This window comes from Sinomonas gamaensis (assembly GCF_005876955.1).
GTDB lineage: Bacteria > Actinomycetota > Actinomycetes > Actinomycetales > Micrococcaceae > Sinomonas > Sinomonas gamaensis.
Window position 1 is genome coordinate 1 of record NZ_SSCL01000002.1, and the last position, 57,443, is coordinate 57,443.

A 57,443-nucleotide genomic window follows, 5' to 3' on the forward strand; every position below is an offset into this window, starting at 1 on the left:
ATAGGCACGCCCTCCGCGCGATGCAGACGACGGATCTCGGCCCAATCCTCCACTCCCAACACCCTCCAAGCGTCGCGGAGGGGGTCAAAATTCACGCGACCCCAGAGGGTCAGTCTTCACGAGTCGCCGACAGGTCCACCCCCCGCGGTGGGCTCGGGCTGTCCGGGCACCAGGAGGACCTGCTGCCCGGGAGGGGTCAGGACCGGATGGTTGGGGCGCTGCTGAAGGCGGGGATGAGCGAAGAGACTGCTCTGGAGCAGGTCGGACGCCTCTCCGCCGGAGACATCTGGTGCGGGTGATGCGATAGCCCCTGGTCGGCTCGGCCTCATGGGGCAAGACGGAAACCGGTCCCAACGGATCCGGATACCGCCACCGGCCGGTGCGCCATTGGGTCCTTCCGAGGGCGTCAGCCTGGCATGGTCCAGGCAGTGTGTCTGGGCCTGGTCGTCCTCTGTCTGCGCCTACGAGGGTTGGCGGCCTAGCACAGCTCGGAGGCCTCCCGGCTGGCGGAGGAATCACTTCCCTCCTGCACCGCCCGCCGGAGGCCCTAGCGGCGCACTCGCGGCCGTGAGCCGCAGCCAGCGGCTGATGAATCCCAGGGCCTGGGCTCCCGGGGCAATAGTCCAACGCGGGTGTCCCCAAAGCGGAGGTCGCCCGCCGGCTCGGCGTCGATCGCACCACGCTGTACCGGTCCCTCGCAGGCGAGACAGCTTCCAGTGGCACCCTCCCGCTCTAAGCGCCGTCAAAGGCCCTCTGCATTCATAAACGGTACAGGGGGCTCCGAGGTGGCAGGCGGTGAGCGTGCCCGGGGCCACTCGATGGCAACGGCCGCGACAGTGGCCACGCGCTTCAGGTGCATGCCGCCCATTTTGCGGTGGTCCGGTCCTTCGCGGATGCCGTGGCGCGCCGCTTCGAGTATGTGATCTGGTCTCGACCGACAGCGAACTTGGCCGCGTGGTCGGCGCCGTCGGGCTCGAGCAACTCCTAGGGCCGCCGGCGTCAGCGGGTCCCAGCTCAACCACTACTTCCCGACGAAGGAGAGACTCGTTCTGGCCGTTATCGAATGGAGTTCCGAGCGGGTCCACTCGTTCCATCTCAGTGTGCGGTTCGACAGCAAGCAGCCACCCCGGCCCGTGACTCTCGAGATGAAGGTCAGGGTGGCCCGTCAGATGCTCTCCGTAGGCAATGGCGCTGCCGCGGCTGCCGAGGCGGTGGGCTGGTCGCGGGCCACACTTTACCGGCACCTCAAGCAGCACGGGACCGAGCCCCCTCCTGCCGAAGGGGCGGTCGTCACCCGGCGGCCCCGTGGCCGGTCCCGCTACGGTCAGTCCTAGGCCCAAGCCGTTGGAGGAATCAGGGATGTCCGAGGAGCACCGCTTCTACTCCGTGCGGTCAGCTCGTCTCGATAGCCTCGAGCCCGCGTCTGAACGAGGCCGCGACGGGCTCGCCCCTGCTAATCCGGATCATCCTGCAGATCAGTTTCCCCGTCAGGGTGCTGCCGGTGCGGTTCCAGGCGACGTGGATGGTGCTGCCGCCGTTCTTGCCTGGCCGGATGGATGCCGAGACGTAGCTGCCAGGGGTGGAGAAGTTGCTCTCACGGACCGTCCAGCGGACCGTCTCGGAGTCCGACCAGTCGTAGTGCTCGCGCGCCCAGACCATCCCGCCGGGCCCCTTGCTGCCCTCGCGCACCTCGGCAGTGGTTTCCCCGACCGAGTAGACCTCGTACTGGGAGGGATCGATCGCGGGCCAGATTTGGGGGCGGCGATCGGAGAAGTCCAGGAGCGCAGCCCGCACTTTCTCGGGTCGGGCCGTGGACTCCAAATCGAACTCGACCGTGTGTTCCTTGGCCTTCATGGGAACAGCTTGCTCCCGGTGCGGCCTTCGGCACATCGCGCGATCACGCGATTTTTCCGGGGGAAGGGGCGGGTCGATCAGTAGCAGGCGGCCAGCGCGTGCGACGGAACCCCGGGCTTCACACAATGAACAGTGGCTTCGGGCAGCTTTAGCCTCTACTCGAGTGAAGCAGCCGGCTCATCCCCAACGGTGAAGCCCTTCGTGGGCCCGCTGCCAGGGCCCCAGGAGCGCCTCAGCGGGAGTGAGTCAGTGTAGATGATACAAGCCTCGTGGCAAACCTCGTTTACGGGGCACCTTTGTGGTCGGCGCCCTCGTGCTGTTCGTCCTAGCAGTCCTTCTGATCGGCATGATGCTCCTTGCAGGCGTGGCCGAGGCAATCCGGTCCATCGCCAGCAGGGCCCGGCGCCCGTTGCTTTGGCAGGCGCAGCAGTCGACGGCAGTAGAACCGGCAGTACCCTCCGACAGGCGGAATGCGGAGTTGCTTGAAAAGGCCAACGCGATCCTGGCCGGATTTCACGGCGGCACGACCGAGGGGCAGGACGAGGGGTCGGAGTAGGCGATCCCTCTTGGGTGGAACCATGCCATGACCGGCGCCAACGCCATCCCAGGCCGACCAGGACGGACACCCTGCACGGGAGCGTTCGCCAGTGGGCCTCGCCCAGGGCGAGGAGCGCCGTGGGCGCGGCCTCGGAGGGACGGCATGACGAGAAGGATGGCCGTGCGGCGATGGTGCGTAGAGCGTTCTGGCCTTGTGTCAGGCGGCGAGGCGGCGGCGGAGGCGGTTCAGCAGTCTGCGCAGCAGCCTGGAGACCTGCATCTGGCTCACTCCGAGCTCGTCGGCGATCTGCTGCTGGGACATCTCCTGCGCGAACCGCAGGTGGAGTATGCGCGTCTCCTCCTCCGTGGCGCCTCCGAGGGCGTAGGAGAGCGCGAGCGATGAGTCGACCTCTTCGTAGCCGGGCTCCTGGAATGCCATCACGGTGGAGTCGAAGCGGCGGGCGTCGCTGTCCTCGGTGGTGTCGGTCGGCTTGATCGGCTGGTATCCCAGGCTGGCCTCAGCCGCCTGGTCCTGGCAGACCTCGGCCGCGGTCAGTCCGAGTTCGTCGGCGAGCTCTCTTGGTGTGGGCTCGCGGCCGAGCCGCTGGGTCAGGTCGGGGACGGCGCCTCTGACCTTCAGGCGCAGCTCCTGGACGCTGCGGGGCGGGCGGACGGTCCAGGCTTGGTCGCGGAGGTAGCGCTTGAGCTCCCCGGCGATGGTGGGCACCGCGTAGGCGACGAATCCGCGGCCTTGGCCGTCCTCGTAGCGCTGGGCGGCCTTCATGAGCCCGAGCCTGGCGACCTGGCGGAGGTCTTCGGCGTCGTGGCCCGGGCAGCGGTAGCGCCTGGCGAGGGCGTCGGCGACGGCGAGGTATTCCACGGCGAGGTCTCCCGCGGCCTTGGCCCGCTCCGCCCTCGCGGCGGGAGCCTGCTCCTCGGCGATGTCGGCTATGGGGTCTTGGGTGCGTCGGCCGTGACGGTCGACCTTCCCCTCGCCGGGGAGCTTGCCGAGTTGACCGCCCGGCTGGCCGTGCTCCTGCTAACCCGGGAATCGGTAGAGGCCGCCGTCCAGTCCCTCGCCCAAGCCGCGACGAGGCGATCCCGCACGCCTCCGGGGCCGGGGCGAACCTGATCGACGTCCGCGGCCGCCGCCCGACCAGCTCCGGGGCAACCGACGAGCGCGTGCTGGAGGCCGACCGCCTGCAGTACGAAATCGGGAAGGGACCCTGCCTGAGCTCCTGCGCCGAGGACCGGACGCAGGAAATCTCCGACACCGCGACCGAGACCCGCTGGCCGCTGTGGACCCAGGCCGCCGCGGCCACGGGCGTGCGCTCCGCGCTCAGCACCCCGCTCACGGCAGGCGGCACCCCGACCGGGGCGCTGAAGGTCTACGCGGACAGCGCGGAGGCCTTCTCCGTGCGCGATCTGCGCCTGCTGGTGATGCTCGCCCGACCAGCGGCTCTCATGCTCACCACCGTCCAGGCCCGCGACGCCGCGGAGCGGGCCAGCGAGATGATGGCCCGCGCTGTAGCAGATCGGGACCGCATCAGCATGGCCACCGGGATCGTTATGGAACGGGACCTGCTCGGCCCCGACGAGGCGCTCCTGCGGATCATGTCCCTTTCACGGCTGGAGCACAGGGCCCTCCGCGAGGTCGCCCAGGACATCATCGCCGGGCAGCCTGTTCCCTAGAGGGACGAGGAAGGACGCAGGCAGCAACGGAGCGTGGAGGATCGAGGCGGGCGGGCTCACCGCGGGGGAGGTCTGGACGCGGGTGCCCGGCTGGCCGCCTTCCTGAGCTCCCAGCCGGCAGAGGCTGAACCCCCGGTGGTCCTCGACCGGAATGCGCCCCTATCGCCACCGATCCGGCGGCAAGCGGCTCTGGGCCAGGGTCCGCTCGGCTGCGGGCCGTGGTCGGCGAGATGGTCGTGGTCGGCCATATGGGGCGGGTGAGCGTCTCCGGGTCGCCGAGGACGGCAAGGCCCCGAGCAGGAACGAGGCCGGGTGAAACGGCACGAAAGTGTGCGGTATTGAAACCTCCCGGCACCCCGGGTGCTGGGGTTACGGTCCTCTTATCCCTTAGAGCGAGGAGAATGCCATGACGCTTCACGTGACGGAAGTCTCGACCTGTTCGGTGGACAATTGCGCGTTCAACCACGAGCACGAGTGCAACGCCTACGCCATTACGGTTGCGGGAGCGGCCGACCACGCCAGCTGTGGGACCTTCATCGACACCTCCTCGCTGGGGGGTCTGCCGAAGGTGCTCGCTCATGTTGGGGCCTGCCAGCGGGGCGAGTGCGTGCACAATGAGCACCTGATGTGCAACGCGCATGACGTGCGCGTCGGGCCCGGGGCGGACGCCGCGGACTGCCTCAGCTACGAGCACCGCTGACACCGGATTGCCTTGGCCCCATCTGACGTGCCGAAGCCTCCGCAAGTGGAGTCTAGGGGCGCAGGACGGACGGGGACGAGGCGTGCTGGATGAACAGTGAGGGGTTCCCGCTGCCGTCGGCGGGGATCGACCAGATGTCGGAGTCTCCCACAGGTGCGCCGCGGGCCATTCCATAGAGCAGTGTGGAGTCGTCGAGCCACTCGGCTTGGTCGTCGACGCTGCGCCCCTCTCCGAGTCGCGTGACCTGATCAGTCCTGAGCTCCAGTACCGCCAAGAGCCTGACCTGGGGCAGATTCGGGTCGGGGGATTTGATCTTGAAGGCGATCCTGGTGCCGTCGGGTGAGAGTGAGGGGCATTCGACCCCTGCGTGGATGGCGGTCAGCATCCGTTTCCCGATGCTGCCGCGCACCAGCCAATTGCGGTCCGCGGAGCCGACGGTCGCGTAGAAGGTGTCCCCGTCCTTGGCGAAAGTCACGCCCCACACGTTTCTCTCCTGGGGTGTGAGCGTGGCGCCGGGGACCTCCAGAGTGTAGTCCTCGAGATTGCCGAAGCTCTCGCCGCCGGTTGCCGAGATCTCGGTCGAGGTAGAGAAGCCGCCAGTGTAGGCATGCCCGCTGACGAACACTGTCGAGGCCGCGAATTGGCCGTCCGCGGAGAGCCGGGCGCGGCTGGGCAGCCCGGTGAGCGTGCGGGTGCGCAGGGGGTGCCAGTCCGCGTCCAGTATCTGCTCGTCTGTTGTGTTCTCGAGGCCGAGCTTCGTCCGGAGGCAGATTCTCTCCCCGGCTGCTGCGTAAACGCGGTCGCAGGCCTGGGGCGTGAGGGTCCTGGGGCTCTGCGGGGCGGCCGCGGGCACAGATGCCACCTGCCCCTGCCCCTGCCCGGAGGCGGTGTTGCGGAAGAAGATGACCGGCCCTGCCGGGGCGGAGGCTGCCACGGGGACCTGGGAAGGTGCCCGGGACTCGGCCTGGTACTGCGCGTACGCCCATACCCCGTACCCGCCAGCCGCTCCAAGGGCCAGGACGATGATGGCGATGAGCACTACGAGGCGCGTCCGGTGCGTCATCGGACCGTACTGGCAGCCGTCTGAGGGGCGGGCTGGCGGAGCAGGAGGGCCGCGAAGGGGATGGCGAGTGCGAGCATGCCTGCCACCGCCCACATGGCGGCCTCGCTGCCAATCGCATACCAAAGCAAGCCAAAGCCGGTCGAGGAGATGAGCCGGGCGACGGCGACGACCGTCTGGGCCGCGGCAATTCCGCTTGCCGCCGCGCGGTCGGGAGCGAGAAGGCCGGCCAGGGCCGCCAGGACCCCGTCGGTGGCTGCGTAGAAGGCTCCCAGGAGCACGAGCGTTGCCACCGTGGCGGGGAGACCTGCCCAAGGCAGCGCGGCGGCGGCGTACGCGGTGAGGAGTCCGCAGTGGCCAGCGAGGAATACCTTGGTGCGGCCCCAGCGGTCGGCGAGGCGGCCCATGGGGATGGCGAGGAGGAGGTAGGCGATGTTGGTCCCGACATACAGCAGCGGAAACCATTCGGGCGCAAAGGAAGTCCGGGACTGGAGCACGAGGTACAGGAACCCGTCCCCGACTGTCAGGAGCCCCAGCGCCCCGGCGGCGAGCAGGAGCCGCCTCATCCTCGGGCTGTTCACATCGCGCCAATGCGGACGAGCGCGCCGCGCTGACCGGGCTTGATTCGCACGCTCGTCCTGACCCTGCCGTCGTGCGCCGGGGACGAACAGACCCAGGACCGCGACACCGATCAGCGCGAAGGCAAGAGAAGCGACAAAGACCACGTGGTAGCCGTTGGGGATAACAAGGAGGATCACGAACGCTAGCACCGGGCCGAGGGCGGCCCCGACGGTGTCCAGCATGCGGTGGACACCGAACGAGCGACCCAGATGCTCGGGCTGGGCGGCAAGCCTGATCAGCGCATCCCGCGGTGCCGTACGGATGCCCTTGCCTACCCGGTCGACGGCGATCACCGCGGCCAGCGAGCCGAAGCCGCTGGCGGCGAGCAGGGCGATCCTTGCTGCGGCCGAGAGGGCGTAACCGGCGAAAGCTGTCCATTTCCGGCTCCCGGTGCGGTCGGCGCTCCATCCGGCGGCGATGCGGACGGTGGCGCTGATGCCCTGGTAGATTCCGTCGACGAATCCGTAGGCGATCGTCGACAGGCCCAGAGACGCGGTGATGTACAGCGGCAGGACCGCCGCGACGGATTCTGAGGAGATGTCGGTCAACAGGCTCGTGATGCCCAGAGCGAGGATGACCGGTGAGAGCCTGAACGCCGGGACGCTGCCGGGCGGGGGCTCAGTCCGACGGCCGCGCCAGTCCGAAAGGGAGAGATACATGCCCGCTCCGATCGCCGCCTAGCTCTGAACGCCGCCTGGGGGGGAAACCCGTGCGCCGTGGAACAACTCTCGCAAGGCGGGGCCTGCGGAGACCACACTTGCCTGTACTCGAATTCGCGGCGTGGGCGCGGCAGTACAGCCGGAGACCGGCCGACCCCTCGGATGCTTTGGCGGGATCCCTACCGACCGCTCGCCTGAGCCATTGCTGAGATCCCCCGTCCCTGTCTCGTCCGGGCGGCGATGAGACTCCGCGTGAGCCTCTCTACGGCCCTGACGGCCTTGGTGACGGCGGCGCAGTAGGCGATGCCGACCGCGAGGGACGCCACGACGGCGAGTGGCTTGCTGGCCTGGTCTAGGTGAGGGTAGACAAGCCAGTGGGTGAGGTAGATGTACAGCGACGACCCGGCCAGCACCCCGAGCGCGTTGTGCAGGGCCCGGGGCACCGGGAGGCGCGGGAACCAGATCAGCAGGAGCAGGCCTGCCAGGATCGTGCCGTCCCGCGCGGGCTCCTGGAAGTACCCCGCCGCGGCCGCAGCGGCCGCCAGGGTCAGGGCAACGCGGCGCCGCGTTCCCCGTGCGGCCGCGGCAGCCCACCCCAGGGCGAACAGCCACAGCACGGGCCCGTCCGGTAGCCCGGGATCGGCGGCCAGGAATCTGCTGAGCACCCCAACGGCAAGCAAGGCTGCGGGGAAAGCCCAGGGCCAGCGCCGTTGGGCCCGGTCTGTGAGCGGGACCGCCGTCAGGACCGCGGCGCCGGCCAGGAGGTAGGCGAGTCGCTCGATGAACCAGAAGTGCGCGTGGACCTCCCAGCCCTTCGGTCCCAGGAAGGTGTCCAGGAGGAAGACGTTCGCGAGCGTGTACCTCTTGTCGGTCACCATCCATGCGAACGCGATGAAGGCCATGCTGGGGACAAGGATCCGCGCCATGGTACGCAGCTGACCGGCCAGACGCCGAACGCGAGACCCGGTCAGGTGGAACCGCGCGAAGTTGTACCCGGCCACGGCCAGGAGGATGTGCGCCATTCCCGGCCAGGAGAACAGGCCGATGTGCGTGCAGACGACCATCACAATCCCTGCCCCGCGCAGGGCGATACCTGTCTCCAGCGGAGCCACGGCTCGCTCGCGCCATCGTCGACGAGCCGGTTCGGCATCCTCGGCTGTCACCTTCTGGGGTGCGCCGGACGTGGCGAGCTCCACCGCCGGCATGAGGTGCCAGCCCTGCGGCAGCGTGCCCAACGCCTGCTCGAGCCGCACCGATGCCGCGACGTAGGAGAGGGAATCCCCGCCGAGGGAGACGAAGGAGTCGGTCTCGGCGACGTCGTCGACTTCGAGTGACTCCGCCAGGATCCTCCTGACATCCTCGACACTACTGCCATCCTCCCGGCCTCCAGCACTCAAGTCATCGGGATCGTCATCTTCGGCGGCGAGGGCAAGGATGCTCTGGTAGTCCGGCTTGCCGTTGGGCAGCCGGGGGATCTGATCGACCGGATGGACGACGACGGCGGCCCGGGGGAGGGCGAAGGCGCGGGCGAGTTCTTTGCCGAGGAGGGAAGGGCCGGTGACGTTCTCGACGGCAGCGACCAGGCGGTCATCATTCCCGGCGACCGCGGCGGCGGTGCCCAGCTGGGCGAGGTGGCGTTCGGCCTGGCCGAGGTCCACTCGGAGTCCGGCGATCTTCACGAAGCGGCTGCGGCGCCCAAGGATCTCGTACAGTCCCGCCTCGTTGCGGCGGGCGAGGTCTCCCGTGCGGAGCTCATGCACAGTGCGCCCAAGGCCGAGGTCCTCGGCCTGCTCGGCGTAGCCGAGCATGACGTTCGGCCCCCGGTAGACCAACTCCTCCGCGCCCACGCCGGGCACCGGGTCGAGCCTGAACTCCCCTCCCGGGATGGGCACCCCGATCGAGTCCGGGTGCGCCATGGCGAGGTCCGGGGGAAGGTAGGCCATGCGAGCGGTGGCCTCGGTCTGCCCGTACATCACGTAGAAGTCCCAGCCTCGGCGCCTGCCGAGCGCGCTATAGGCCCGCACACGTTCCGGGGCGAGGCGGCCCCCGGCCTGGGTGACGAAGCGCAGGCTCGGCAACTCCATATCCTCGAACCCCACGCGATCAAGGAGGTCGAACGTGTACGGCACCCCCGCGAGGGAGGTCACCCCCCTCGATTGGACGAGTTCCCAGAAGCACGGGTCCACCACTGAGAGCCCTGTCAGCGCCACCGAGGCGCCGCGGGAGAGGTGGCTGTTGATCACCGAGAGCCCGTAGCAGTACGACAGCGGCAGTGTCGTCGCCGCGACGTCCCCGGCGCCCAGGTGCAGGTAGTCGGCGATCGCCCCGGCATTGGCCTCCACCCCGTCGGCGGAGAGCCGGACCAGCTTCGGAGACCCAGTTGATCCCGACGTGCTCAGAAGGAGTGCCAGCTCCGAATGGAGCTCGTGCCGGGTACCCTCCCGGCGCTCTTCCAGGACCAGCTCCCCGCCCTCCGCCCGGACCACTACGTCCGGGTCGTAGCGATCCAAGATGCCGTCGGCACCGCTGCCCTTCCCGTGGGGCAGCAGCAGCAGCGGGTGCCCGGCGGCCAGCGCTGCCAGATACACCTGCAACGAGGCCAGGGTGTTGTCCGCCTCCAGGGCGACCAGACGCCGGACAGGACCGAGAGCTTCTGCGACGTCGCCGACCCGATCCGCGAGCTCCCGGTATCCAACCGTCCGCTCCTCGGTGTGCAGGGCAGGCCGGTCGCCGTGTTGGGCCAGCTTGGAGGCGAAGGGTACGACGGTGCGGCGGGACTCGAGGATCACCGACCCAACGTTAGAGGTAAGCCTTACCTAATCAGAAATACGCAAGACGAATGGCACGCAATCCGCCACCTCACGCGCTCCCTCGGCCTGACCAAGGACGTCCCATGGGGGTACCCGTCTATATCGCCCTTGCTCCTGGTCCTGCAGTTGGTGGCCACTGCTCCTGGACCGGGGGCGACGGGGCTGCCCGCTGCGGCCATCCACTACAGGGATGATGCTCGCCCTGGCGCTGTTCGTCCTCCCCGGATCAATCCGCCGCACGCGTAGAGCCCGGACCCACGCGGCGCCGCAGCAACTGCCCAAGGCGCGCGTCCGCTGCCCGCCTCCTCGCGGGGACGCGTCTCCGAATAGACCCCGGGGAAAGGCCCACGATCGCCTGGAACGTTCTCCCGCCGGCCTGGGTCATCCCGGAACGGATTACGGCCGACCGAACTTGCGGAGGCTTGCAGACCGGCCGAAAAACTGCACCGATGCGGGCTAGTGACAGCGGGCAGTGGGGCCCGAGCAGACAGGAAACCACCTCGGGACAGGAGCACCATGCCATCGCCTCACGAACCCGCCGCGCCGCGGGAGCCCACGAGCGCCGACTACCGCCGGTGGCGGGTACCTCGCCGACGACAAGGCCGAGGCCGCCATCTACCGCGCCCTCACACGCCGGGCGTGAGAGCGAGGAGAAGGCGATCCAGCTCGGCCTCGCCGAGGCCGAAGGCAGGCACGAGGCGCACTGGACGGCACTGCTCGGTGAGCAGGCCGGCAGGCCCCGCCGGCCCTCGGCGCGCAGCCGAATGCTCGGCTTCCTCGCCCGGCACTTCGGCTCCGTGTTCATCCTCGCCCTGGCCCAGCGGGCCGAGAGCCGCTCGCCCTATGCGGACGACCCGCACGCGAGCCCAGCCATGGCCGCCGACGAGCGGATCCACGAAGAGGTGGTCCGCGCCCTCGCGGTGCGCGGGCGTACACCCCTCTCGGGCTCGTTCCGCGCCGCCGTGTTCGGCGGGAGTCCCGGCCTCGTGAGCAACCTCTCCCTCGTGGCCGGCATGGCGGCGACCGGGGTGGTGGCGAGCCACGTGGTGCTGCTCTCCGGGGGCGTGGGCCTGCTCGCCGGGACGCTGTCGATGGGCATGGGGGGTTCATCTCCGTCCGGTCCCAGCGCGAGATGCTCTCCGCATCCCGACCGACCCAGATCACGCTCGCCGCCGCCCCGGCGCTCGACCTAGACCGGAACGAGCTCGTCCTGGTCTACATGGCCCGCGGAATGAGCTAGGAGGCCGCCGAGCACAGGGCCGCCGAACGGCTCCGACACTACTCCTGCGACTGCGACCCCAGCCTCTCCCTCCACCCCCCGAGGCTGGAACCGATGGGGACGAGCACGAGGCGGTTGGCTCGGCCTGGCAGGCTGCCGTCAGCAGCTTCTGCTTCTTCGCCTCAAGGGCGATCGTGCCGATCATCCCCTTCCTGTTCGAGGATGGTCGGGCTTCCTGCCCTGGTCGCGGCGGTCGTCCTGGTCGGGCTCGTGCTGCTCGGGTCCGGCGCGATGGTGGGCTTGCTCTCCGGCGGATCGCCGCTCTCGCGCGCCGCGCGCCAGCGCCTCATCAGCTTCGGCGCCACCGCCGTGACCTATATCCTCGGACTGCTCTTCGGCGCCACCGTCGGATAGCCCCGCCGACGACCCCAGCCAACACTAGGGCACGTTCTGCAAGGGCCTCTGCGCTGTAGCCAGACGGTGCGGACTCGTCGATGAGGCTGGGCCCCGCTACTGGCCCGAGGGCGAGTCCGCACCACCCTCCTATTCTGGTCCTCTTACCTCGCAAGAACCTGGAGCGCGGCACGATCAAGGCTTTGCCGGTCGTCGCGTCGTTGCTCGCCCTGAACGGCTGAAAATCGCCCCCCGCGGACTTGGACTTCTTGCACCAGGTCCTCGAGCCACTTGCACGTCAGGGCGGACTCGGATGGTGCCCTCGGCGCGGTTCGCACGTCCGGGAGCCGCCCGTCGACCCCGGCCCGTGGCGGTACGCGCCGACGAGGCATAGAGCTTCTGACCCGGTGGACCAGAGACTTGCCCTCCCATTTGCCGTGCACAATGACAGGACGGCGTTCATCACCGGGAGCGCGGCTGAGGCAGGCGGTGTGGGTTGGACTGGGCGGGATGGGCGGTCTTCGGGGTGCTGGCCACCAGCATGCTGACGGCGGTGATGATCGGGGCGCAGATGGCGGGCTTGACCAGGCTGGACTTTCCGCTCGTGCTCGGCACGCTGGTGACTCCGGATCCGGACCGGGCGCGCGTCGTGGGCTTCTTCATCCATCTGGGCGCGGGCCAGGTCTTCGCGCTGGGCTACGCGGCGACCTTCGCCCTGGTGGGGGAGGCGACCTGGTGGCTCGGGGCCCTGCTGGGGCTGCTTCATTTCGCGAGTCATCGAAGCGCTCGGCTCGGCCACGGTCCTGCGGGTGGACACGACGGGGACCTTCACCATGAACAGCATGGCCCAATGCGCCGGGCATAAGGGAGGACTCCAAAACCGTGTTAGCTTGTTTTAGAAAATTCAGGTCCGCCCTCCACGGGGCCAGCCTGCGTTCGAGGAGGAGCCGATGGTGCCCGAAAGCCCAAGCCCGCAATCGGAACCCGTTCTGGGCGTTGGAGGCGCGGGCATTGCCGGCCGCGTCGGCGGCGGCGCTATCGTCGCCCCGTTTCAGGCCAAGCCAGGGTGCGGACCCGTGTGCATGTCCCGGGCGGCTCGCAGACGGCTTCGGCACCTCGGCCTAGGTCTTCACCTTCTGGGGCCTCGAGGACGGCCGGGAGCATCTGCTGCTGGGCCTGGGCGACTGGCATGGCGCCCTCGGCGGCGATTCGGCTGCGGCCCGGGCTCCACTGGTGCGCCCGCACAGCGAGTGCCTAACCGGGGACGTCCTGGGCTCGCAGCGGTGCGACTGCGGGCCGCAGCTGAGGGAATTCGGTCGAGCGGATCTCGGCAGAGGGCGGCTTCCTGCTGTACCTGCGGCAGGAGGGCCGGGGGATCGGATTGTATGCCAAGCTCGACGCCTATGCCTTCAGGACGGCGGGCTGGACACCTATGCGGCCAAGGTCGCCTTGGGCCGAGGACAGGACGAACGCGACTACCGGGCGGCGGCCCAGATGCTCCTCGCCGTGGGGCCACGAGGATCCGGCTGCTGACCAACAACACGGACAAGGCCGCCCAGATGGCCGCCTACGGCATCGCCGTGGCACAGTGACTATGGCAGCTTGATTCAGGACCGGTGTGACGGCTTGATTCAGGACCACCTGCCTTCCGACCGGCGTGTTGTGACGGTTTGATTCAGGACCACCTTCGACGGTGGGTATGCCCGATGGGTTTGCCTACGTGAGGTGGTTCGGATGGGAAGTCGTGTGGAGCTGTTCGCCCGGATCCGGCGGGACGAGCGGGTCGAGGGACTCGGGATCCGGGCCCTGGCCCGGAAGTACGGTGTGGGCAGGGATACTGTGCGGATGGCGCTGTCGCGGGCGGATCCGCCGCCGCGGAAAACGCCGGTGCGGGCCTCGCCCAGACTGGACCCGTTCAAGGACGCGATCGATGCGATGCTGCGGGAGGACCTGGAGGCCCCGCGGAAGCAGCGGCATACCGCGACGAGGATCCTGGCCCGGCTCGCCGAAGAGCACGGGGCGGTGGATCTGTCGTATTCGACGGTGCGGGACTATGTGCGGGTCCGCCGGGCGCAGATCGACCTCGCAGCGGGGCGCCGGGTGGAGGTGTTCGTCCCACAGGAGCACGCCCCCGGGCGGAAGCCGAGGTCGACTTCGGCGAGCTCTGGGTGGTGCTTGCTGGGGTGAAGACGAAGTGCCACATGTTCGTCATGCGCCTGAGCCACAGCGGCCGTGCCGTCCACCGGATCTACCCCTCACAGGCGCAGGAGGCCTTCCTCGAGGGCCACATCGATGCGTTCGAGGAGTTCGGCGGGATCCCCTTCCGGCACATCCGCTACGACAACCTCAATTCCGCAGTCAGCGCGGTCATCTACGGCCGCAACCGCCAGCGCGAGGAGAACGAGCGCTGGATCCTCTTCAAATCCCACTACGGCTTCGACGCCTTCTACTGCCAGATAGGACTGGCCGGGGCCCACGAGAAGGGCGGCGTCGAGGGCGAGGTCGGCCGATTCCGGCGCACCTGGCTCTCCCCGATGCCCGTCGTCGCGTCCCTGGGCGAGCTGAACGAGCGCATCAAGGAATGGGACACCCGCGACCTGAAGCGGCGGATCGAGACCCGGATCCGCACCGTGGGGGAGGACTTCGAAACCGAACGCCCGCTCCTGACCCCGCTGCCTGCCCAGCGGTTCGACCCGGGACTGGTCCTGCACCCGAGGGTGGACCGCTCGGCACTGATCACCGTGCGGATGGCCAAGTACTCCGTCCCAGCCCGGCTCATCGGACGCCGGGTGCGGGTCTCGCTCCGTGCCTCGGAACTGGTCGTCTTCGACGGGCGCACGGTCGTGGCCCGACACGGGAGAGTCTCGGCCAAGGGCGGCTCGTCCATCGCCCTGGACCACTACCTCGAGGTCCTGAGGACCAAGCCCGGCGCCCTCCCCGGCTCCACCGCGCTCGCCCAGGCCAGGGCCGCGGGCGCGTTCACCGCCGCCCATGAAGCGTTCTGGCAGGAGGCCCGCAGGGTCGAAGGCGACGCCGCGGGCACCAGGGCCCTGATCGAGGTGCTCCTGCTGCACCGGAGCATGCAGGCCCCGGACGTCATCGCCGGCATCGAAGCAGCCCTCTCCGTCGGGGCGGTCTCCCCGGACGTGGTCGCCGTAGAGGCACGCCTGCACGCCAGTGGGCCCAGTTCGGGCCGCCATCACGACGACCACGATGAACGACGCGAGCATCGCGTTGTCAGCCTGACCCAGCGCCGCCTCGCCGACCCCGCCGCGGTCATCGCCGGCCTCCCGGCCGACACACGGCCGCTGCCGAGCCTGACCGCCTACGACGAACTCCTCCAACGCCGCACCGCTGCCGACGAGACCACCAATGCAGACAGGGAAGGGACGAGCGCATCATGAGCACCCCGACGAAAGTCAACCCGAGCCTGCGCAGGCAGCGGAGCATGACCGAGGAAGCGGCCCAGGCAGCGGTGGACCAGGCCTGCCGCCGCCTGCGCCTGCCCACCATGCGCGCGGTCATGGAGGAAGCGGTCAAGGTCGCCGAGCGCGAACAGCTCTCCTACGCCGGCTTCCTCGCCGAGCTGCTCCTGGCCGAGTGCGACGACCGGGACCGCCGCTCGGTCGAGCGCAGGGTCAGGGGTGCGGGGTTCCCGCGGCAGAAGTGGCTCGGAGACTTCGACTTCGAGGCCAACCCCAACGTCAACCCCGCCGTGATCCACACCCTCGCCCAGGCCGACTGGATCCGCCGCGGCGACCCGCTCTGCCTCATCGGGGACTCCGGGACCGGCAAGTCCCACCTGCTCATCGCCCTCGGAACCGCCGCGGCCGAGAAGGGCTTCAGGGTCAAGTACACCCTCGCGACCAAGCTTGTGAACGAGCTCGTCGAGGCCGCCGACGAGAAGCAGCTCGCCCGCACCATCGCCCGCTACGGGCGGGCCGACCTCCTCGTCATCGACGAGCTCGGCTATATGGAGCTCGACCGCCGCGGCGCCGAGCTGCTCTTCCAGGTCCTCACAGAGCGGGAGGAGAAGGCCTCCGTCGCGATCGGGTCCAACGAGGCCTTCAGCGGCTGGACCAAGACCTTCACCGACCCCCGCCTCTGCGCTGCCATAGTCGACCGCCTCACCTTCAACGGCACCATCATCCAGACTGGAACAGACTCCTACCGCCTCAACCACACACGCGCCCACGTCTGACTTACCTGCTTCACTGGGCGGGCGACTCTTTCACGAGGAAGTTGTCGGCCTCGACGATCCACTTGCCGGATGGGTCCTTGGCCATGGCGACTTGGCTGCTGTTCGGCATGATCAGCCAGGCCTCTTCGCTACCTTCGGGATTCCCCGTCCGCAGGCCGTAGGTATCGAACCCTTTGATCCGGGTGCATCCCATCGATTTGCCGCTGCCGTCTGGGCCAACGGGGATCAAGCAGATCAGATCGGTTCCCTTGGAGACGGCGTAGTAGCGCAATGTCGTTCCTTTGCCGAGATAGCGGGAACTCCCGAGATCTATCCCGCTCTTCCCGAAGGTATTGGCTGCAGGGGTCGGCAGCATGTCCGACGGCTGCTGGGCGGCAGCCATCGCCGGGACGATCTCTGAAGCCTTCGAGACGCCCTGCGGTTGCGAGGCTGCGATCCCTCCAATGGCTGCCCCGCCCACGAGTCCGGCCCCAGCTGCAATAACCCCGAAGCGGATCCACAGGCTTCTGCTCCAAGAGGGCGATGGGTGCTGCACGCGGGCAACGAGCTCTGCGCGCAGCGCGGCGCTGAACCGGTCGTCGACTTCAACGTTGCTCATAGCCCTTCTCCTTCCAAGGCCGGTGTCCTCGCGGGAGTCATCTGGGGGTGGGCTCTAGTGAGGGCTGCCCGCAGGTGCTGGCGCGCCCGGTGCATCCGGCTTTTAGCCGCCGCCGGGCTGATATTCAGAGCCGCGGCCGCGGCAGCAAGCGTGTACTCCTCGAAGACGACCAGGGTCACCAGATGCAGGTCGATGGGCTTCAGAGTCCCCAGCGCGGAGGACAAGTCGTGGTCGAGCTGTCCCTGCAGCCCGAGTGGGCCCTCCTCCGCCGTGCTGTCCGACCGGTCCTGGGAGCGGGGCAGCGAATCCAGCAGTTTCCGGTAGCGCCGCCCCGCCCTTCCGTGGTTGCGGGCCACGTTCGTTGTCGTGACAAGCAGCCACGGCAGGATCGACCCTTCCACGACCCGGACGTCTTGCCGGCGCCGCCACAGCTCCAAGAACGCCGAGGCCATGATGTCCTCGGCATCGTGGTGGTTCCCGCAGACCCGGTACGCGTGGTGGAACACCCGATCGCGGTGCCTGTCATACAGGACACCGAACGCCTCGCCCTCGCCTCGGAGGCTGCGGGACCACAGGGCCTCTTCACCGGCTTCGACGCTCCCCATGCCCTGTATTGTCCGGAACCACCGCGAAGGTTTCACCCATCCCGTCGGAAAATTCAAACCCACCTGGGGAATCGAGCCGCGCGGCGAAGCCTGGCCTTCCTCGGTGCAGTCGCCGAAGGTGGCTGAAGGCCGGCACGAAGGGCAGAACGGGATGTCAGGGCACGACCACCCCTCGGCTCAGTTCAGGAAGGGGTCCTGAATCGAACCGTCATGCCGGTCCTGAATCAAGTTGACATAGCCAGGCACAGCGCGTGCCTACCGGAGTGCACCTTTCCGCCGCCAACGCCGCCTACCTCATGGCAAAGAGCGATCACAGCGCCCACACCATCAACCTCGGAGCCGGCCTCTAGCCGCCCCAGGGTCCGTGTCAAGGTTCCCGCGACTGGCAGGACGGGGGTGGCAAGGGACCGGCGGAGGAGTCACGTGGGTCGAATCACTGCCGCTCGCGGCTATCTTCGTGTTCATCGCCATTGTGAACAATGTCTGACAGTTCATGGCGAATGTGCAGCAACGCGCTCGAGCCGGAAGCGGACAGGGGGATGCTCGGGCTGCTTCAGGAGGACGTCGAGGCCTCGGCCGGTCGGCGCATGCATGGGAGCCCGGCTTCCGCCGCTGGGCCGGGGCCGGGAAGCCGGCTAGACGTACCAGCGCCCCGAGGCGCCGCGACGAGGAATCTCAGGGTGATTTGGGGAACGCCCCGCGACGCGCCGCGTTCTCGATGCAGGACGCCGTCGAGGATTTGGCGACGATCAGGGCGACTCCGGGCACTTGTCCTGAGGCGGAGACCCGTGATCTGCAGGATGCCGGGTAGCTGGGCATGCGCCTTGCGCTGCCGGGCTCCGGTCAGCCGAACAGGTCAGCCACCTTCGTGAGCGTGGTCGCGACCCCGTAGAGGAGCGGCAGGCCCACGAGGATCCATCCGATCGCAAGGCGTGCGGTCTTCATGTCAGCTCTCCCTCTCCTTCGCGGCACCCGTCGAGGCGGGCTTCTCCGGCTCGTGGAATCTTGCGTCGACCGGCCGGATCAGCAGGTTGGCGATGAACCCGGCCACGAGAAGGCCCACCATGATCAGCAGCGCCGGCTGGTAGGCCGTCGCGGTGAGCTTGCCGGGCGTGCCCTGGGCGTCGAGCACCCCGTTCACGATCAATGGGCCCACCACCCCGGCCGCGGACCACGCGGTGAGGAGCCGGCCGTGGATGGCTCCTACCTCGAGGGTCCCGAAGAGGTCTCGCAGGTACGCAGGGACCGTGGAGAACCCGCCGCCATAGAACGAGATGATGATGACTGCGATGGCCACGAACAGGGCCGTGGCCGTGTGCCCGGCGAAGGCCAGCAGGACGTACAGGACCGCGCCCACGCCCAGGTAGCCCATGTACATGCGCTTCCGGCCGATCGCGTCCGAGGTCGCCGACCAGACGAAGCGGCCGGTCATGTTGCCGATCGAGAGCAGCCCCACGAACCCCCCGGCCACGGACGCGGCCACGAGGGACTTCCCGCCCGGCTGCCGGAAGAAGTCCTGGATCATGGGGGCGGCCTGCTCGAGGATGCCGATCCCGGCGGTGACATTGCAGAACAGCGCCACCCACAGGAGCCAGAACTGCGGGGTCTTGATCGAGTTCGCGGCCCGGACGCTGGCCGTGGTGATGAGGGCGTGGGAGCGGACCGATGCCGGGTCAAAGCCAGCGGGCGCCCAGCCGGGCGGCGGGACCTTGATGGTGAAGGCGCCGAAGACCATGTAGGCGAAGTAGATCACCGCAAGTGTGAGGAACAGCTTGCCCACGGCATCGCCGCTCGCCACTCCGCCGGGGGCTGCGGAGGCGGGGTCGTAGGCGTTCAGGAGCGCGGTGGAGAGCGGGCTCGCGATGAGGGCGCCGCCGCCGAACCCCATGATTGCGAGCCCGGTCGCAAGGCCGGGTCGGTCGGGGAACCACTTGATGAGCGTCGAGACGGGCGAGATGTAGCCGATGCCGAGACCGACCCCGCCGATGAACCCGTAGCCGAGGTACACGAGCCACAGCTGGCGGGTGAAGATGCCCGCGGCGCCCACGAGGAAGCCGCCGGCCCAGAACACCGCTGCGACGAACATCGCCTTGCGGGGACCGTTGTGGTCCACCCACGTCCCCATCACCGCCGCGGACAGCCCGAGCATCACGATCGCCACCGAGAAGATGACGCCGATCTCGGTCAGGCTCGCACCGAAGTGCTTCACGAGGGCGGTCTTGTACACGCTGGTGGCGTACGCCTGGCCGATACACAAGTGTACTGCGAGTGCCGCGGGAGGGATGAGCCACCGGCTGAATCCTGGTCCGGCAACGCTGTGCTCCCGGTCGAGCCACCCCATCGGGTCCTCCTGTCCCAGCCGGCCGCCACGGCTGCATACGAATAAAAGTATTCCCGCGAGAGTGAGTTTCAAGACCTCTCTACGCCGAGTAGTAGCTGCGGCGCGTCTACGCCGAGTAGTAGCTGCGGCGCGCCGAACGGCAGTGCCGGGGGCCGCCTTCGTGCGCCTTGTTGGAGGACGCCATGGCCCGGCTCGAGCGCTGGGCGCTTCTGGACGGGATCGGGGATCCCCTCCGCAGGAACACCGCGATCGCCGTAGGATCCCGGCAAGGACCGCTGTTCCCGGCCTTGGCACTGCGTGCCGCCCAAAGCGGGGCATATGCCAGATGATAATCGTCCTGTCGCTCGCGCCCCGCTGTGGGATATGCTCCGGAGAATGGCACGGCGAAGTTTTCTCCAATGGCCGGTCGTCCGTCAGGTGAGCACGGGCGACCTGCTGGGCCGCGGGCCATCGGTAACCTCGCCGCGGACGAAGGCGCTCGCCCCGCGGACGTCCACCGCGGACCGCGCCGTGCAGAGCGTGTGCCCCTATTGCGCCGTTGGGTGTGGACAGCGCGTCTATGTCAAGGACGAGAAGGTCGTCCAGATCGAGGGCGACCCGGATTCGCCGATTTCGCGAGGGCGGCTCTGCCCGAAGGGCTCTGCCAGCGAGCAGCTGGTCAACTCCCCGGGCCGGCAGACCCGAGTGCTCTACCGTGCACCGCGCTCCACCCGCTGGGAGCATCTGGATCTGGCCGCGGCGATCGACATGGTCGCGGACCGGTTCATCGAGACCCGCCGCAGGACCTGGCAGCAGGAAGACGCAGAAGGCCGGCTGCTGAGCCGCACGATGGGTATCGCCTCCTTGGGCGGGGCCACGCTGGACAACGAAGAGAACTACCTGATCAAGAAGCTCTTCACTGCTGCCGGAGCGGTCCAGATCGAGAACCAAGCCCGCATTTGACACTCCGCCACGGTTCCCAGTCTGGGAGCCTCCTTTGGACGCGGTGGTGCGACGCAATCACTGCAGGACATGGCGAACGCCGACTGCATCGTCATTCAGGGTTCCAACATGGCCGAGTGCCACCCCGTGGGGTATCAGTGGGTCGCGGAAGCGAAGGCCCGCGGAGCGAAGGTCATCCACGTCGATCCCCGGTTCACGCGCACCTCGGCGGTTGCTGACAAGCACATTCCGATCCGGGCCGGCTCTGACGTTGTCCTCCTGGGTGCGCTCATCAACTACGTCATCAGCAATGACCTCTGGTTCAAGGAGTACGTCAGCGCCTACACCAACGCCGCCACGCTCGTTCACGCGGATTACCGCGACGCCGAGGATCTCGGCGGGCTGTTCTCCGGCTTCAATCCGGAGACGGGGGCGTACGACACGGCGTCATGGTCCTATGCGGAAGAGGCCGGGGACGCCATCGGCGAGCCCGGGGCTGGCTCAGAACACGGTTCCGATGCCTCCGCTCGTGCCGCCGGGCACCAGTTCGGCAGCGGCGGCCCGGCCCTGGAGCACGCCCGGGTGCAGCGCGACGATACCCTGCAGGACCCGCGGACTGTCTTCCAGATCGTGAAGCGGCATTACGCCCGCTACACCCCTGAGATGGTCCACGACATGTGCGGGATCGAGGTCGCGGACTTCGAATATCTGGCCCGTGCCATCACGGAGAACTCAGGCCGCGAGCGGACAACCTGCTTCGCCTATGCCGTCGGGTGGACCCAGCACTCGCTCGGAGCCCAGTTCATCCGGGCGGCTGCCATCCTGCAGCTTCTGCTGGGAAACTTGGGCCGTCCCGGCGGCGGGATCATGGCCCTGCGGGGCCATGCCAGCATCCAGGGCTCCACCGACATCCCGACCCTGTTCAACCTGCTGCCCGGGTACCTGCCGATGCCCACCGCCGGCCGCCACGACACCCTCAGCCAATACCTGGAGGCAATCGCCTCGAAGAAGCAGAAGGGCTTCTGGGCCGACGCCGATGCCTACACCGTCAGCCTGTTGAAGGCCTGGTGGGGCGAGGCCGCGAACGCGGAAAACGACTGGGCCTACGACTACCTCCCGAGGCTGACCGGAGCGCACGGCACCTACGAGACCGTGATGGGCATGCTCGAGGACGAGGTCGAGGGCTACTTCCTGCTCGGACAGAACCCCGCAGTGGGATCCGCCCACGGCCGGATGCAGCGGCTGGGCATGTCCCATCTGAAGTGGCTGGTGGTGCGCGACCTGAATCTGATCGAGTCGGCGACCTGGTGGAAGGACGGGCCGGAGATCGAATCCGGCGAGCTGCACACCGAGGACATCGAGACCGAGGTGTTCTTCCTCCCGGCAGCAACCCATGTGGAGAAGGCCGGCTCGTTCACCCAGACCCAACGCCTGCTCCAGTGGCGGCACCAGGCAGTCGCGCCGCCCGGGGATTGCCAGAGCGAACTGCAGTTCTTCTTCGAACTGGGCGAGCGGATCCGGCAGAAGCTGGCCGGCTCGGACGACGAGCGCGACCGCCCGCTGCTCGACCTCACCTGGGACTATCCCACCGACGCCCACGGTGATCCAAACCCCGAGGCGGTGCTTGCCGAGATCAACGGCCGTCATCTGGAAGGCCCGGACGCAGGCAAGCCCCTCCCGGCATACACCGAGCTGCGCGCAGACGGTACCACATCGGCGGGCTGTTGGATCTACACCGGGGTGTACGCCGGCGGCATCAACCATGCCGCCAACCGCAAGCCGGGCCGCGAGCAGGGGCCGGCAGCCCCGGAATGGGGCTGGGCGTGGCCAGCCAACCGTCGTATCCTCTACAACCGGGCCTCGGCCGACCCTGACGGGAAGCCGTGGAGCGAGCGGAAGAAATACATCTGGTGGGACCAGGAGCAGGGGAGATGGGTCGGAGACGACGTGCCCGACTTCCCGGTTGACCGGGCGCCCGGCAGCCAGCCCGATCCCGCCGCCGGCGGTCCCGAGGCACTCAGCGGTGACGATCCATTCATCATGCAGGCCGACGGCAAGGGCTGGTTGTTCGCGCCCAAGGGGCTGGTCGACGGGCCCCTTCCCACCCACTACGAGGCTCAGGAATCGCCGGTGGCCAACGCGCTCTACCCGCAGCAGCAGAGCCCGGCGCGGCTGGTGTTCCCGCGTGCGGACAACCTCAGTGCACCGAGCGCCGGTACCAGCGGGGCGGAGGTCTATCCCTACGTCTTCACCACATACCGGCTCACCGAGCACCACACGGCGGGCGGAATGAGCCGGTGGCTGCCGTACCTTTCGGAGCTGCAGCCGGAGATGTTCTGCGAGGTCTCCCCGGAGCTGGCCGCCGAGCGCGGACTCGAGCCCTACGGGTGGGCCACGATCGTCTCGCCCCGCTCCGCCATCGAGGCGAGGGTGCTTGTGACCGAACGGATGACGCCCCTGTCCGTCGGCGGGCGCACCGTGCATCAGATCGGGCTGCCCTACCATTGGGGCGTCGGGAACGACGCGGTCGTCAGCGGGGACGCGGCCAACGATCTGCTGGGGATCACGCTGGACCCCAACGTCCAGATCCAAGAATCCAAGGTCGCCTCCTGTGACATCCGCCCCGGACGACGGCCCCGCGGTCCAGCGCTGCTGGCCTTGGTCGCCGAATACCAAGCACGTGCCGGAACGACGATCGAGACCGGGAACCGCGCAGTCACCGATCCGGCGGCGGAAGGCATCGAACCCAAGCCTGGTGGGCACGGCGGCGCCGGGGGGCGGCGATGATGACAGTTATCGCCGCCGCCGAAGCGCATCCTGCCGCGCCCGGACGGCGAGTGAGCTCTGGCCGCGTCCGGGGCACCGATTCGAGGTTGGAGGACTAGATGGGCCAGCTGTCAGGACCGACGGACCCGTCCGCCGATGCCCGCTGGGAGGACCACCCACCGCGCAAGGGGTTCTTCACCGACACCTCGATCTGCATCGGCTGCAAGGCCTGCGAGGTCGCCTGCAAGGAGTGGAACCACAATCCGCAGGACGGGAACCTCGAGCTGCTCAAGTCCTCCTACGACAACACCGGAGCGCTGGGCGCGAGCACCTGGCGGCACGTGGCCTTCGTCGAACAGGGCCAGGAACGCGTCGTCCAGGCGCGGGAATCCGGGCGGGCGCTCGTCAGTCTGGGCATGCCCGCCATCGGCCCTCCCGCCCCGGCAGCCGATCAGGACCTGTCGGAGGTGGACACGACACCGCCGGACACCCCGGACTTCCGTTGGCTGATGTCCTCCGATGTCTGCAAGCACTGCACTCACGCCGGGTGCCTCGACGTGTGCCCGACCGGAGCGCTCTTCCGCACCGAGTTCGGCACCGTGGTGGTGCAGGACGATGTGTGCAACGGCTGCGGAACCTGCGTGGCCGGGTGCCCCTTCGGGGTGATCGAGCGCCGCAGCGACGGCACGGTAGCGGTCGCCGCCCAGCGGGAAGAGCCTCACGCCCAACCTCCCGCAGTCCCCAACGTCGGCATCGCCCAGAAGTGCACGCTGTGCTACGACCGGCTCATCGCGGACGAGACCCCGGCCTGCGCCAAAGCCTGCCCCACAACGTCGATCAAGTTCGGCGACCACGACCACATGGTGGAGACGGCGCGGGCACGCGTCGCCGAGCTGCATGCGCAAGGCCTGACCGAGGCCAGGCTCTACGGCGCGAACGAACTCGACGGCGTCGGCGGAACCGGGTCCGTCTTCCTCCTGCTCGACGAGCCGGAGGTCTACGGTCTCCCGCCGGACCCGAGAGTGCCCACCGCCGACCTGCCGCGAATGTACCGGCGGGCCGGAATGGCGGTAGCAGGCATGGTGGCCGCAGCCGCGCTGGCTTTCCTGAGAGGACGGGCGTGACCCACTCCGAGTTCGACAGCTTCCGCCCCACCGAGCCCGCCCGCCGCCGACGCACCGACCGCAGGGGTGCCGGGCGCCGGCGAGACGGCGGTGACGGCTCCCGGGAGATGCCCATGGTGCCGGAGGCCGAATTCACCTCGTACTACGGCCGTCCCGTGGTCAAGCCCGCCCCGTGGGGTGACGATGTTGCTGCCTACCTGTTCCTGGGCGGGGTCGCTGGCGGTTCCGCCCTGCTCGGCCTGGGCGGGCAGCTGACCGGACGGCCAACGCTGCGCCGGAACGCCAGGGTGACCGCATTGGCCGCTGTGAGCCTCGGCGCTGTCGCCCTGGTGAGGGATCTGGGCAGGCCGGAGCGCTTCCTGCATATGCTGCGGACCTTCAAGCTGACCTCGCCGATGAGCGTGGGCTCATGGATCCTCAGCGCCTTCAGCGCCGGTGCAGGGGTCGCGGCGGTGGCCGAGATCGACCGGATGAGCAGCGCCCGGCTGCCGCTGGGCCCTCTGCGGCCCGTGCTGCAAGCCGTCGAGGGCCCGGCCGGTGTCGAGGCCGCGCTGTTCGCCGGACCGCTGGCCGCATACACGGCGGTCCTGCTCGGCGACACGGCCACGCCGACGTGGAACGCCGCCCGCGAGGAGCTGCCTTTCGTCTTCGTCAGTTCGGCCGCCCTCGCCTCCGCCGGGCTCGCCATGATCACCACACCGGTGCGCGAGGCCGGTCCCGCCCGAAAGCTTGCCGCGTTCGGCGTCATGGGGGAAATGGTGGCCATGCGGGTGATGGAGCACCGGATGGACCCTGTCGAAGCCGAGCCCCTGCACCAGGGCAGGGCAGGTGCCATGCTCAGATGGAGCGAACGTCTGGCCGCCGCCGGTGGCCTGGGGACGCTGCTGGGCGGACGCAACCGCGCGGTGGCCGCAGCGTCGGGACTGGCGCTGCTGGCCGCCTCGGCCCTCACCCGGTTCGGCGTGTTCGAGGCGGGCCTTTCCTCGGCGAAGGACCCGCGCTACACCATCGAACCGCAGAAGAACCGGCTCGCCGCCCGCCGCGCGGCCGGCATCACCGGCGATTCGATCACTACCGCCGGCTGACTGGGCCTGATCGGCTCAGCGGATCTCGATCCCCTGGCCCGCGGTGGTGTGCCCGATGACAGGATGCCCGGGCAGCTCGCCGACGACGAGCAGGCCGCCGGAGGTCTGAGCGTCGGCCAGAAGGAGCAGATCGTCTTCGGTGACGCCCGGCGCGACCCGTACCTGCGGCCGCACCCAATCGAGGTTGCGCCGGGTCCCACCGGAGACAAAGCCATCCCGCAGCGCCTCCCGGGCCCCACCGACGAGCGGCACCGCCTTCAGGTCGACCACCGCGCCCACACCGGAGGCACGGCACATCTTGTACAGGTGTCCCAGCAGGCCGAAACCGGTCACATCCGTGGCCGCACGCACCCCGGCAGCCACCGCGTCCTCGGCTGCGTCGCGGTTGAGGGCCGCCATCGTCTCTACCGCTTCGGCGAACACCTCGCCGGTCTGCTTGTGCCGATTGTTCAGGAGCCCGACGCCGATCGGCTTGGTGAGCGTGATCGGCAGACCGGGCTTTGCGCCATCGTTGCGCAGCAGCCGATCGGGATGGGCGACGCCGGTTACCGCCATGCCGTACTTCGGCTCCGGGTCGTCGATGGAATGCCCGCCGATCACTGGGCATCCCGCCTCCGACGCGACGCTCAGGCCGCCGCGGAGGACTTCGGTCATCAGGTCCGGCGTGAGTACGCCGCGGGGCCAGCCCACGAGATTGATGGCCATGATGGGGCGACCGCCCATCGCGTAGATGTCCGAGAGGGCGTTGGCGGCGGCGATCCGGCCCCAGTCGAAGGCGTCGTCGACGACCGGAGTGAAGAAGTCGGCCGTAGAGAGTATTGCGAGGTCGTCACGCACGAGGACGGCTCCGGCGTCGTCGCCGCCCTCGAGGCCGACCAGCACGTCCGCCCCGGGCTGGCCGATGAGGCCCCGGACCACGTCTTCGAGCTCGCCGGGGGGGATCTTGCAGGCGCAGCCGCCACCGTGGGCATAGCCTGTGAGCCTGGGGGCGTCGGCGGCACGTCCGTCGAGTTGCGGGATTGGCGTTCGGGCCTCGTTCACCCGGTTAGCGTACCCCCCCGTGCAGCCTGCTAGATTGAGGGACGGTGGCGTCCGGGTTCTGGTGGGCCCCCCGGTCTTCAAAACCGGTGAGGCCGAGCATCTCGGCCTGGCGGGTTCGATTCCCGTCCGCCACCGCCAACTGCCCTCGGGCAATCCCCCGGAACGAGGAGGGGCTGTGGACCAGGTCGATCCTCGCCGCCTGATTCCCCGCACGAACGACCTGCTGGCGCTGCCGGAAGTCCGCGCGGCCCGGGAACGGCTGAACGAGAGGGTCATCCGCGGACTTGTCCGGAAGGTCCAGGAGCAGGCGCGGCGCGGCGTGCTCGCGCCCGGCCAGGTGGAACCAGCCCTGCTGGCAGCCCTTGCTGCGCGCAGGGCGACGACCCTGCGCCCGGTGCTGAACGCAACTGGGGTAATCGTCCATACCAACCTCGGCCGCGCCCCTCTTTCTGCTAGTGCGGTCGAAGCTCTTGTGGCAGCCAGCGGCTACGTCGACGTGGAGCTGGACCTGGCAGACGGCACCCGCTCCCGCCGCGGCGAGGGCGCCCGTGCCGCGCTGCTCGCTGCCTGTCCCGCCGCCGAAGACGCCCTGATCGTCAACAACGGGGCCGCGGCCCTGGTGCTGGCCACCACAGCCCTGGCCGCCGGCCGGGAGGTGGTGGTGAGCCGCGGGGAGCTCGTGGAGATCGGGGCCGGCTTCCGGCTGCCCGACCTGATCGAGTCGACGGGCGCAGCGCTGCACGAGGTGGGCACGACGAACAGGACGCATCTGAGCGACTACGCCAATGCTCTCGGGCCGGACACGGGCTGCGTGCTCAAGGTCCACCCGAGCAACTTCCGCGTGGACGGATTCACCTCCGCCGTGCCGCTGCAGGAACTGAGCTCGCTCACAGCGGCAAACGGGATACCTCTGGTCGCGGACCTCGGCAGCGGACTGCTGGCGCCCGACCCGCACCTGCCGCACGAACCCGATGCCGCCTCCGCGCTGGACAGCGGGGCCGACGTCGTCATCGCCAGCGGCGACAAGCTGCTGGGCGGACCACAGGCAGGCTTGCTGCTGGGAGGCATGGAGATCATCCAGCGATTGGCCGGCCACCCGTTGGCCCGTGCCGTGCGGGCGGACAAACTCGCCCTAGCCGCCCTCGAGGCGACCCTCGCGGGCGAAACGCCGCCGGTTGTCCAGGCCCTGCACGCCGATGTCGGTCAGCTCCGGCGCCGCACGGACAGGCTTGCCCGAGCTCTCGGAGCGCCTGTCGTGGCGCATGAAGGCAGGGTCGGCGGCGGTGGAGCGCCCGGTGTTCCCCTGCCGGGATGGGCGCTCCGGCTCCCTGAGCAGCTCGCGGCGCTCTTGCGCGCCGGAGACCCGGCGGTGCTGCCGCGCGTCCACGACGGCTCTTGCCTGATCGATCTGCGCTGCGTGCAAGAAGAGGACGATGACCGGATACTCGATGCGGTACAGCAGGCGCTGACGGCCCTCGAGGTCCGGGATGCGGGCAGGGCGGGCTGAGCAATGCAAGTCGTCGCCACCGCCGGGCATGTCGATTCCGGCAAGAGCACCCTGGTGCGCGCCCTCACGGGCATGGAGCCGGACCGTTGGGAGGAAGAACGACGCCGCGGGCTGACGATCGACCTGGGCTACGCCTGGACCAGCCTGCCGTCCGGACAGGAAGTCGCCTTCGTGGACGTCCCCGGCCACGAGCGCTTCCTTGGCAACATGCTGGCCGGAATCGGACCCACGCCCGTGGTCTGCTTCGTCGTCGCGGCCGACGAGGGCTGGCAGGCGCAGTCAGGCGATCACCGCGACGCCGTCGCCGCCCTGGGCATCGAGTACGGCGTCGTGGTCCTCAGCCGCGCGGATCGGGCATCCGAACGGCGGGTCGACGACGTGCTCGCCCGCACGCGCCGGGAGCTCGCCGGCACTGGGCTGCAGAACGCGCCCGCAGTCGCCGTCTCGGCCGTCGACGGCACAGGCCTGGCCGAGCTGCGTGCAGCGCTCGACCGCGTCTTGGCCGATGTGCCTCCTCCCACCACCAGCGGGCGGGTCCGGCTGTGGGTGGATCGCTCATTCACCATCACAGGCTCCGGAACCGTGGTGACCGGGACACTGGCAGCAGGAACCATCGACCAGGGTGACCGGCTGCAGCTTCTGGGCCACTCGGATTCCCGGCCCGTCGTGGTCCGCGGCCTGGAAAGCCGCGACACCTCCTACGCCTCAGTGGGGCCGGTCAGCCGAGTGGCGTTGAACCTGCGTGACGTCTCCGCCGCGGACATCCGCCGCGGAGACGCCCTCGTCACCCCCGACGCGTGGCCCACCACGGCCGTCCTGGGCATCCGCCGCACCACTGGAGCGGCCTATACGGATGTGCCGGAGCAACTCATGGTGCACGCTGGCACCGCCTCCGTGCCAGCGCGGCTCCGGCCCTTCGGCCCAGACCATGCCCGGCTCGTCCTGGAGAGGCAACTGCCGCTCGTCCTCGGAGACCGTCTCGTGCTCCGCGACCCGGGGAGCCGATCGGTCCTCGGCGGGGCACGCGTCCTCGATGCCGATCCGCCACCGCTGCGGCGCCGCGGCGACAGCGCGCGCTGGGCGGAGCGGCTTTCACGGATGGATCCCGCCGGAGACCTCCTGGGCGAAGTCGCAGCCCGCGGAGCCGTGCAGGAGCACCATCTCCGCCGCCTAGGGCTGCTCTCCGAGCACGACGCGGACCCGCCCCCCGGCGTCAAGGCCTTCAGCGATTGGTGGGTGCACGCGCCCGTCTTCGAGGCCTGGCAGCATCGGCTGCGCACCGAACTTGAGGCGCTTCACGAGCGCGACCCTTTGTCCCCGGGTCTTTCCATGGGTGCTGCCAGCGACCTGCTTGACCTGCCTGACAAGAGGCTGCTATCCCACCTCATCCGCGATGCCGGTCTGGAACAGGAGAACGGCCACATCCGGATCCCCGGCATTGAGGATAACCTCGGTCCCGCCGAGTCCGCAGTCGCAGAGTTGGAGCGCAGGCTCACAGCACACGCCTTCCACGCCCCAGAAGCCGACGAGCTGGCCGCGCTTGGCCTGGGGGCCCGGGACCTGGCCGCCGCTGAACGCACAGGACGCCTACTCCGGCTCCGCGACGGGGTGGTGCTGCTCCCCACGGCACCGGCCCTTGCAATGCGCGCCCTCGCCCGCCTGGAGCAGCCCTTCACCACCAGCCAAGCACGTCAGGCCCTCGGCACAACGCGACGGATCGCAGTCCCACTGCTGGAATATCTCGATTCCCGCGGCTGGACCCAGCGCCTCGACGCCGGCCACCGCACCGTGGTGCGCTGACCCGGGGTCCTGACGCGGCAGCATGGCGGTCCAGCTGGGCAACAGTGTAGGGATCGTGATCGGCAGGGTCGTGGTCTGCCTCGCCGTCGGCTCGCTGAGCTGGTACGCGCTGACCAAGCTCTCGCCGCCGCGCTGGGTCAGGCTGGTCGCGCTGGCCCTGGCCGGGGTCATCCCGCTGATCCCGCCCACAACTCTGGCGCCCGGCCTGTACGTCCTCCTGACCAGTGTCGGACTCCTGGGAACCGTCTCGGGCCCGGTCATCGTCTACGGCCTATTCAACCTGCCGTTCGCGGTGCTGCTGATGAGCTTGTAGTTCTCGGCCCGGCTGACCAGTGTCGGACTCCTGGGAACCGTCTCGGGCCCGGTCATCGTCTACGGCCTATTCAACCTGCCGTTCGCGGTGCTGCTGATGAGCTTGTAGTTCTCGGCCCGGCCGGATGAATTGCGCGAGGCCGCTCTCGTGGACGGCGCACATGAGATGCGCATCTTTCTGGCCTGTGATGCTGCCCTTGGTGCGCCCGGCCTGGCCGCGACCGGGGTCTTCATCGTCGGGATGGCCTCGGCGGGCCGCCGCTGGGAGGCAGGCAGGAGGCGATCTGCCGCATCATCGAGTGCCCGTGGGACCGGACGGGCCGCGGCTGGACTCCCGATGCCGGTCAGAGGTAGCTGCAGACCTCGCCGGGGTCGCAGCCTTCCGGCCCGGAGGCGGCGGCCTCGAGCTGGGCGGCGAGGCTGTTCCGGAGGGCCTGGAGCTCTGAGATGCGGGCGTCGACCGCCTCGAGCTGGTCGACGAGCCGATCGCGGACATGCGAGCAGGGGCGGGTCCCGGCATCGTGCACTGCTAGGAGAGCTGCGGCCTGCTCCAGGCTCAGGCCCGCGGCGCGGGAGCGGCGGATGAACGCCGCCCGCTGGACTATCTCGTCGGGGTAGTCGCGGTAGCCGGACGGGGTCCGGCCGATCCCGGGCAGGAGCCCAATCTCCTCGTAGAAGCGCAGGGTCTTGGCGGTCGTGCCCGCGGCGGCCGCTGCCTCGGAGATGCGCATCGTGTGCTCCCTTCCCTCCGGATCCGTTCCCGATGGTCTCAACCGAGACCGTCGTCACGGCCGACCTCGGCGGCGCGGCGGACGAGTACCGGGCGGAACGTGTCCTGATGGCCACCGGCCGCCGCCCCATGACCGCTGGGCTGGGGCTGGCCGGAGTCGGGGTCGCCTTCGGGCCCGGCGGGGAGGTCCTTGTCGATGCCGGGCTGCGGAGCGCGAACCCGCGCATCTGGGCGGCAGGGGATGTGACCGGGCACCGGGAGTTCGTCAACGTCGCCGCCGCCCAGGGCGCCCTCGCCGTGGAGAACGCCTTCGCCGCAGCCGATCTGGAGGTGGACTACTCCCGGCGCCCGAGGGTGGCGTTCACCAGCCCCGCCGTCGGGGCGGTGGGGCTGACCGACCGGCAGGCCAATGGCGAGGGCCAGGTCTGCGAGTGCCGGGTGCTGCCGCTGGAGTTCGTGCCGAGGGCGCTGCTGAACCGGGACACCCGGGGGTTCATCAAGATCGTCGCCGAGGGGGGCACCGGGCGGATCCTGGGCATCACCGCGGTCGCCCACGACGCCGGGGAGATCGCCGCGGCCGGGGTGCACCTGATCGGCTCCGGCACCACGGTCCAGGAGCTCGCCTCCCGATGGACACCGTACCTGACGATGGCCGAGGGGCTGAAGATCGCGGCGCAGTCCTACACCGCGGACGTTTCCCGCCTCTCCTGCTGTGCGGTATGAACCGCTCTCGCCGGAGGCACCGGTGCGCGCGGGTTCTGTGTGCGCTCGCACACACAACACGCCCCAGCCGGGCGTAGTGTGAGAGACCGCCCGAGAGGGCATCGAGAAGAAGAGGCTCGGCCGCCGCCCGCAGAACCCGACGGGCCCGCGCAAGCAAACGAAGAAGGAGCCGCACCATGCCCCGCATCCCCGTCCACACCCTCGACACCGTCCCGGAGGCTTCCCGCCTGCACGCCGAGCGCCTGGAGAAGCGGATGGGCCGGTTCATGAACATCCACGCCGGGATGGCCCACTCCCCGGTGGTGATCGCCGCCTACCAGGGCATGCAGAAGGCCATCGCCGAGCACGGGACCTTCGACGCCGCCACCCGGGAGGCGATCGCCTTGGCCGTGGGCAACCAGAACGGCTGCGACTACTGCCAGGGCGCCCACACCGTCTCCGCGCGGAAGGCAGGTCTCGCCGACGACCAGATCGTGGCCATCCGTGCAGGGGAGGTCCGCTTCGACGCCCGGCTCGCGGCCCTGACCGAGGTCGCCCGCGCCGCCGCCGCCGACACCGGCAACGTCCCCGAGCCCCTCTGGCAGGCCGCGCTGGATGCCGGGTGGACCGACACCGAGCTCGCCGAGGCATTCGCGCACATCGCCGTCAACCTGTTCACGAACTACTTCAATCACTACGCCCACACCGAGCTCGACGTCCCCGCCGCCGAGCCCCTCACCGCTTGACACATACCCCGACTGCAAGAGAAGAGGAAGGAACGAAACATGGCCGCGGCACCGCAGGTGATCGTCTTCGACGTCAACGAGACCCTCTCCGACATGACCTCGATGGCCAGCAGATTCGCCGAGGCCGGGGCCCCGGAGCCTTTGGCGAAGCTGTGGTTCGCGACTCTGCTGCGGGAGGGCTTCGCCCTCGCCGCGGCCGGGGACGCGGCCCCGTTCGGCGAGATCGGCGCCGAAGTCCTCACCGGGCTCCTGGAGGGCGCGGGCGTCCCCGACCCTGCGGGCACGGCCCGGCGCCTCGCCGCGTCCGTCGCGGACCTCCCCCTGCACCCGGACGTGCCGGAGGGGATCTGCGCCCTGCGGGCGGCCGGGCACCGGCTCGTGACGCTCACCAACGGCTCCGCCCAGGTCGCCCAGAAGCTCTTCGGCGCGGCCGGGCTCCGGGACGAGTTCGAGGCTCTGCTCTCCGTCGAGGACGCCCCCGCCTGGAAGCCGCACCCCTCCTCCTACCAGTACGCCGCCCAGCAGTGCGGGACCAGAGTGGAGGACGTGATGCTGGTTGCGGTGCATCCTTGGGACATCCACGGCGCCGCCCGCGCGGGCCTGCGCACAGCGTGGGTCAACCGCACCGGCGGCACATACCCGTCGTACCTGGCCCGCCCCGAGCTGACCCTGGCCTCCCTGACGCACCTCAACGCCGAACTGTCCCCCAGCGCCTGACGAGGGCGTCCGTTCGAGCCGACCCCAAAGGGCCGGGTCATACCGCACTGGGCCCTGGGCCGGAGGGAGGAGAAATGCGCACTGGGCAGGCCTGCGCCATCCACCAGCAGGACCAGGGGACCCCGGGCTGCAGCAGGGACCGCCGCAGCGGTGGGCTTCGCGCTCCGCGAACTCTGCCGGGCCTTGCAGGGTGATCGCGCAGCAGGCGGTAGCAGACCTCGGTATGGATACCGGCCAGGCGTGCGGACCTATTGATCTCCTCGCCGGCCTTGATCGCGGCCAGAAGCCGCACCGCTGCAGGCGAGGACAAGGACAGATACATTCGACGGACACCTTCCGGGAGGTGTTGCGTCGATCAACTGAATCTTGCGGGCCCCAAATCATACGGTCCTCAGGGAAGTCCCACGAGTGCGCGTGGTCCCCTGGCAGCCAAGAGCCCTGAGGACGGAGCGGGCGGGCCGAGGACCACCCGGTTGGCAAAAGAACCAAGTCGCCTGAAAATCGACAGGGATGAGGAGAATACTTCGTCAAGCTGGCGAGCTCACATTGGCCTCCTGCATCTCGGCGGCACCTTTCAGGCGGTCCAAACCGAGTCGCTACGACTACCCTCAACGAGGATGTGCCACGCGGCGCACGGTCACCACCGCGCGCGGCGACCTCCTGTGCAGGCTGAACCGGTACCCGACCTCGTTCTAGGTCCACAACGACGGTGAGCGCCTGTTGAACGGTATCGTTGACCGGCGCAGTGCTGGAGGTGCGCTTGGCGAGGACGCAAGGCTCTCGTTTCGTGGTGGCTTGATGCTGCGAGCTGAAGCACCGAGAGGGGCGAGGCGCCGGGACTCCCCGCGCTATCCCATGGCTGCCGCGGCGATCAATCGGTGAAGGTTCGCCGGAGCGGCCGATGCTGCCTGCCCGTACCTGTGGAGCAGGGCGGTCCTGGCTTCGTCTGTCGGGCTGACCTTCCGGGCCATGGCGGAGAAGCTGTCGAGCCTGGAGTGGACGAGCCATTCCCTCAGATCCGGGTTCTGCCTCCAGCGGGCCTGGGCTGTCAGGTTGAATAGCATCGCTCCGAGCCAGTCTCGCGGCCGGTCGGTCATTGGGAACGGGGTGCAGAGTTCGTTCTTCTCTGCCTGGTCGCCGACGGTCGCCTCGATGTGGGCGATGATGGCGCTGCTGAACACCGGCTGCAGCGGGCGCACCATCTGCGGGGTGATCTTCCGGCCGTCGAAGACAGGGACGGCCGCGCGCACGGGGACGCCCCGGGCCGAGCAGTCGATGTAGAGCCGGCCTGGGTCCGATTCCACGGTGCCGTGGTCCAGGACGATGCGGCTTGGTTCGAGGCGCTGGACCCGGCCCATGCGGACGACGTCGCGGATCTGCCGGAGGGCCTCCAGCTCCGCTTCGGAGACGGTCGCGCCATGGTACATGGTAGGGATCACACCGGGGTCCAGCCGCAGGAGCTGCCCTGCCGCCTCGAGGCGGGCGAAGAGCTCCTCCACGGTGGCTGCGGTGGCTGCGATCTCGGCCTGGACGGCGAACGCGGTGAAGGTCTGCTCGAAGAACTCCTCGGCAGGCTGCAGCTTGGCCCGGTTCTGCAGCCACGGATCGCGTGGCACGATCCAGCTGATCAGGTCGGGGGAGACCCCGTTCTCCAGCAGCCAGAGGCAGGCGTCGATGCCGGTCTTGCCGGCCCCGATCACCACGTACCCGCTCGGCGGCCGCGCCTGCCGGGTGAGCCGGTTGGGCGGAATGCAGTGCACGCCGCCGGCCACCTCGTACTTCGGCGGGTGGGTCGAGGGGACCTCCGTGCGGAGGTAGGAGGCGTCGACGACCTTCTTCCGGACGCGCAGCTCGAGCGTGCCGCCGTGGAGCAGGGACATCAGGCGGTGCGTCTGGTCGTAGTCGCCCTGGTAGTCGGTCAGGGGATGGTAGCGGACCCGTCCCGTGGCGGTGAACTCGCGCATCAGCTGCTCGTAGTAGGACAGGATGGTGGCGCTGCTGGCACGGCTGCATAGTCCACGGTTGAGGGGCGTGGTGTCGCGTTCGCCGTCGCTGAGGGCCCGCGAGTTGACCCCGTAGGTCGCCGACGGCTGATGCAGCCTGATGAAGGGTAGGCGTCATTCCAATGGCCGCCCGGGGCATGGCGACGATCGACGACCGCGATCGTGGACTCGGTCTCGTGGACCAGCACGTCGGCGAACGCCATCCCGACGGCTCCGCTTCCGACGATCAGGTAGTCTGCCTCAAGGCTCATGTGTACCTCCCGACCTCAGCGGAGGCCAAGGGGCGCCGCGATTTCATAGTTGCCCGGCGCGCCGCGCAGATTCTGGTTCCGACATCGGCACTGTCCCGCTCAGCTGGCGCCGCACAGGGAGTTGACCGTCTCGCTGAGCGTGGACTGCATCTGCTCGCCGATCGACTGGCGCTGCTGGTCGGCGCTGGGGTCTTCCGGGGTGCCGGGCAGGGGTGGCAGAGCGATGGCCATGCTCGCTGTGTACCTTCCGTCGCTGCTGGCCACGGAAACGGTGAAGGTGTACTCCTCGTTGCCCGCTATGTGGAACGATCCGCTGCTCGTGCAGCCCTTCGGGCCCCTCCAGATGCCGAGGGCGTAGGGCGTTGGCGAGGCGCCCTTCTCCATCTGCGCCAGCGATGCTGGCGAGAGGAGCCTGCCGCCGAAGAGGGCGGCGAGGAAGGTGTTGACGTCGCCCACCGTGGAGATCACCCCTTCGGCGGAGGAGCCGGCTTGGTGGGTGTTGTCGGTGGTGTCGATTCTCTGCCCGTGCAGTGTCAGGTAGCCGTGGAGGATGTCCTTCTGGGACAGGTCGAGCCGGGCCATGGACGTGTGGGCCAGGCCGAGCGGGGCGATGACCTCTTCGTTGAGGACGTCGGGGAAGGGCTTCTTCCGCAGCGTCTGGACGAGCAGGCCGAGGGCGATGTAGTTGGTCTCGTCCCATTGGTAGTTTCCGACGGCGCTTGCGGGCCAGGGCTGGCCGGCGGCGTCCTTGAGGGCCTGCTCGAGCGTCAGCGGCCGGGCTAGGGCCGGGCGGAAGTCCATGCCGCCCATTGAGGCGGGGATGTAGCTGGGGATGCCGGAGGTCTGTGCGAGCAGCTCCCGGACGGTGATCGGCCCGGGCGGGTGGAGCTCCTCCTGGAAGCCGGGGATGACGCTGTTCACGGGGTCGTCGAGCCCGATGAGGCGGTCGTCGACGAGCTTGAGCACGGTGACCGCGGCGAACGTCTCCGTCACGGTGCCCACCGACACCCGGTCGCCAGGCTGGGCCGGGTCCTTGGTGTCGAGGTCCCGCACCCCGTAGCCATGCGACCACTGCCCGCCGGGCCACTTCGCCTCCGCGACGGCGGAGACGGCGCCGCTGCCGATGAACAGCCTGGCCTGCTCGTCCAGGGGTGCGACGGCCACTGGGGTCGTCGCGCTGGGCGTAGCCGAGGAGTTCGAGCCGGAGTACTGGCAGCCCGTGAGCAGGAGAGGGACGAGCAGCGCTGCGGCCGCTGTTCGTGATCGAGGGGCCATCGGAACCACCGTGCCATCGTGTTGAGGAATGAACGGCCGATGAGGCCCAGACGGCGCCGAGGCGCGCGGATGTCCCAGCGGCATCAGGATAATTCCGAGACATGGGGGAGCGGGAGGGCATGGCTCGTCCACTTTCCCTCTGGCTGCCACCAAGCGAGGGGAGCCGCAATGCCGCAGGTGGGGTTCGACTATCAGATTTGCCACGTACAATTCGGCAAGATCGATACCGTTAATTGGGGGGGCGAAGAAGCGTGAATGAAGCAAAGAGGCGAGACCTCTCCCGGCAGATCTCTGGCCTGGGAGAGCCAAGGTGGCAAGACCATGCGCTGTTCTCCGTGTGCCTCCGAAGGCTGGGTGACTTCCTGGCCGAACGGAGGCGGATGCCGGACGTGGGGGCCGAGGACGCCTCCGAGGCGAGGCTCGCGTCGTGGCTGCGAACGCAGCAGGCGGCGGAGAGGCACGGCACCCTCTGCGGTGTTCGCGGCTTGAGCCTCCGGGAGCTCATCGGCCCCGGATGGGCCTTCATGCGCTGAGAACGCTGGGCTCATCGGCGAGATCTCCGCCAGCAGCGCCGATTTCGGCACCCGCTTTGGCGCGCGAGGCTGCCGAGGTGCGCCTCGACGCCGACGGGTCAAAGCAGTGCAACGAAAGCGCTCAAGATCTGCTCCGCGGGCGTCATATCGAAGGCCCCGGCCGGAGCCCCGCAGCTCATCGAGCCGTACAAGACGGTCTTCGGCCTGATCTTGGAACCCGCTCATGCTGGAAAGGTCACTTGGATCTTCAGCGGCTTCACTTCGACGCCACCGTCAGCGCCCACGCACACCTCCACGAGTTCCCCGCCCAGCTCTGCTCTGCGGCCAGAACCTCGACCATCGTGCTCGAGCCGTCATCCCAGTGGAGTTCTGAACGCAACCTCTGGTGCCAGTGGCCCGCGAACAGTGCTTTGGGCCGGATCTTCTCCGCAGTGTCTTGCAGGAGCTCCCTTGTCTGGTTGGCCCTCTCGATCGTCTTCGCGGAAAGCCCGGGCATGCCTTTGAGTCCCGTCACTCCCATTGGGACGTCGTGGGTAAGAAGGACGTCTAGGCGGGGTCCCTTTGTGCACTCGTCCACTAGGCGCTGGGCTTCCTCGCGGGTAGGCTCCTCCTGTTCCCACCAGTCTTTTCCGGCGGTCCGCCATGCCTTGTCGACGCTGTGGAAATCACCCATTACGGCAGCACGCCAGACCATCAGGACACTTCCAAGGGCTTGATCGAGATGACGGTCGTCGTGTGACGCAGCGTCACCACGCCATCGGTCCTCACCCGGAGGTAGAAAATCCCATCCTCGCCGACGGTCAGGTTGCGAATGCCCACGAGGGGCAGGGTGTCCCCATCACGCCTTAGGTCGGCGATGAGGTCCCGATCGCTTATCTGGGAGACCTGCCGCGGGAGTCTGGCCACAGTACTGGTGCCATCCGTTCGGAGGTCGAATACATGCGGGCTGCCGGACCCTGTGGTCACTCGCCAGCGACCGATGTCCAGGTCGGTTAGAGTGCGCAGTTCCGTGCCTTCCACTGAGAGGCTGTCGCCGCGGTCCCCTTCGCATTCCATGCCGCAACTCACTCGGGCAGCTCCTTGGAAAGGGCGATGATCGAAACCGGAGTGATGTCGCCGGCTTTGTCGATCACGATTCGGGCCTTCGCAGCGGCGATCTGGACACCCCGGTCTTCAGGGCTCACCGACGCTGGGCGATGTGACCGAGGGATCTGCCTTCCTCGTTCGGCCTCTTCGAATCTCCGACAGCAGCGCATCAAGCCGCACCGCCCCGGCGCGTCGACGCAGGACGTGCCCGTTCAACGAGGGTCCGAAGACGCCGTCCTTCTGCGTTGGTTGTCCGAGGCAAGATCGCCAGTCGCACTTGGGCGGTCTCGCCCGTATGGGGGAGCGATAGCTCTATCGTTGCCTCCCCCTCTTCCGTTCGAAGGGGTCGGTAGTTGTCCAGATGGAGGCGGGGAGCGAGGTGCATCGATGTCATCTCATCCCGCACGGATTGGGCCTGTTCCGGTATGAGGTCCTCTAGCAGGAGTTCCACAACGATTCGTCTTGAATGGGGTGACCGCCATGACTCGATGCTGTATGCGCCCGTGGAAGTGAGGAGGCCGATCCTCCTGAGGATGGCGCTTTCGATGTCGAGGCCCGCTATCCACTTCGCGTCCATCTTGGCCTTGAACCGCTCGTGACGGGTCCAGCCGTCTGGCACCGCTCTGCCTGCCCATCTCGCCGGACCGCTACGCGCCGGCTCAAGCTCTGCTGGGCTGACGCCGGCGACGACGATCTCTACTGGCTGACCGGGGCGGTAAAGGCGTGTTCCAGCCTTGTGCGGCCTCATGCGGAGGCCTGGCACGCCCGAGAGGTGACATCTCGGAACCGTGTTGCTGGGCCGAAGTGGATCGTCAAGCTCTCATGTCCCGGTTCAACACGCGGGATCCCGTACGAGGAGGGGTTGCTTCCCCGGGGTGCATACCGAAGCGAGCGGAGCTGGTTGAAGAAGGTGCCTTCGAGGTCTCGCTGGGCCGGCGATGCCTCGTTCGGCTCGTGTTCAAGGCATTTCTGGTAGCTCTGGCCTGTGGCCTTCGCCTGAATATAGGCGGTACGAGTTCGTCCGGATTTGGGCATGACGCTCCTCGAGCATGCACTGCCGACTCAGAATGCTCAGGGCGCTCAGGCGTGGACGATTTCGATCTAATGTAACTGGGCTGAAAGACAGTGCACCTTGGCGGTTTGACAGGTCCAGTAGGGGACTGCCTCCCGCCGGCTGCCCATGGGACCGACGCTCGCGACTCTACCAGATTCCACCGCCTCATTCCGCATGGCAAGACACGTGACCGGTCTGAACGACCGCCCGCAATCCTCGGCGGGGGAGAGCGGGCTAGGAGTCGCTGCTTCGACACCCTACGGATCCCCGTCGGGCCCTTTCGCGATGACGCGCGCTCGGTTCGCTCATGAGCCCTGACATGCGTAGAACCCACGGTGACGGCTCCGGATCGTGGCGGCAGCCGTCCGCGTCTGGGCAGCGCGACCAGCTCGCTGACGTCACCCCCCCGGGTGACGGTCGCCTAGAGGCTCAGCCCAGCCCTCCGATTCCCGCGACACGAATCAAACGAGCATTTGGGGAACACCTTTGGGTTCCTTGGACGTGCCCAACGATCCAGTATTCTCGCTTAAGGGGCGGGGGACGCCTCATCCGGATTCGGGGCGTGGATGCGCACCAGGGGGACCTTTGAACAGCACCACGCGCCGTCGCGCAATGTTCGGCGGCACCGCTGCCGCAATCCTGATCGTTGTCTTGGTGCTCGCAGCTATCGTGGGCCCGCAGCAGCAGGCTGCACTTTCTGGACAGTCCTCCACTGCGATGGCCTCGACCAGCCCAACTCCGCGCCCGACCGTCCCAGATGTCGTCGGGGCGACGGTCGCGGATGCGGACCCGGTCTTGCTCCACCTTGGCGCGCTCCGCGCCTTCAAGGGTCCCGACGGGGTGGCTTACACAGCACCTGACTCCGCGAAGGTGACAGGCACCGTCCCCGCCGCCGGAGCCACGCTCCCCGCTGGCGCAACCCTTGTCGTCAACGTGGACATCACCCAGAAGGATGCGCAAGCGAAAGCGGCGGCCGCGGCGAGGGCAACACGGTACGCATTCAAGTGTTGGGAGGAGGGATCCTCCCGCTCGGCGCCGCCCACGACGTTCAATGACTTCCACGCCATCTGGCCCAATCCCAAGATGAACAGTTGCGATCTCACCATCGGCGGCCAAGAGCTGTACAGTGCGAAGCTCGAGGATGACGAGAAGCAGGCGGTTCAGCAGCTCGCGGCCGATGGCGGCGATGCCAGCAGCCCGGGTATCGCCTATGGCGAGACGCTGCTCGCCTGCGCTGTCCCGCCCACTGTTCTCTGGGAGCGCGAACGCACCAGGCCGCAGGCTGTTGCCCTGGCCAAGGCCGCCCTGCGGATGTGCCCTGACGCTCCGTTCGCCTCCGAGCTCCAACGGATCGGCAACGGCATCCCGCCCGGAAGGTTTGCGGATGGCACGTATGTGGTCGGCAAGGACATCCAGGCCGGCACATACCAGGTGAAGGGCGGGCAAGTGCACGACTGCTATTGGGAGCGCACCGGCGCCCAAGGTGGCACGATCGCCAACGACTACATCACCTTCGCACCCCAAGGGCCTGTGGTGACCGTCTACGTCGGCGAAGGGTTCGTCTCTGAGCGCTGCGGGGAGTGGTCGAAGATCGGCTAACACCGGCCCATGTCCCAGCGGTAGATCGGCTTCCTCCGGCCCCCGCCACGTTCTGCGTGACCTCGCCGGTTAGGGTCGTGGTCCGCCGTGCCCTTCGCCCTGCGGCTGGCGTCCACCCCTCCAGCGGACCCCGTCTCCGGCGTTCCAGCTGTTTCGTGCAGCGGCAGCGGACAGCGGCGGGATTGTCCCTCTCCTTCTTTTAGGTGCCCACGTCGTTAGACCTTTGAAGGTGCCCCAGATCTCTGTCGCCCGACTAAGGGTCGCAACACCCCCAGTAGCTGTAGGTCTGGGGTGTACTCCATCACCACAGATGCCGACTTCAGACTTTTGCGTTGCAGAAGGGCGGATTTCTAACTTTTGCTACATATCTGTACTAAGGTCTAGACATGCTGCCGCACTCTAAGGGCGGTCAGACCGTCGCGTACCAAGGGGCCTCATCTGAGGATCAGAACCTCGCTCGCCAGGTCGAGCTCGTCGGCGAGGTGGACCGCTCATTCGAGGAGAAGGTCTCCGGAAGTAGCAGGGAGGGCCGTGCGGCCCTAGCACAGATGATTGCCTACGTCCGGACGGGCGATACCGTGGTCGTTGCTTCCATGGACCGCTTGGCGCGTTCGCTCACGGACCTCAGGCAGCTCGTGGATGAGCTGGTGGGCAAGGGTGTGGCTGTTCGCTTCGTCAAGGAAAGGCTCACGTTCGAGCCCGGCGAGAGCGACAAGTACGCGCAGTTCCAGCTGTCGATGCTCGGTGCCGTCGCGGAGCTCGAGCGAGCGATTATCCACGAGCGTCAGGCCGATGGGATCAAGGCCGCAAAGGCCCGCGGCGTCTACAAGGGCCGTGCTCGCGCTCTCAACTCGGAACAGGTAGTCCAAGCTCTGGAACAGATCGCCGCCGGGGTCCCGAAAGCGGAGGTCGCCCGCCGGCTTCGCGTCGATCGCACCACGCTGTATCGGTCGCTCGCAGCCGCGGCAGATTCCAATGACATCCTCTCGCTCTAAAGCGCCGCTAAAGGCCCTCCCCACCCGCGGACTGGTAAAGGAGGCTCCGGTGTCGCCGGCGGTGAGCCGCCAAGGCCGATCATGGCAACCGCCGCGACAGCGGCCGCTGCGCTTCAGGTTCATGCCGCCCATGTGTGCGGCGCCCCGATCAGCCCTTCGCGGATGCAATGGCGCGCCACTTTCTTCTTGTTGGATGACAGGCAATTTGGCCCTTCCGACAAACTAGATGGTCCTTTGACATCGAACTTGGTCCTTTGGTCCGTTTGCTGTCAGAGGGCCAGGTGCGTCTACTCCTGCGAGACGGGCGGTCCAAGGTGGGCTGGCGATCTCGGTGACCGGTGCCGCATTTTTTCGACTATCTGGGGTCCTAGTGGTGCACCCAGCCAGACCCTCAAGATCGCTCGGCCTCCCTGGCTGCCCCGAAAGGGCGCCAGAGAGAGGCGGACGCTGTTTGAGTGGGTCAGTGAGCCAAGCTTGAGCATCGGGTGCATGGTGCGGGAGTGAGGGGAATATGCTCTCGTGCCACTGGATTGTGCTTATTCGGCGACGTCTCGTGCAGGCTTCGAGGATGCGGCTGCTAATGCGGCGAGTACGCAGGTGAGGGCGACAGCGGCCGCAGTGAGGAGCCAGTTGTCGTTCTCGCCGAGGAGCGCGTAGCAGATCGTGGGGGCGAATCCGGTGAGCAGGAAGCTCAGCTGGGTGGCGATCCCGACGCCGGTATATCGGACCTGGGGGGTGAACAGCTGTGCGAAGAACGATGGCCACAGGGCGTTCGGGGCGGCGTAGAGGACCCCCTTGAGCACAAGGGTGGCGATCACGATCAGGACGGTGTTTCCGATGCTGATGGCGCCGAGGAACCCGAAGACGCCGACAGCGCAGAGGATGCTGCCCACAACGTAGATCGCCTTGAACCCGACGCGGTCTGCGAGGGCGCCGAAGAGTGGGTGGAAGACCAGGGCGACGATCTGGCTGACGGAGATGGCTGTGAGCATGGCCGCACGGTCGACGTGGTGGACCTGGGTGGCGTAGGAGAGGCCGAAGACGATGACGAAGGTGGAGATGACGATCGTGAATGCTGAGACGAAGACCGTGACGGTGGCACGGAGCTCGGTCTTCAGCACGGTGCCGATCGGGATGGTGCGGAGCTTGCTGCTCTGCTTGGACTTGAGGAGTTCGGGGGATTCGTCGACGCCGCGCCGGACGATGAGTGTGGCGATGACCATGAGGAAGCTGAGGAGGAACGGGATCCGCCAACCCCAGGCCTGGAGCTGGGCCGCTGGGAGTGCGCCGAGGGGGATGAAGACGGCCGTGGCGAGAAGGCTTCCCACTGCTGCGCCGTTGAGCAGCCAGCTGGTGTAGAGGCCGCGCCGGTTCTTGGGGGCGTGTTCCATGGTGAGCAGGCTTGCACCGACCTGCTCTCCCCCTGCGGAGATTCCCTGGAGGAGCCGGCAGAGGACAAGCAGGGCGGGCGCGAGTGCCCCGGTCATGGCGTAGGTCGGGAGGATCCCGATGGCCGCTGTTGCTGCGCCCATTATCAGGAGGGTGGCGATGAGGACGTTCTTGCGTCCGATTCGGTCGCCGAGGTGGCCGAAGAGGAGGGCGCCGAGGGGACGGGCGACGTATGCGGCGCCGAAGGTGGCCAGCGATGCCAAGGTGGCGGCAGTCGGGTCTGCTCCGGGGAAGAACAGCTTGTCGAGGATGAGGGCTGAGGCGGTGCCGTAGACGAAGAAGTCGTAGTATTCGACGGCGCTGCCGAGGAAGCTGCCCAGGGCGGCCCGTCGGGCCATCTTTCGCTGCCGTTCGGTTGTGGAGGGGATGGTGTCTGAGAGGTGGGCCGTGGTCATGTTCATCTTCCTTGATGAGGTCATTTGCGAAAGGGGGAGGGGTCAGGGGGCGGTGGCGAGCTGGGCGCCTCCGCAGACGTGGAGGACTTCGCCGGTGATGAAGGAGGCCTTTGCGCTGGCGAGGAATTCGACGGCGTCGACGATGTCCTCGGCAGTGGCGAGTCTTCCCAGCGGGGACATTCTGGTGTGGCGCTCGGTGAAGGCGGCGAACTCCTCTTCAGTCCTTCCTCCTCTGGTGAACGGTGTGGCGACCATGCTGGGGGCTACGGCGTTGGCGGTCACGCCGAGTGGTCCGAGTTCGACGGCGAGGGAGCGGGTCAGTCCCACGATTCCGGCTTTGGAGGTGACGTAGGCCGTTGGTCCTCCTGCGAGCCAGGTCCGGGAGGTGATGTTGACGATCCGGCCGCTGCGGGTGGCTTGCCATATCGGAAGGGCTGCCTGGCACAGTGCCATCGGCGCGCGGAGGTTCACGGCCATGGTTGAGTCCCATTCTTCCGTCGCCGTCCGCTCGAGGGACGTCTTGGGGTTGAAGGCGGCGTTGTTGACGAGGCGGTCGAGACGGCCGTACCGCTGGCCCACGTCCGCCATCGATTCTCGGATCGATGCCTGCTCGGTGAGGTTGACGGTGTGGGCTTCGACGTGGGATCCGGTGGCCTCGGCGATTCGCTGGGCTTGGTCTCGGGCGGCTTCGGCGTTGTTGTCGAAGATGAGCACGGTGTCGCCGTTGCTGGCGAGACGGTGGGCGATGGCCGAGCCGAGGGCGCCGGCGCCGCCGGTCACCAGCGATACGGGGGTCGGGTGCTGGGTTGTCATGCTGGTCCTTTGTTCGTTCGGGGAAGGTCAGGCGGTCTGTGCCAGATGGTCTGAGAAGGCGGCTCTTGTGCGGAGGTACTTGGAGTTGTAGTGCAGCTTGTCCGGGTCTGAGCGGGAGGTGCTGAAGTCCTCGACCGAGATCCAGCCGGTGTAGTCGTACTGCTGGAGGAGGCGCAGTAGCCTGTCGACGTCGACGATGCCTCGGTCCAGCTCGGTCCACTGGTGCTTCCATGGGCCGCCCGCTGCATCTGGGTAGAAGGCGGCATTCTTCAGGTGGATGTGGGCAAGCAGAGGGCCAAGCATCTGCAGTGCCATCTCGTGGTCTTCGTATCCCTCCACCACAAGGTTGCCCACGTCATAGATGACCCCGACCCGGGTCGGCGGGAGGTGCCCCACCATCTGGCGTGCCAATGAGGCGCTGGGGCAGATGGAGCGCTGGTGGATCTCCAGAAGTGCCTTGACACCGTAGGACCCGGCCAGCGCGGCGGCCTGGTCGAAGAACGCACGGCCCTGATCGAAGAGGGCGTGGAACCCCTCCGGGCCCATCCACGGGGCCCGCAGCCGCACGGCCGGAACGTCGTTGCACTTGGCCATCGCCATCAAGCGCTCGACCGTTTCCAGGTCGCCTGTCTCGATGTAGGGCGCCAGCGCGATGACCTCGAGGCCGGCATCCCGGCTGGCTTCGCACACCTTGGCGACCTCATCCTCGTGGGGCCGGACGGTGCACCTGTTGTTCCCGAGGAAGTCGGGGGAACCGGAGTCTCCGACGTCATCTGAGACGCGCCATTCGACCCCTGAATACCCTGATTGTGATGCGACGGCGATCGCCTCCTCGGGGGACAGGGACGGCAGGCATGCCGAATAGAAGCCGAGCTTCATGATTCTCCTTGAAATTGCGGGGGAGAGGCCTGGGCGTCTCGCTTTCCGTCCTTCCATTAGAGACGGAGGTCACCTTGGGCGTCCAAGGCCCATCGCGTACACCGGCTATGCTTCAGGTGGATAACTGGCGCACGGGGAGGCCCGATGGAGTTCAGGCAGCTGCAGTACTTCCTGGCGATTGCCGAGGAGGGATCTATCAACCGGGCCGCCGACCGGCTGCTGGTCTCCCAGCCGTCCCTGAGCAGGCAGCTCCATTCCCTGGAGCGACAGCTTGGGCACTCATTGGTCTCGAGGACGGCACGGGGGATCTCGCTCACCCCGGCCGGCCACGCCCTGCTGCAGCACGCACGCAGGATCCTCGCCCTCGAGGCGGCCACGCCCGAGGTGCTGGCAGAAGGGCTCCCTGCCCGGGAGGTGGTCTCAATCGGCGTCCCCCCTGGGACTCCGGCGGACTGGCTGGTCGGGTTGGTGAGGGAGCTGAAGGAAGGCGAGTCCGCCTGCGCGCCGACACTGATCGAGGCGAACAGCTCCGTCCAGCTGCGAATGCTCCGGGAGGGCCGGCTGGATCTGGCGATGGTCCATCAGCAGCCGCCGAGCGAATACTCGTCCTGGAGGATCGGCCAGGAATCCTTCGGGCTGGCTGTGAGGCCCAACAGCCCCTTGGCGGCCCAGGCCGTCCTCACCGTCGGGTCCCTGGACAGCCTGCGCGTGCTGGTGCACTCGAGGGATCAGGTGCCAACACAGCAGGAGGGCCTCATCCGCGCTGCCCTGGACGCGGGGGTGCAGCCCAAGTGGCAGTTCGCGCAGTTCGTGGAGCATGCGTTGGCCAGCGCCGAGGCCGCGGACGCGGATGCGGTCCTCGTCTCCCGCTACACCGCGGAGCGGCAGCTTCCCGGCTGGGTGTGGCACCCCATCTCCGCGCTGCCCATCGAGATGACGACCTGGCTCGTCTCCCAGCCTCGGACGAGAGCAGCGGTGGAGGCGGCGGCGGCCGTCGTCGTCGGATACGAGAAGCGCAAGGTGTCTAGGGGAGCTGCATCTGGCGAAGGCCAAAAGGTCCGCCAGGACTCTGTCCCAGTCAGGTGAATCAGGTCGGGGAATCTGATCGTCGGCGAAAAGGCCAAGGCTGGGAGGCTGCGAGGTTCGGAGCCGAGGATCCGGAGGATCTTGGGACCTCTTGGGGGCTGCCGGACGTGGCATGGCCAGCAGGACCGCCCGCGGCAGACGGATCGAGGCGGAAGGCGGAAGATGCCGCCACGGATCGGGGGTCCAACGCCGATCCGTGGCAAGCATCGCCCTGATCGTCGGCTACCGGGGCGGCGGGAGGTACCCGAAGCGGCGTTCGGGGGTGAGGGCCCCGAGGCTGGGCCACTCTGTCTCCACGCCCAGGGCGGCCAGTGATCGGCGGAGGTCCTCGAGCCGGCGCGGATCCGAGCGCACCTGCCGCGGGGCGGAGGCTGTGGAGAGGCAGAAGGCCGCCAGGGCTCCGGCGGCTTCCCCCACGGACCATTCGATGGGATGGACGCGGTACGCGCCGTTGGTCAGGTGGGTCGTCCCCATCGCCTTGCCGGCGGCGAGGACGTTCTCGGCCCTCTGGGGGATCAGGGCGCCGAGCGGGACCTGGAACGGCCAGGTGTCCAGGTCCAGGGTGTTCCTGCCCGAGCTGGAGGGGTGCAGGTCCATCCGGTACGCGCCGACGCCGACGCTGTCCTTGAACGGCTCCGCCCCGTCGAGCCCGGCACGCGCGGCGACGCCGATATGCTGTTCGAGCACGGTGAACTCTGCCTTGATCCTCCTCCCTTCCCGGATGTAGGGCAGCATCGCCAGGCCGTCGGGGGTCCCGGTGACCTCGCCGTGGGGCCGCAGTTCCGGGTACCCGGTCCCGCCGTCGTGGCGGGGCGCCTCGGTCTGCATCCAGTAGATGAAGGAGAGGGTGAACTCGCGGGCCTCGGCCAGGGCGGTCCCCGCGCCTTCCTCGGAGCCGAGGAGGGGGATCTGCCAGTAGTCCATCATCGGCCAGGCGGCGATGGTGGTGTCCGATTCCCAGCCGTCTTCCATCTGGCTGGCAGCCAGTGCGCGTCGGGCGTGCCAGAGGTCGTAGTGGATCTCGCCGTCCTGGGAGCTGGCCAGGAACAGGGGCCGGTGCCGGGGCTGGTGGGTGACGTAGTCCGAGACGTCCCAGCCGAGCAGCGGGCCCGGCCAGAAGTCGGGCTGGTACGAGCGCCATCTGTCGTAGGCGCCCGGCTTGTCGATGATGTTCTCGGTGTGCGGGGAGAGCCGCAGGGCCGCAGCCCAGGTGATCGCCTGCTGGTCTGTCGGGTCCGACTCGCCGGGCAGGGCGTGGGGCTCGCCGGTCTCTGCTGTGCTCTCGGCGCCGATCACGTGCTCGACGCCTGCGGCGGCGACCAGATCGCCGAGATCTGTTGTGTCCAGGAAGTACTCGGCCTCGAGGACCTTCTCCTCGCCGTCGTCGCTTCGCACCCTGACCGATCTGGTGTGGTCGCCCGTGGTCTCGGCCTCGACGATCCGCCAGCCTCGCAGCACCTCGATTAGGCCCCGGCTGCGCCACGGGGCGAGCATCTGCTCGATGACGAGCCCGGCGACGAAGGGCTCGTGCGAGAGCGGGCCGATGTTCCCCAGCCCCGGGTTGAGGCGGGGCGCCGAGCGGGACTGGGCGTTCAGGGGGTAGTGGTCCCGGTAGAAGGCGCGCACCCCGTTGCGGAACTGCCGGTAGGTCTCGGTGCACCCGGTCATCTCGATCCAGGGGTGCTCGTCCGGTGGGATTGCCTGGCTGGAGACCTGGCCGCCGAGCCAGCTGCACTCGGAGACGATGATGCTTGGCACCCCGAGCCTCGCCGCGGAGAGGCTGGCTGCTATCGCGCCGAGTCCTCCGCCGATGATGACGATCTTCTTCGCGCCCATCCTCAGCCGATCGTGCGGGGGAGTTCGCTGTCTGCGGCGGCCTGGTCCCGCTCTGTGACCGGGTGCACGAGCCGCTGGGTCTCCGGGCCGATCCAGACGCAGAAGAACGCGATTCCGACGAAGACGAGCATGAACACGGCCACGCTCCAGTAGGAGCCGGAGGCGACCAGCAGCGAGGTGGCGATGACCGGGGTGAAGCCGGCCAGGGGATCGGAGATGGTCCGGGCGGTCGTGACGGCGCTGCTGCGGATGCGCGGGTCGAACAGCTCGGCCAGGTACGCCCCGGAGACTGAGAGGATGACCTTGACCCCGAAGCCGTAGGAGAGCACCAGGGCGAGCACGACGAGCAGGGGAGACCTGCTCCCCAGGAGCCAGAAGAAGGGGAAGGCGAACGCTGCCAGGAACCCGAGCCCGGCGAGGTAGACGGGGCGCCGTCCGAAGCGGTCGCACAGGTGCCCGGCCAGGGGGATGACAGCCAGGCCGACGAGGTTCGCGGCCATGACTCCGGTCAGCCCGACGGTGGCGGGCAGGTGGAGCGCCTCGGTGCAGTAGGTCAGTGCGAAGACGTTGTACAGCTGGCCGCCGACGGCATCGGCGGAGCGTGCGCCGGTGGCGATGAGCAGGTTGCGCGGGTGGGTCTTGAGCATCTGCCGGAACGGGGCGCGCACCACCTTGTCCTCGGACAGGAGGGCCTTGAACTCGGGGGATTCGTCCACCCGCAGGCGCAGGTAGAGCCCCACGGCGACCAGGGAGAAGCCGAGGATGAAGGGCAGCCTCCAGCCCCAGGCGTTGAAGGCCGCCGCGGGCAGGAGCGAGAGGGCCGCGTAGGCGCCGGTCCCCCAGGAGGATCCCGAGGGAGACGCCCAGGGCCGGCAGGCTCCCGACGAGGCCCCGCCGACGGTTGCTGGAGTATTCGGCGACCATCGTGATCGCGCCCCCGTATTCCGCGCCGGCGCCCACGCTCTGGACGAGGCGCAGGAGGACCAGCAGGACCGGGGCCCCGACGCCGATCTGGGCGTAGGTCGGCAGCAGCCCGATCCCTCCGGTCGCGATTCCCATGGCTACCAGGCTGATCACCAGGACCCGCTTGCGCCCGATCGTGTCCCCGAACCGGCTCAGGATGATCCCGCCGATGGGCTTGAGGATGAAGCCGATCCCGTAGGTGACGAAGGCCGCGAGGGTCCCGGACATCGGGTCCAGGGAGGGGAAGAAGACCTTGCCGAGCACCAGGGTGGCGGCCGTGCCGTACACGTAGAAGTCGTACCACTCAAGGACGGTGCCGACCGTGCTGGCCGCCACCGCCTTCCGGACGGCGGATGGCGGTGCGGCCACGCTGCCGCGGCGGCTCGCAGAGCCGGAAGGAGATGACATGGGATCGCTTTCCGCTAGGGGGACAAGGGTTTGGGCCGGGACCCGGCGGCAGTCTTTGCCGCAGCGGCCGGGGCGAGCTCGGCTCGTTCTGTTTGTTCCATCTGATGGAATGGATTCCATCGAGTGGTGTCGTCTAAGTCTCACCGGCGGCCTCGGCCCTTGTCAATAGAAGGAGTCCGAGCGGCAGGGGATCCTCGCCCTGCTTGGGGGAGCGGGAGTGGTGCTGATTGCCTTGTGGGGGGCGTCTCGGCCATACTGCTCGCGTGCCGGTGAATGAAAAGGACTCCGTGGAGCGGAGCGCTGTGATCGCAAGGGCCGCGGATGTCCTCTTCGCCTTCTCCGCAGACCGCCCCCATCTGAGCCTGGGCGAGATCGTCAAGCGGGCGTCACTGCCGCCGAGCACCGTCCGGCGCCTCCTCGTCCAGCTGACGGCCGCGGGCCTGGTCGAGCAGGACGACTCGACCCGGCTGTACTCGCTGAGCCTCCGGCTCGCCCGGCTTGGTGCCGTGGCGCTGGGGAGCATGGACATCGTCGCGCGTGCCGCACCGGTCATGCGGGAGCTGAGCGCGGAGGCCAACGAGGCGGTCCTCCTCGGGCAGCTCTCGGCCCAGGGAGTGGTCTACCTTTCCGTGGTCCAGCCCGCCTCTGAGGTGCGGATCTCCACTCAGGCCGGCGACATCCGGCCGGCTCACAGCACCTCGATCGGGAAGGCGCTGCTGGCATCGCTCGGCCAGGGCGAGCTCGAGGCCTGGCTCGCCTCGCACTCCCTCGAGGAGGGGACGAAGAACGCGCCCAAGACGAAGGACAGGCTGCTGGCGGACTTGGAGGGCGCGAGGGCGCGCGGCTACGCGATCAACGACAGGGAATCGAGCTCGGAGTTCGCCTCGGTGGCCGCGCCGGTCGTGGACCACGAAGGCAGGACCGTGGCGGCGTTGGCAATATCGTCCCCGGCGTACCGGGTCCCCCCGGAGCGGATCGACGAGCTGGGCCGACGGGTCGTCGCGGCCGCGGCCAGGCTGACCGGCCAGCTCGGCGGGGTCACCGCAGGCGTCCGCCCCGTGGAGCAGGACGGGCGCCGCGCCTGAGGCGGTAGTGGCCCCGGCGACGCAGTCGACGCTGCGCCGCCTGAGGCCTTGGCGTCGAAGCGGGTCGAACCCACGGCTGCCTGCCGGGCTCGCCGCGGCTATCCCTGGGTGCCCTTGGTCAGTGCGAGGAAATGCGACCGCATTCGCGTGCGGTCCGGGTCGAGCCCGGTGATGAGCCGGAAGGCGTCGACTGCCTGCCCGACGGCCATGTGCCCGCCGTCGAGCACTCGGCAGCCTTTGGCCCGGGCGGCCTCCACGAGTTCGGTCTCGAGGGGGACGTAGATGATCTCCGCCACCCATTGGGAGGGGCGGATCAGGCGGGTGTCGATGGGCGTGCCGGGGTGCAGGTTCATCCCGACGGGGGTGGTGTTCACGATTCCGTCGGCGGAGGCAAGCGCATCGGGGAGGGAGTCTGGGCGGAGGGCGACGACCTCGTGCCGGGGGAAGGCAGCTTCCAGCGAGCGGGCGAGCTCGCCCGACCTGGCGGCGTCTAGGTCGTAGACGCCCAGGCTCTTTGCTCCCAGTGCCAGCAGGGCGGCGGCAACTGCCGAGCCGGCGCCCCCGGCGCCCAGCTGGACGACGCGGTCGGCCGTGATGTCGGGGAGCCCGTCCTGCATCGCGGCCGTGAAGCCGCTGTAGTCGGTGTTGTGGCCGACGAGACGGCGGTCTCGGATCAGGACTGTGTTCACGGCGCCCAGGGCGGCGGCCTCAGGACTGAGCTCGTCCAGGTGGGGGATTGCGACCTGCTTGCAGGGGTGGGTGATGTTGAAGGCGTTGAAGCCCAGGTCGCGCCCGGCCCGCAGGAGGTGTCCGACGTCCTCCGGGGGCCGTGCGATGACGCCCAGGTCGATGGGCCGGTAGAGGTAGTCGATGCCGTGGTGCCTGGCCTCTTCCTCGTGGAGGGCTGGGGTGAGGCTGCGGGTGGTCCCGTCCCCGATCAGGCCCACGAGGTAGCTTTCGGCGGTGGTGCTCATCGCGCTCCCCGTCCCGTCGTCGCCCCGGATGCGGCCTGCGCGGGAATCTGGGTGCGGTCTTCGAGGGGGTCGTCGACGATCGCGCCGGCAGCCCGGAGGTGGTCGCGGAGGACCTGGGCCGGGAGGCGCCGGGGGGTGATTCCGCGTGCCGACGAGAGTGCGGCGGCGGCGCCTGCGGCCTCGCCGGTTGGCATGATGCCTCCCATGTGGCGCAGGCCGCCCATGGCCTCCGGGTCGGCGGAGAGGGCCCGGCCGGCGACCAGGACGTTCTCCAGGCCCCGGGGGAGGAGGCACTGGTAGGGGACGGCGAAGGGCCGCTCGGGGCTGGCGAGCCGGACGGTGTGGCCTTCGTGGACGTCGATGGGGCCTCCGCCCCAGGAGATGGCGTCCCGGGACCCGGCGCCGGTGCGGACGTCCTGGCCGGTGAGGACGTAGTCGCCGAGGACGCGGCGGGTCTCGCGGACTCCGATCCACGGGGCGATCTGGACGAGCCTGGCCTCGGCGAAGCCGGGCATGCTGTCCCGGAGGTAGTCGAGGGTGTGCGCGATCTGGCGGCGTCCTTCCTGCTCGGCCGCGGTGAGGGAGAATTCGTCGGCGCCGTCGGCTCCCTCGACCGCGCTCATCAGCAGGAACGCGTCGCCGTTGGCGGGGCTGTACGAGACCGCGAGGCTCCTGTAGAACAGCGCGCCCTGCTCGATCCCGGCCTTCACGATGCCCCGGCGGGTTTCCTTGGGGGTTGCTTCCAGCTCGGCGCGGAGGACGCCGGAGACGCGCATCATCAGGGTCATGGGCTGCAGGGGTTCCGCGGTGTTCAGCTGGGCGGCGCCGGCCTTGAGGGCGACGGTGCCGTGGCCGGTGGCGTCGACGTAGCGCTGGGCCCGGACGGCCCCTGGGCGGGTGGGTCCCTCGTAGACGATGCCCTGGACGGCGCCGCCGGCGGCGAGGGCGTCGGTGGCGCGGGCGTGGTGGATGACTTCGATGCCGGCCTCGCGGACGAGGTCGTCCAGGACGAGCTTGAGGATCTCGGGGTCGAAGGGGTAGGTCTCGAAGGGCACCGGGTTGTCGGTGAGCTCCGCGGCGACGTAGTTCTCGAAGCCTGCCCCGCCTCCGGCTGCCTCGAGGCGCTGGGTGATCTCGTAGGCGATGCCCCCGGTGACGCGGACGTCGCGCCAGTAGAAGGCGTTCCAGGCGGCGACCATGCCGCCGGTGGCGGTGCCGCCGAGGAACCCCGCGTCCTCCAGGAGGAGGACCTTGGCCCCTGCCCGGGCGGCGGCGACGGCGGCGCAGACCCCGGAGGGGCCCCCGCCGATGACGCCGACGTCGGCTTCCCGATGCACGGGCACCGTCCCGGCGGGGACATGGAGGGTCTGGTTCACTTCGCTCCTTCGGGGACGATGCCGTGGTCCGGGGCCGCGGGCGCGTGCTCCCCGGGCAGGTCGGCGATGGCGGGCAGGGGTTCGACGGGCTGGCGGTCGAGGACCTTCTTGGCGCGGGCGAGGTCGAGGTTGCCTTCCCATTTGGAGACGACTAGGCCTGCGACGGTGTTGCCGAAGAGGTTGGTCAGGGCGGCGCCGTCGGAGAGGAAGCGGTTGATGCCGAAGATGAGCATGATCCCCGCGACCGGGACGGTGCCCAGGGTCGATAGCGTGGCGGCCAGGACGATGAACCCGGCCCCGGTGACGGCGGCGACGCCCTTGGACGTGAGCATCAGGACGGCCACGAGCCCGAGCTGGGCCCAGACGGAGAGCTGGACGCCCGTGGCCTGGGCGATGAAGACCGCGCAGAAGGCGTAGTAGATGGAGGTGCCGTCCTGGTTGAACGTGTAGCCGGTGGGGACGGTGAGCCCGACGACGTCCCGGGGCGCGCCCAGGTTCTCCAGCTTGCCCAGGACCTGGGGCAGCACGGCCTCGGAGGAGGAAGTGCCCAGGACGATGAGAATCTCCTCCTTCAGGTAGCGCAGCAGCTTGAAGACGTTCAATCCGACGGCGGCCAGGATCAGGCCCATGACGACCACCACGAAGATGATGCAGGTCACCCAGTACATGCCGATGAGCTTGCCCAGGCCCGCGAGGGTCGCCAGGCCCGAGGAGCCCACGAGCGCGGTCAGGGCGCCGAAGACGCCGACCGGGGCTGCGTACATGACGATCTTGAGGACCTTGAAAAGGATCAGGTTCGCCTTCTCCAAGCCGGTCACGATCCCGCGGGCGCGGGGCCCGGCCATGTGGACGGCGATGGCAACGAGCACCCCGATGAACAGGATCTGCAGGATGTTGCCCTCGGTGAAGGGGCTCACGACGCTAGTCGGGACGATGTTGAGCAGGACGCTCCACCAGTCGTTGCTCTTGCCCTGCCCGATATAGCCCTGGACGGCCTGGGAGACTTGGATCTTGGAGGGGTCGATGTTCAGCCCTGCCCCTGGCTGGAAGAGGTTCACGGCCAGCAGGCCGATGAGCAGCGCCAGAGTCGAGACGGCCTCGAAGTAGACCAGGGAGCGCAGCCCGATCCGCCCGGCCTCCTTCAGGTTCGTCAGCCCGCCGACGCCTGTGACGACGAGGCAGAACACGATCGGGCCGACGATCATCTTGATCGCATTGATGAAGACCGTTCCCAGGGGCTGCAGCGACACTGCCGCCTTCGGCGCCGCCACTCCCAGGGCGGCCGCGGCGACGACCGCGACCAGCACCCAGAACCACATCTGCTTCACGAGGGGCTTCCTCGTCCTCGCCGTTGCGGGCGCGGCACCGTTGCCGCCGGCCGCTGCTGAGCTTGCCATGATGACTCTTCTTCCTTTTGTTGCTTCTTATGCGACGACGGTGAAGGCGCCGCCGAGCCGGCTGGTGAGCTCGCGGGCGGCCTCCAGGACTGCCGCCCCAAGCTCGGGGATCCGCTCCCGGGGGATGCGGTAGGCGGGGGCGGAGATCGCCAGGGCGGCGACGGTGGCGCCGCGGTGATCCCTGACCGGGGCAGCGACGGAGGTGAACTCGGCGCTGGACTCCCTGTTGTTCACCGCGTATCCGCGGGAGCGGACCCCTTCGAGATCGGACCTGAGGGTCTGGGGGTCCGTGTGCGCGAACTGCGTGCCGGATCCGAGGGGATGGGAGGCCACCCAGGCTTCCACGTCATTCGCGGCGAGGGAGGCCAGCAGCGCCTTGCCCATCGAGGTCGTGTGCGCCGGGCGGACCTCCCCCGCACGGGTCGAGATCCGCACGGCCGTGTCCGGCTGGGTGACGGCCAGGTACACCACGCCCTGTGGGGAGAGCTGTCCGAGGAACACCGCTTCGCCCACCCTTGAGGTCAGGGCCCGCATCACGGGGTTCGCCCGCTGGACCAGGTCCCGGCTCCCCAGCGCCACAGCACCGAGCTGGGCCAGGCGCAGGCTCAGCGCGTAGGTGCGGCTGGAGCCATCCTGGTCGATCAGGCCGGCGTCGATGAGCTGGACCAGCAGGCGGCGCACCGTACTCGGGGGCAGCTCCGCGCGCTTGGCGATCTCACCGAGGGTCAGCTCGGGCTTCTCCGCCGAGAACGCGAAGAGGACCGCGGCGGCCCTAGCAATCACTGCGCTCCGCTCAATGGAATGCATTTCATTGGATGGCACGTGTTTAGTATCACCGCTCGGAGGCCAAAGATCAAGGGAGGCTGCCGCGATCACAGCCGCGGGAACTGGCAGCAAGACGCGCGGCTGCGGAGAGTGGCGGACCGAGGATTCCGCGGCCTAGCGATGCGGGCCGCCTCCGCCCTCGGCACGAAGAGCCACGACGCGGCCCGTCGGCTTGGCCTGACCGTCCTCGAGGTCGTACGACCGTTCGAACTCGCCAAGGCCTGCTGGCAACTCATTGAGGCGCGGGACTTCCTCACGCTCAGCTACGTGCGGAAAGTCGTGAACGATCCCGAGGCCAGACTCGCCATCCACGTGGCGTGCCCGGCCGTGCTTCCGACGACAGCACGCCTAGATGCGCCCGCGTCATTCAACACCTCGGCTGAGTGCGGCATCAGCTGGGCGTGGAAAGGACCATCTTCGATGACAGAACGGAACCGCAGGTAGGCGGCGGAAGCCGCGGAATCACAGGGTTCGCATTCTGGTCCCAAGGACCAAGATGCGTGGCAATCTACATGACTGTGTGGATTTCCAAGCAACTAGGTCCTTTTTCCAACGTACTTGGTCCTCTTCCATCGAACTTGGTCCTTCGGTCCTTCGGCGGGAAAAGGACTAGCCCATTCGTGCGACTTCCGGCCGAGGACTGCCTCAAGCGATCGAAGGCTCTGTACGCTTGGGGCACCCCCCTCAGGTGGAACGTCCTCGGTTGGCACGTCATCGCGCGTGTTGACGCTCTTGAGGAACTGAACGTTTGTGCTCTTCGAGATCTGGTCAGTTCGAGTGGTTATAGTCTGCCGCGTTTTCGGCTCGTACGGAGGGCAGGGTTTCGATCTCGGTGTTCCTGAGCCGGTATGAGGAGCCCTTGAGGGTGACGACCTCTGCGTGGTGGACGATCCGGTCGATCATGGCGGCGGCGACGACCTGGTCCCCGAACACGTCGCCCCACCGGGCGAAGGAGAGGTTCGAGGTCAGGATCAGCGAGGCATGCTCGTATCGGGAGGAGACGAGCTGGAAGAACAGGTTCGCCGCGTCCTGCTCGAAGGGGATGTATCCGACCTCGTCCACGACGATCAGCCCGTAGCGGCGCAGCTTGGCCAGTTCGGCGTTGAGCCTGCCGGCGGCGTGGGCTCCTTGGAGCCGCGTGACCCATTCGGTCGCGGTGGCGAACAGGACCCTGTGGCCCAGGTAGGCGGCCCGGATCCCGAGGGCGATCGCGAGGTGGGTCTTCCCGGTTCCCGGGGGCCCGAGGAGCACCACGTTCTCCGCATTGGCCAAGAAGGTCCCTCCGGCAAGGTGCAGGATCGTGTCCCGTTTGAGTGCGGGCTGGTGGTCGAAGACGTAGTCCTCGATCGTCTTGCGCGTGGGGAAGCCCGCGGCGCGTATGCGCATCTCGGAACCGGAGGCGTCGCGGGCGGCGACCTCCCGGTCCAGGACCGCGGCGAGGTATTCCTCGTGGTCCCAGCCCGCGTCCCGGGCCTGCTCGGCGAGCCGGCCCGCGGCCTCTTGGATGCGGGGCGCCTTCAACGCCCGGGCGAGGTGGTCGATGCGCTTGAGGGCCTCGGCGCTCATGCCGTCTGCTCCTTCGTCGTGGCGGGATCCTCGGCGATGGCGACGCCGAAGAAGGCGTCGTACTCGGCCAGGTCCCGGACGATCCCGGCGTCCTCGATGGTCCTGGTGCGCGGCTGCTGGAAGGCCGCCCGCAGCCGGGCCGCGGCGCGCCGGTGCTCCGGATCGGTGACGGTCTCGGCGGTGCCGCAGCAGCGGGCGTGGTCCGCGACCAGAGTCCCGTCCAGGTGGGCCCGGACCCGGTCCAGGTCCGCATGAACCTCTACGAAGCGGTCGATGGCGGACGGGTCGATGGAGTAGTCGTTGCCCAAGACCCTGGCATAGTAGTCCCGCCCGATCCTCACCCGCTGCCGGAAACCGACGGAGGGGGCCGCGGGCGGAAGCTCCAGCATGTGCCCCCGGTCAAGGCTCAGGAGGTCGCACGGGCGCGCCCCGAGCGAGCGGACGGTGCGCCGGTTGGCCAGCTGGAGCCACTCCTCCAGCTGGGCATTGAAGTCCAGCGGGTCCCGGAAGCGGCGTCCGGGCAGGAAGGAGGTCTCCATGAACCTGTTCGCGCGCTCGACGATGCCCTTGGACTCCGGGTCGAAGGGCTTCAGCTGCACGATCCTGGTCGCGAGCGTCCCGCAGAAGCCCTCGACCCCTTCGGCTAGCCGGTTCCTGCGCCCGATGCCTGCCTCGTTGTCCCACACCAGCCGCCGCGGCACCGCCCCGAGCCGGGCCTGAAGCAGTGACCACAGACCGGCCAGCAGGTCCGGGGTCGTGCGGGTGGGGATCATCCTGGCCGCGAGGAAGCGCGAATACGAGGAGACCACCACCGCACCGGGAATGGGCGCCGGCCCCCGGTCCCGTCCGGGACC

General features: G+C 68.6%; 47 protein-coding genes, 1 tRNA gene and 7 pseudogenes (1 of these 55 running past the window's edge). 27 read left to right on the forward strand and 28 right to left on the reverse strand.

The annotated features are described in order from the left end of the window. Together E5679_RS21015 and E5679_RS02540 are read left to right on the forward strand one after the other, a co-directional pair. A partial coding sequence (locus E5679_RS21015; RefSeq protein WP_212746900.1) for a hypothetical protein occupies positions 1–299 on the forward strand: 299 nt, incomplete at its 5' end. An 834-nt stretch (positions 300–1,133) separates the two neighbouring features. After that, entirely contained in the window at positions 1,134–1,334 is a 201-nt protein-coding gene (locus tag E5679_RS02540; protein ID WP_138413534.1) for a hypothetical protein, read from the forward strand. Between the two features lie 58 nt (positions 1,335–1,392). On the opposite strand, the gene E5679_RS02545 is transcribed toward E5679_RS02540, so the two are convergent. After that, positions 1,393–1,854, reverse strand: coding sequence for a hypothetical protein (locus E5679_RS02545; RefSeq protein ID WP_138413535.1), 462 nt, complete (start codon positions 1,852–1,854; stop codon positions 1,393–1,395). 298 nt (positions 1,855–2,152) lie between these two features. Here E5679_RS02545 and E5679_RS02550 point away from each other — a divergent pair, with 298 nt between their 5' ends. Further along, complete coding sequence (locus E5679_RS02550; protein WP_138413536.1) at positions 2,153–2,410, forward strand: hypothetical protein; 258 nt, start codon at positions 2,153–2,155, stop codon at positions 2,408–2,410. 198 nt (positions 2,411–2,608) lie between these two features. On the opposite strand, the gene E5679_RS02555 is transcribed toward E5679_RS02550, so the two are convergent. Further along, complete coding sequence (locus E5679_RS02555) at positions 2,609–3,271, reverse strand: sigma-70 family RNA polymerase sigma factor (RefSeq protein WP_171042221.1); 663 nt, start codon at positions 3,269–3,271, stop codon at positions 2,609–2,611. Positions 3,272–3,522: 251 nt separating this feature from the next. Here E5679_RS02555 and E5679_RS21135 point away from each other — a divergent pair, with 251 nt between their 5' ends. Beyond that, a complete protein-coding gene (locus E5679_RS21135; protein ID WP_275092539.1) occupies positions 3,523–4,083 on the forward strand; it encodes a GAF and ANTAR domain-containing protein in 561 nt (186 codons plus the stop codon). A gap of 406 nt (positions 4,084–4,489) precedes the next feature. Next, positions 4,490–4,783, forward strand: a complete 294-nt coding sequence (locus E5679_RS02565; protein WP_138413539.1) for a DUF1540 domain-containing protein — start codon at positions 4,490–4,492, stop codon at positions 4,781–4,783. Between the two features lie 52 nt (positions 4,784–4,835). Here the strand turns inward: E5679_RS02565 and E5679_RS02570 are convergent, their stop codons facing one another. From E5679_RS02570 to E5679_RS02580, 3 genes are all read right to left on the reverse strand, one after another. Next, a complete protein-coding gene (locus tag E5679_RS02570) occupies positions 4,836–5,846 on the reverse strand; it encodes a TolB family protein (RefSeq protein WP_138413540.1) in 1,011 nt (336 codons plus the stop codon). Then, positions 5,843–7,123 carry an MFS transporter gene (locus E5679_RS02575; protein ID WP_138413541.1) on the reverse strand — a complete coding sequence of 427 codons (1,281 nt, stop codon included), beginning with the start codon at positions 7,121–7,123 and terminating at the stop codon, positions 5,843–5,845. Before E5679_RS02575 ends, E5679_RS02570 begins: the two co-directional genes overlap by 4 nt. A 179-nt stretch (positions 7,124–7,302) precedes the next feature. Next, positions 7,303–9,912 carry an AMP-binding protein gene (locus tag E5679_RS02580; RefSeq protein ID WP_138413542.1) on the reverse strand — a complete coding sequence of 870 codons (2,610 nt, stop codon included), beginning with the start codon at positions 9,910–9,912 and terminating at the stop codon, positions 7,303–7,305. Positions 9,913–10,449: 537 nt separating this feature from the next. Between E5679_RS02580 and E5679_RS02585 the strand changes: the two are divergent. From E5679_RS02585 to istB (E5679_RS02605), 6 genes and pseudogenes are all read left to right on the forward strand, one after another. Next, a pseudogene (locus E5679_RS02585) lies at positions 10,450–11,566 on the forward strand (VIT1/CCC1 transporter family protein). 475 nt (positions 11,567–12,041) lie between these two features. Then, the gene (locus E5679_RS02590) at positions 12,042–12,410 is read left to right on the forward strand and encodes a hypothetical protein (RefSeq protein ID WP_249335909.1); all 369 of its coding nucleotides are present in this window, start codon (positions 12,042–12,044) and stop codon (positions 12,408–12,410) included. A gap of 311 nt (positions 12,411–12,721) precedes the next feature. Next, a pseudogene (locus tag E5679_RS21545) lies at positions 12,722–12,997 on the forward strand (GTP cyclohydrolase II); the annotation flags it as partial. Then, complete coding sequence (locus E5679_RS21400) at positions 12,900–13,151, forward strand: hypothetical protein (protein ID WP_275092540.1); 252 nt, start codon at positions 12,900–12,902, stop codon at positions 13,149–13,151. The pseudogene E5679_RS21545 and the gene E5679_RS21400, both read left to right, overlap by 98 nt. Before the next feature lie 128 nt (positions 13,152–13,279). Beyond that, positions 13,280–14,949, forward strand: a pseudogene (gene istA, locus E5679_RS02600) (IS21 family transposase). Next, entirely contained in the window at positions 14,946–15,746 is an 801-nt protein-coding gene (gene istB / locus E5679_RS02605; RefSeq protein WP_138413543.1) for an IS21-like element helper ATPase IstB, read from the forward strand. The pseudogene istA (E5679_RS02600) and the gene istB (E5679_RS02605) overlap by 4 nt, the downstream one beginning before the upstream one ends. A gap of 10 nt (positions 15,747–15,756) precedes the next feature. On the opposite strand, the gene E5679_RS02610 is transcribed toward istB (E5679_RS02605), so the two are convergent. The 4 genes from E5679_RS02610 to E5679_RS02625 all read right to left on the reverse strand — a co-directional run bounded on the left by E5679_RS02610 (position 15,757) and on the right by E5679_RS02625 (position 19,290). Then, a complete protein-coding gene (locus E5679_RS02610) occupies positions 15,757–16,344 on the reverse strand; it encodes a hypothetical protein (RefSeq protein ID WP_138413544.1) in 588 nt (195 codons plus the stop codon). Further along, entirely contained in the window at positions 16,341–16,949 is a 609-nt protein-coding gene (locus E5679_RS02615; RefSeq protein ID WP_138413545.1) for an RNA polymerase sigma factor, read from the reverse strand. Before E5679_RS02615 ends, E5679_RS02610 begins: the two co-directional genes overlap by 4 nt. A gap of 843 nt (positions 16,950–17,792) precedes the next feature. Next, positions 17,793–17,894, reverse strand: a complete 102-nt coding sequence (locus E5679_RS21550) for an MFS transporter small subunit (protein ID WP_420821033.1) — start codon at positions 17,892–17,894, stop codon at positions 17,793–17,795. A gap of 1 nt (position 17,895) precedes the next feature. Then, positions 17,896–19,290 carry an OFA family MFS transporter gene (locus tag E5679_RS02625; RefSeq protein WP_138413546.1) on the reverse strand — a complete coding sequence of 465 codons (1,395 nt, stop codon included), beginning with the start codon at positions 19,288–19,290 and terminating at the stop codon, positions 17,896–17,898. 375 nt (positions 19,291–19,665) lie between these two features. Here E5679_RS02625 and fdh point away from each other — a divergent pair, with 375 nt between their 5' ends. The 3 genes from fdh (at position 19,666) to nrfD (ending at position 25,186) form a co-directional block, all read left to right on the forward strand. Next, entirely contained in the window at positions 19,666–22,998 is a 3,333-nt protein-coding gene (gene fdh / locus E5679_RS02635; RefSeq protein WP_249335910.1) for a formate dehydrogenase, read from the forward strand. 98 nt (positions 22,999–23,096) lie between these two features. Beyond that, positions 23,097–24,101, forward strand: coding sequence for a 4Fe-4S dicluster domain-containing protein (locus E5679_RS02640; RefSeq protein ID WP_138413549.1), 1,005 nt, complete (start codon positions 23,097–23,099; stop codon positions 24,099–24,101). Then, the gene (gene nrfD / locus E5679_RS02645; RefSeq protein ID WP_138413550.1) at positions 24,098–25,186 is read left to right on the forward strand and encodes an NrfD/PsrC family molybdoenzyme membrane anchor subunit; all 1,089 of its coding nucleotides are present in this window, start codon (positions 24,098–24,100) and stop codon (positions 25,184–25,186) included. The genes E5679_RS02640 and nrfD overlap by 4 nt, the downstream gene beginning before the upstream one ends. Positions 25,187–25,201: 15 nt before the next feature. Here nrfD and selD read toward each other — a convergent pair whose 3' ends face one another. Further along, positions 25,202–26,206, reverse strand: coding sequence for a selenide, water dikinase SelD (gene selD, locus E5679_RS02650; protein ID WP_420821038.1), 1,005 nt, complete (start codon positions 26,204–26,206; stop codon positions 25,202–25,204). A gap of 64 nt (positions 26,207–26,270) precedes the next feature. Here selD and E5679_RS02655 point away from each other — a divergent pair. The 4 genes from E5679_RS02655 (at position 26,271) to E5679_RS02670 (ending at position 29,847) form a co-directional block, all read left to right on the forward strand. Further along, positions 26,271–26,365 (forward strand) — tRNA-Sec (locus tag E5679_RS02655). 37 nt (positions 26,366–26,402) lie between these two features. Beyond that, positions 26,403–27,734, forward strand: a complete 1,332-nt coding sequence (selA, locus tag E5679_RS02660) for an L-seryl-tRNA(Sec) selenium transferase (RefSeq protein ID WP_138413552.1) — start codon at positions 26,403–26,405, stop codon at positions 27,732–27,734. Between the two features lie 3 nt (positions 27,735–27,737). Beyond that, positions 27,738–29,534 carry a selenocysteine-specific translation elongation factor gene (gene selB, locus E5679_RS02665; protein WP_138413553.1) on the forward strand — a complete coding sequence of 599 codons (1,797 nt, stop codon included), beginning with the start codon at positions 27,738–27,740 and terminating at the stop codon, positions 29,532–29,534. Positions 29,535–29,556: 22 nt separating this feature from the next. Then, on the forward strand, positions 29,557–29,847 hold the full coding sequence (locus E5679_RS02670) for an ABC transporter permease family protein (protein WP_138413554.1): 291 nt from the start codon (positions 29,557–29,559) through the stop codon (positions 29,845–29,847). 343 nt (positions 29,848–30,190) lie between these two features. Here the strand turns inward: E5679_RS02670 and E5679_RS02675 are convergent, their stop codons facing one another. Further along, positions 30,191–30,577, reverse strand: a complete 387-nt coding sequence (locus tag E5679_RS02675) for a MerR family transcriptional regulator (RefSeq protein ID WP_138413555.1) — start codon at positions 30,575–30,577, stop codon at positions 30,191–30,193. Positions 30,578–30,621: 44 nt separating this feature from the next. On the opposite strand from E5679_RS02675, the pseudogene E5679_RS02680 reads away from it, so the two are divergent. From E5679_RS02680 to E5679_RS02690, 3 genes and pseudogenes are all read left to right on the forward strand, one after another. Then, a pseudogene (locus E5679_RS02680) lies at positions 30,622–31,299 on the forward strand (FAD-dependent oxidoreductase); the annotation flags it as partial. Between the two features lie 176 nt (positions 31,300–31,475). Next, a complete protein-coding gene (locus E5679_RS02685; protein ID WP_138413557.1) occupies positions 31,476–32,024 on the forward strand; it encodes a carboxymuconolactone decarboxylase family protein in 549 nt (182 codons plus the stop codon). 39 nt (positions 32,025–32,063) lie between these two features. Further along, positions 32,064–32,741 (forward strand): haloacid dehalogenase type II, encoded by a 678-nt coding sequence (locus E5679_RS02690; protein WP_138413558.1) that lies wholly within the window; start codon positions 32,064–32,066, stop codon positions 32,739–32,741. Between the two features lie 848 nt (positions 32,742–33,589). Here E5679_RS02690 and E5679_RS02695 read toward each other — a convergent pair. The 3 genes from E5679_RS02695 to E5679_RS02705 form a co-directional block, all read right to left on the reverse strand. Then, positions 33,590–34,705 (reverse strand): NAD(P)/FAD-dependent oxidoreductase, encoded by a 1,116-nt coding sequence (locus E5679_RS02695; protein WP_138413559.1) that lies wholly within the window; start codon positions 34,703–34,705, stop codon positions 33,590–33,592. After that, the gene (locus E5679_RS21555) at positions 34,705–34,995 is read right to left on the reverse strand and encodes an NAD(P)-binding protein (protein ID WP_138413560.1); all 291 of its coding nucleotides are present in this window, start codon (positions 34,993–34,995) and stop codon (positions 34,705–34,707) included. The genes E5679_RS02695 and E5679_RS21555 overlap by 1 nt, the downstream gene beginning before the upstream one ends. Positions 34,996–35,094: 99 nt before the next feature. Next, on the reverse strand, positions 35,095–36,270 hold the full coding sequence (locus E5679_RS02705) for a serine hydrolase domain-containing protein (protein ID WP_138413561.1): 1,176 nt from the start codon (positions 36,268–36,270) through the stop codon (positions 35,095–35,097). Between the two features lie 251 nt (positions 36,271–36,521). Here E5679_RS02705 and E5679_RS20730 point away from each other — a divergent pair, with 251 nt between their 5' ends. Then, positions 36,522–36,803, forward strand: a complete 282-nt coding sequence (locus E5679_RS20730; protein ID WP_171042222.1) for a hypothetical protein — start codon at positions 36,522–36,524, stop codon at positions 36,801–36,803. Positions 36,804–37,059: 256 nt separating this feature from the next. Here the strand turns inward: E5679_RS20730 and E5679_RS02710 are convergent, their stop codons facing one another. Then, positions 37,060–37,497 (reverse strand): hypothetical protein, encoded by a 438-nt coding sequence (locus E5679_RS02710; protein ID WP_138413562.1) that lies wholly within the window; start codon positions 37,495–37,497, stop codon positions 37,060–37,062. Next, positions 37,497–37,709, reverse strand: a complete 213-nt coding sequence (locus E5679_RS20735) for a hypothetical protein (RefSeq protein WP_171042223.1) — start codon at positions 37,707–37,709, stop codon at positions 37,497–37,499. Before E5679_RS20735 ends, E5679_RS02710 begins: the two co-directional genes overlap by 1 nt. A 1,819-nt stretch (positions 37,710–39,528) precedes the next feature. On the opposite strand from E5679_RS20735, the gene E5679_RS02715 reads away from it, so the two are divergent. Further along, complete coding sequence (locus E5679_RS02715) at positions 39,529–40,542, forward strand: PASTA domain-containing protein (protein ID WP_138413563.1); 1,014 nt, start codon at positions 39,529–39,531, stop codon at positions 40,540–40,542. A 386-nt stretch (positions 40,543–40,928) separates the two neighbouring features. After that, positions 40,929–41,537 (forward strand): recombinase family protein, encoded by a 609-nt coding sequence (locus E5679_RS02720; protein ID WP_138413564.1) that lies wholly within the window; start codon positions 40,929–40,931, stop codon positions 41,535–41,537. A gap of 536 nt (positions 41,538–42,073) precedes the next feature. Here E5679_RS02720 and E5679_RS02725 read toward each other — a convergent pair. The 3 genes from E5679_RS02725 to E5679_RS02735 are packed head-to-tail and all read right to left on the reverse strand — an operon-like array spanning position 42,074 to position 45,073. Continuing rightward, on the reverse strand, positions 42,074–43,381 hold the full coding sequence (locus tag E5679_RS02725) for an MFS transporter (protein ID WP_212746901.1): 1,308 nt from the start codon (positions 43,379–43,381) through the stop codon (positions 42,074–42,076). Positions 43,382–43,423: 42 nt separating this feature from the next. Further along, positions 43,424–44,194 (reverse strand): SDR family NAD(P)-dependent oxidoreductase, encoded by a 771-nt coding sequence (locus E5679_RS02730; protein ID WP_138413565.1) that lies wholly within the window; start codon positions 44,192–44,194, stop codon positions 43,424–43,426. A 27-nt stretch (positions 44,195–44,221) separates the two neighbouring features. Then, on the reverse strand, positions 44,222–45,073 hold the full coding sequence (locus E5679_RS02735; protein ID WP_138413566.1) for a sugar phosphate isomerase/epimerase family protein: 852 nt from the start codon (positions 45,071–45,073) through the stop codon (positions 44,222–44,224). 144 nt (positions 45,074–45,217) lie between these two features. Between E5679_RS02735 and E5679_RS02740 the strand changes: the two genes are divergently transcribed. Then, positions 45,218–46,159, forward strand: a complete 942-nt coding sequence (locus E5679_RS02740; RefSeq protein WP_138413567.1) for a LysR family transcriptional regulator — start codon at positions 45,218–45,220, stop codon at positions 46,157–46,159. A 222-nt stretch (positions 46,160–46,381) separates the two neighbouring features. Here E5679_RS02740 and E5679_RS21140 read toward each other — a convergent pair whose 3' ends face one another. The 3 genes and pseudogenes from E5679_RS21140 to E5679_RS21560 form a co-directional block, all read right to left on the reverse strand. Then, the gene (locus tag E5679_RS21140) at positions 46,382–47,995 is read right to left on the reverse strand and encodes an FAD-dependent oxidoreductase (protein ID WP_138413568.1); all 1,614 of its coding nucleotides are present in this window, start codon (positions 47,993–47,995) and stop codon (positions 46,382–46,384) included. Positions 47,996–47,997: 2 nt separating this feature from the next. Next, positions 47,998–48,813: pseudogene (locus E5679_RS21145) on the reverse strand (MFS transporter); the annotation flags it as partial. A gap of 31 nt (positions 48,814–48,844) precedes the next feature. Further along, a pseudogene (locus E5679_RS21560) lies at positions 48,845–49,486 on the reverse strand (MFS transporter); the annotation flags it as partial. Positions 49,487–49,653: 167 nt separating this feature from the next. Between E5679_RS21560 and E5679_RS02755 the strand changes: the two are divergent. After that, the gene (locus tag E5679_RS02755) at positions 49,654–50,451 is read left to right on the forward strand and encodes an IclR family transcriptional regulator (protein WP_171042224.1); all 798 of its coding nucleotides are present in this window, start codon (positions 49,654–49,656) and stop codon (positions 50,449–50,451) included. Positions 50,452–50,549: 98 nt separating this feature from the next. On the opposite strand, the gene E5679_RS02760 is transcribed toward E5679_RS02755, so the two are convergent. The 4 genes from E5679_RS02760 to E5679_RS02775 are packed head-to-tail and all read right to left on the reverse strand — an operon-like array spanning position 50,550 to position 54,981. Next, entirely contained in the window at positions 50,550–51,425 is an 876-nt protein-coding gene (locus E5679_RS02760; protein WP_138413570.1) for a shikimate dehydrogenase, read from the reverse strand. Then, entirely contained in the window at positions 51,422–52,801 is a 1,380-nt protein-coding gene (locus E5679_RS02765) for an FAD-dependent oxidoreductase (RefSeq protein WP_171042225.1), read from the reverse strand. Before E5679_RS02765 ends, E5679_RS02760 begins: the two co-directional genes overlap by 4 nt. Next, positions 52,798–54,198, reverse strand: coding sequence for a cation:dicarboxylate symporter family transporter (locus E5679_RS02770; RefSeq protein ID WP_138413572.1), 1,401 nt, complete (start codon positions 54,196–54,198; stop codon positions 52,798–52,800). Before E5679_RS02770 ends, E5679_RS02765 begins: the two co-directional genes overlap by 4 nt. A gap of 27 nt (positions 54,199–54,225) precedes the next feature. Then, the gene (locus tag E5679_RS02775; RefSeq protein WP_171042226.1) at positions 54,226–54,981 is read right to left on the reverse strand and encodes an IclR family transcriptional regulator; all 756 of its coding nucleotides are present in this window, start codon (positions 54,979–54,981) and stop codon (positions 54,226–54,228) included. Positions 54,982–55,143: 162 nt separating this feature from the next. On the opposite strand from E5679_RS02775, the gene E5679_RS02780 reads away from it, so the two are divergent. Continuing rightward, complete coding sequence (locus tag E5679_RS02780; protein ID WP_138413574.1) at positions 55,144–55,467, forward strand: hypothetical protein; 324 nt, start codon at positions 55,144–55,146, stop codon at positions 55,465–55,467. A gap of 324 nt (positions 55,468–55,791) precedes the next feature. Here the strand turns inward: E5679_RS02780 and istB (E5679_RS02785) are convergent, their stop codons facing one another. Both istB (E5679_RS02785) and istA (E5679_RS21565) read right to left on the reverse strand, forming a co-directional pair. Next, on the reverse strand, positions 55,792–56,589 hold the full coding sequence (gene istB / locus E5679_RS02785) for an IS21-like element helper ATPase IstB (protein ID WP_138413575.1): 798 nt from the start codon (positions 56,587–56,589) through the stop codon (positions 55,792–55,794). Then, positions 56,586–57,443 (reverse strand): annotated as a pseudogene (gene istA, locus E5679_RS21565) (IS21 family transposase); it runs 378 nt beyond the window's last position. The gene istB (E5679_RS02785) and the pseudogene istA (E5679_RS21565) overlap by 4 nt, the downstream one beginning before the upstream one ends.

Bases quoted from the DNA above. Each gene is read 5' to 3' on its own strand.
- E5679_RS21555 (WP_138413560.1), bottom strand. From the start codon at position 34,995: ATGAGCCTTGAGGCAGACTACCTGATCGTCGGAAGCGGAGCCGTCGGG.
- E5679_RS02690 (WP_138413558.1), top strand. From the start codon at position 32,064: ATGGCCGCGGCACCGCAGGTGATCGTCTTCGACGTCAACGAGACCCTC.
- E5679_RS02570 (WP_138413540.1), bottom strand. From the start codon at position 5,846: ATGACGCACCGGACGCGCCTCGTAGTGCTCATCGCCATCATCGTCCTG.
- E5679_RS02705 (WP_138413561.1), bottom strand. From the start codon at position 36,270: ATGGCCCCTCGATCACGAACAGCGGCCGCAGCGCTGCTCGTCCCTCTC.
- E5679_RS02685 (WP_138413557.1), top strand. From the start codon at position 31,476: ATGCCCCGCATCCCCGTCCACACCCTCGACACCGTCCCGGAGGCTTCC.
- istB (WP_138413575.1), bottom strand. From the start codon at position 56,589: ATGAGCGCCGAGGCCCTCAAGCGCATCGACCACCTCGCCCGGGCGTTG.
- E5679_RS02770 (WP_138413572.1), bottom strand. From the start codon at position 54,198: ATGGCAAGCTCAGCAGCGGCCGGCGGCAACGGTGCCGCGCCCGCAACG.
- E5679_RS02740 (WP_138413567.1), top strand. From the start codon at position 45,218: ATGGAGTTCAGGCAGCTGCAGTACTTCCTGGCGATTGCCGAGGAGGGA.
- E5679_RS02780 (WP_138413574.1), top strand. From the start codon at position 55,144: ATGCGGGCCGCCTCCGCCCTCGGCACGAAGAGCCACGACGCGGCCCGT.
- E5679_RS02640 (WP_138413549.1), top strand. From the start codon at position 23,097: ATGGGCCAGCTGTCAGGACCGACGGACCCGTCCGCCGATGCCCGCTGG.
- E5679_RS02670 (WP_138413554.1), top strand. From the start codon at position 29,557: ATGGCGGTCCAGCTGGGCAACAGTGTAGGGATCGTGATCGGCAGGGTC.
- E5679_RS02615 (WP_138413545.1), bottom strand. From the start codon at position 16,949: ATGGGGAGCGTCGAAGCCGGTGAAGAGGCCCTGTGGTCCCGCAGCCTC.
- E5679_RS02625 (WP_138413546.1), bottom strand. From the start codon at position 19,290: ATGGGGTGGCTCGACCGGGAGCACAGCGTTGCCGGACCAGGATTCAGC.
- E5679_RS02565 (WP_138413539.1), top strand. From the start codon at position 4,490: ATGACGCTTCACGTGACGGAAGTCTCGACCTGTTCGGTGGACAATTGC.
- E5679_RS02610 (WP_138413544.1), bottom strand. From the start codon at position 16,344: ATGAGCAACGTTGAAGTCGACGACCGGTTCAGCGCCGCGCTGCGCGCA.
- E5679_RS02730 (WP_138413565.1), bottom strand. From the start codon at position 44,194: ATGACAACCCAGCACCCGACCCCCGTATCGCTGGTGACCGGCGGCGCC.
- E5679_RS02575 (WP_138413541.1), bottom strand. From the start codon at position 7,123: ATGTATCTCTCCCTTTCGGACTGGCGCGGCCGTCGGACTGAGCCCCCG.
- E5679_RS02760 (WP_138413570.1), bottom strand. From the start codon at position 51,425: ATGAGCACCACCGCCGAAAGCTACCTCGTGGGCCTGATCGGGGACGGG.
- E5679_RS02725 (WP_212746901.1), bottom strand. From the start codon at position 43,381: ATGACCACGGCCCACCTCTCAGACACCATCCCCTCCACAACCGAACGG.
- E5679_RS02675 (WP_138413555.1), bottom strand. From the start codon at position 30,577: ATGCGCATCTCCGAGGCAGCGGCCGCCGCGGGCACGACCGCCAAGACC.
- E5679_RS21140 (WP_138413568.1), bottom strand. From the start codon at position 47,995: ATGGGCGCGAAGAAGATCGTCATCATCGGCGGAGGACTCGGCGCGATA.
- istB (WP_138413543.1), top strand. From the start codon at position 14,946: ATGAGCACCCCGACGAAAGTCAACCCGAGCCTGCGCAGGCAGCGGAGC.
- E5679_RS02720 (WP_138413564.1), top strand. From the start codon at position 40,929: ATGCTGCCGCACTCTAAGGGCGGTCAGACCGTCGCGTACCAAGGGGCC.
- E5679_RS02735 (WP_138413566.1), bottom strand. From the start codon at position 45,073: ATGAAGCTCGGCTTCTATTCGGCATGCCTGCCGTCCCTGTCCCCCGAG.
- selB (WP_138413553.1), top strand. From the start codon at position 27,738: ATGCAAGTCGTCGCCACCGCCGGGCATGTCGATTCCGGCAAGAGCACC.
- E5679_RS02545 (WP_138413535.1), bottom strand. From the start codon at position 1,854: ATGAAGGCCAAGGAACACACGGTCGAGTTCGATTTGGAGTCCACGGCC.
- E5679_RS02710 (WP_138413562.1), bottom strand. From the start codon at position 37,497: ATGGTCTGGCGTGCTGCCGTAATGGGTGATTTCCACAGCGTCGACAAG.
- E5679_RS21550 (WP_420821033.1), bottom strand. From the start codon at position 17,894: ATGAAGACCGCACGCCTTGCGATCGGATGGATCCTCGTGGGCCTGCCG.
- E5679_RS02695 (WP_138413559.1), bottom strand. From the start codon at position 34,705: ATGCGCGAGTTCACCGCCACGGGACGGGTCCGCTACCATCCCCTGACC.